Annotated in this window: 46 protein-coding genes; 18 read left to right on the plus strand and 28 right to left on the minus strand. The window is 68.7% G+C overall.

The window, feature by feature from the left end:
• The first annotated feature begins 213 nt into the window (after nt 1-213).
• Nucleotides 214-651 carry a GNAT family N-acetyltransferase gene (locus B0F77_RS38410; RefSeq protein WP_245849205.1) on the plus strand — a complete coding sequence of 146 codons (438 nt, stop codon included), beginning with the start codon at nt 214-216 and terminating at the stop codon, nt 649-651.
• A 27-nt stretch (nt 652-678) separates the two neighbouring features.
• Here the strand turns inward: B0F77_RS38410 and B0F77_RS38415 are convergent, their stop codons facing one another.
• From B0F77_RS38415 to B0F77_RS38445, 7 genes are all read right to left on the minus strand, one after another.
• Nucleotides 679-1254: a dihydrofolate reductase family protein gene (locus tag B0F77_RS38415; protein WP_086667976.1), complete on the minus strand. Its 576-nt coding sequence runs from the start codon at nt 1252-1254 to the stop codon at nt 679-681.
• Nucleotides 1255-1273: 19 nt separating this feature from the next.
• Nucleotides 1274-1999, minus strand: a complete 726-nt coding sequence (locus B0F77_RS38420; RefSeq protein ID WP_211294247.1) for a DinB family protein — start codon at nt 1997-1999, stop codon at nt 1274-1276.
• 57 nt (nt 2000-2056) lie between these two features.
• Nucleotides 2057-2413 (minus strand): MerR family transcriptional regulator, encoded by a 357-nt coding sequence (locus B0F77_RS38425; RefSeq protein ID WP_086667978.1) that lies wholly within the window; start codon nt 2411-2413, stop codon nt 2057-2059.
• Between the two features lie 468 nt (nt 2414-2881).
• Nucleotides 2882-4027: a low temperature requirement protein A gene (locus B0F77_RS38430; RefSeq protein WP_086667979.1), complete on the minus strand. Its 1146-nt coding sequence runs from the start codon at nt 4025-4027 to the stop codon at nt 2882-2884.
• Nucleotides 4028-4111: 84 nt separating this feature from the next.
• A complete protein-coding gene (locus tag B0F77_RS38435) occupies nt 4112-4963 on the minus strand; it encodes an alpha/beta fold hydrolase (protein ID WP_086668017.1) in 852 nt (283 codons plus the stop codon).
• A gap of 57 nt (nt 4964-5020) precedes the next feature.
• Complete coding sequence (locus tag B0F77_RS38440; protein WP_086667980.1) at nt 5021-5854, minus strand: enoyl-CoA hydratase/isomerase family protein; 834 nt, start codon at nt 5852-5854, stop codon at nt 5021-5023.
• Nucleotides 5855-5928: 74 nt separating this feature from the next.
• Nucleotides 5929-6744, minus strand: a complete 816-nt coding sequence (locus tag B0F77_RS38445) for an oxidoreductase (protein WP_086667981.1) — start codon at nt 6742-6744, stop codon at nt 5929-5931.
• 206 nt (nt 6745-6950) lie between these two features.
• On the opposite strand from B0F77_RS38445, the gene B0F77_RS38450 reads away from it, so the two are divergent.
• Nucleotides 6951-7514, plus strand: coding sequence for a TetR/AcrR family transcriptional regulator (locus B0F77_RS38450; protein ID WP_086667982.1), 564 nt, complete (start codon nt 6951-6953; stop codon nt 7512-7514).
• A 25-nt stretch (nt 7515-7539) separates the two neighbouring features.
• Here the strand turns inward: B0F77_RS38450 and B0F77_RS38455 are convergent, their stop codons facing one another.
• From B0F77_RS38455 to B0F77_RS38470, 4 genes are all read right to left on the minus strand, one after another.
• Nucleotides 7540-8991, minus strand: a complete 1452-nt coding sequence (locus tag B0F77_RS38455) for an amidase (protein WP_086667983.1) — start codon at nt 8989-8991, stop codon at nt 7540-7542.
• Between the two features lie 80 nt (nt 8992-9071).
• Nucleotides 9072-10733 carry an ABC transporter ATP-binding protein gene (locus B0F77_RS38460; RefSeq protein WP_086667984.1) on the minus strand — a complete coding sequence of 554 codons (1662 nt, stop codon included), beginning with the start codon at nt 10731-10733 and terminating at the stop codon, nt 9072-9074.
• Nucleotides 10734-11034: 301 nt separating this feature from the next.
• Complete coding sequence (locus B0F77_RS38465; protein ID WP_086667985.1) at nt 11035-11997, minus strand: hypothetical protein; 963 nt, start codon at nt 11995-11997, stop codon at nt 11035-11037.
• A 99-nt stretch (nt 11998-12096) separates the two neighbouring features.
• Nucleotides 12097-13701: an elongation factor G gene (locus tag B0F77_RS38470; RefSeq protein ID WP_086667986.1), complete on the minus strand. Its 1605-nt coding sequence runs from the start codon at nt 13699-13701 to the stop codon at nt 12097-12099.
• 192 nt (nt 13702-13893) lie between these two features.
• Here B0F77_RS38470 and B0F77_RS38475 point away from each other — a divergent pair, with 192 nt between their 5' ends.
• Entirely contained in the window at nt 13894-14715 is an 822-nt protein-coding gene (locus B0F77_RS38475; RefSeq protein WP_086667987.1) for a PIG-L family deacetylase, read from the plus strand.
• Entirely contained in the window at nt 14712-15248 is a 537-nt protein-coding gene (locus B0F77_RS38480) for a GNAT family N-acetyltransferase (RefSeq protein ID WP_086667988.1), read from the plus strand. Before B0F77_RS38475 ends, B0F77_RS38480 begins: the two co-directional genes overlap by 4 nt.
• Nucleotides 15249-15436: 188 nt before the next feature.
• Here the strand turns inward: B0F77_RS38480 and B0F77_RS38485 are convergent, their stop codons facing one another.
• The 4 genes from B0F77_RS38485 to B0F77_RS38500 form a co-directional block, all read right to left on the minus strand.
• Entirely contained in the window at nt 15437-15757 is a 321-nt protein-coding gene (locus tag B0F77_RS38485) for a VOC family protein (protein ID WP_425435781.1), read from the minus strand.
• Nucleotides 15758-16014: 257 nt separating this feature from the next.
• Nucleotides 16015-16437, minus strand: coding sequence for a hypothetical protein (locus B0F77_RS38490; protein ID WP_143467138.1), 423 nt, complete (start codon nt 16435-16437; stop codon nt 16015-16017).
• A 2-nt stretch (nt 16438-16439) separates the two neighbouring features.
• Nucleotides 16440-16871 (minus strand): hypothetical protein, encoded by a 432-nt coding sequence (locus B0F77_RS38495; protein ID WP_086667991.1) that lies wholly within the window; start codon nt 16869-16871, stop codon nt 16440-16442.
• Between the two features lie 42 nt (nt 16872-16913).
• Nucleotides 16914-19469 carry an ATP-binding protein gene (locus B0F77_RS38500; RefSeq protein WP_086667992.1) on the minus strand — a complete coding sequence of 852 codons (2556 nt, stop codon included), beginning with the start codon at nt 19467-19469 and terminating at the stop codon, nt 16914-16916.
• Between the two features lie 132 nt (nt 19470-19601).
• Here B0F77_RS38500 and B0F77_RS38505 point away from each other — a divergent pair, with 132 nt between their 5' ends.
• Nucleotides 19602-20006: a hypothetical protein gene (locus B0F77_RS38505; protein WP_086667993.1), complete on the plus strand. Its 405-nt coding sequence runs from the start codon at nt 19602-19604 to the stop codon at nt 20004-20006.
• A gap of 3 nt (nt 20007-20009) precedes the next feature.
• On the opposite strand, the gene B0F77_RS38510 is transcribed toward B0F77_RS38505, so the two are convergent.
• Complete coding sequence (locus tag B0F77_RS38510; RefSeq protein WP_086667994.1) at nt 20010-21176, minus strand: PP2C family protein-serine/threonine phosphatase; 1167 nt, start codon at nt 21174-21176, stop codon at nt 20010-20012.
• Nucleotides 21177-21228: 52 nt separating this feature from the next.
• The gene (locus B0F77_RS38515; protein ID WP_086667995.1) at nt 21229-21603 is read right to left on the minus strand and encodes an STAS domain-containing protein; all 375 of its coding nucleotides are present in this window, start codon (nt 21601-21603) and stop codon (nt 21229-21231) included.
• Nucleotides 21604-21859: 256 nt separating this feature from the next.
• On the opposite strand from B0F77_RS38515, the gene B0F77_RS38520 reads away from it, so the two are divergent.
• On the plus strand, nt 21860-22777 hold the full coding sequence (locus B0F77_RS38520) for a sensor histidine kinase (RefSeq protein ID WP_086667996.1): 918 nt from the start codon (nt 21860-21862) through the stop codon (nt 22775-22777).
• Nucleotides 22778-22785: 8 nt separating this feature from the next.
• Here B0F77_RS38520 and B0F77_RS38525 read toward each other — a convergent pair whose 3' ends face one another.
• The 4 genes from B0F77_RS38525 to B0F77_RS38540 form a co-directional block, all read right to left on the minus strand.
• A complete protein-coding gene (locus tag B0F77_RS38525) occupies nt 22786-23250 on the minus strand; it encodes an MSMEG_6728 family protein (protein WP_086667997.1) in 465 nt (154 codons plus the stop codon).
• 4 nt (nt 23251-23254) lie between these two features.
• Nucleotides 23255-23749, minus strand: coding sequence for a YflT domain-containing protein (locus B0F77_RS38530; protein ID WP_245849206.1), 495 nt, complete (start codon nt 23747-23749; stop codon nt 23255-23257).
• 37 nt (nt 23750-23786) lie between these two features.
• On the minus strand, nt 23787-23921 hold the full coding sequence (locus B0F77_RS38535; protein WP_229693122.1) for a DUF3072 domain-containing protein: 135 nt from the start codon (nt 23919-23921) through the stop codon (nt 23787-23789).
• Nucleotides 23922-24028: 107 nt separating this feature from the next.
• Nucleotides 24029-24358, minus strand: a complete 330-nt coding sequence (locus B0F77_RS38540; protein ID WP_086667999.1) for a hypothetical protein — start codon at nt 24356-24358, stop codon at nt 24029-24031.
• Between the two features lie 113 nt (nt 24359-24471).
• Between B0F77_RS38540 and B0F77_RS38545 the strand changes: the two genes are divergently transcribed.
• On the plus strand, nt 24472-24828 hold the full coding sequence (locus tag B0F77_RS38545; protein ID WP_086668000.1) for a DUF6401 family natural product biosynthesis protein: 357 nt from the start codon (nt 24472-24474) through the stop codon (nt 24826-24828).
• 46 nt (nt 24829-24874) lie between these two features.
• Here B0F77_RS38545 and B0F77_RS38550 read toward each other — a convergent pair whose 3' ends face one another.
• The 3 genes from B0F77_RS38550 to B0F77_RS38560 all read right to left on the minus strand — a co-directional run bounded on the left by B0F77_RS38550 (nt 24875) and on the right by B0F77_RS38560 (nt 27882).
• The gene (locus B0F77_RS38550) at nt 24875-25720 is read right to left on the minus strand and encodes a mechanosensitive ion channel family protein (RefSeq protein WP_086668001.1); all 846 of its coding nucleotides are present in this window, start codon (nt 25718-25720) and stop codon (nt 24875-24877) included.
• A 78-nt stretch (nt 25721-25798) separates the two neighbouring features.
• Complete coding sequence (locus tag B0F77_RS48805; protein ID WP_166051932.1) at nt 25799-25975, minus strand: hypothetical protein; 177 nt, start codon at nt 25973-25975, stop codon at nt 25799-25801.
• Between the two features lie 128 nt (nt 25976-26103).
• On the minus strand, nt 26104-27882 hold the full coding sequence (locus tag B0F77_RS38560; protein WP_086668003.1) for a hypothetical protein: 1779 nt from the start codon (nt 27880-27882) through the stop codon (nt 26104-26106).
• Between the two features lie 135 nt (nt 27883-28017).
• Here B0F77_RS38560 and B0F77_RS38565 point away from each other — a divergent pair, with 135 nt between their 5' ends.
• The 7 genes from B0F77_RS38565 (at nt 28018) to B0F77_RS38595 (ending at nt 37130) form a co-directional block, all read left to right on the plus strand.
• A complete protein-coding gene (locus B0F77_RS38565) occupies nt 28018-29001 on the plus strand; it encodes a LacI family DNA-binding transcriptional regulator (protein ID WP_086668019.1) in 984 nt (327 codons plus the stop codon).
• A gap of 14 nt (nt 29002-29015) precedes the next feature.
• Nucleotides 29016-30611 carry an FAD-dependent oxidoreductase gene (locus B0F77_RS38570; RefSeq protein WP_086668004.1) on the plus strand — a complete coding sequence of 532 codons (1596 nt, stop codon included), beginning with the start codon at nt 29016-29018 and terminating at the stop codon, nt 30609-30611.
• Nucleotides 30612-30626: 15 nt separating this feature from the next.
• Nucleotides 30627-31829, plus strand: a complete 1203-nt coding sequence (locus B0F77_RS38575) for an ABC transporter substrate-binding protein (protein ID WP_086668005.1) — start codon at nt 30627-30629, stop codon at nt 31827-31829.
• Nucleotides 31826-32713, plus strand: a complete 888-nt coding sequence (locus B0F77_RS38580) for a carbohydrate ABC transporter permease (protein WP_245849207.1) — start codon at nt 31826-31828, stop codon at nt 32711-32713. The genes B0F77_RS38575 and B0F77_RS38580 overlap by 4 nt, the downstream gene beginning before the upstream one ends.
• A complete protein-coding gene (locus B0F77_RS38585) occupies nt 32703-33521 on the plus strand; it encodes a carbohydrate ABC transporter permease (RefSeq protein WP_086668007.1) in 819 nt (272 codons plus the stop codon). Before B0F77_RS38580 ends, B0F77_RS38585 begins: the two co-directional genes overlap by 11 nt.
• A complete protein-coding gene (locus B0F77_RS38590; RefSeq protein ID WP_086668008.1) occupies nt 33518-34405 on the plus strand; it encodes an alpha/beta hydrolase in 888 nt (295 codons plus the stop codon). Before B0F77_RS38585 ends, B0F77_RS38590 begins: the two co-directional genes overlap by 4 nt.
• A gap of 439 nt (nt 34406-34844) precedes the next feature.
• Entirely contained in the window at nt 34845-37130 is a 2286-nt protein-coding gene (locus B0F77_RS38595; protein WP_086668009.1) for an ATP-binding cassette domain-containing protein, read from the plus strand.
• A gap of 15 nt (nt 37131-37145) precedes the next feature.
• On the opposite strand, the gene B0F77_RS38600 is transcribed toward B0F77_RS38595, so the two are convergent.
• Entirely contained in the window at nt 37146-38225 is a 1080-nt protein-coding gene (locus tag B0F77_RS38600) for a family 2 encapsulin nanocompartment cargo protein terpene cyclase (RefSeq protein ID WP_086668010.1), read from the minus strand.
• Entirely contained in the window at nt 38225-39079 is an 855-nt protein-coding gene (locus tag B0F77_RS38605) for a geranyl diphosphate 2-C-methyltransferase (protein WP_086668011.1), read from the minus strand. The genes B0F77_RS38600 and B0F77_RS38605 overlap by 1 nt, the downstream gene beginning before the upstream one ends.
• Before the next feature lie 8 nt (nt 39080-39087).
• On the opposite strand from B0F77_RS38605, the gene B0F77_RS47405 reads away from it, so the two are divergent.
• Entirely contained in the window at nt 39088-39297 is a 210-nt protein-coding gene (locus B0F77_RS47405) for a hypothetical protein (protein WP_143467139.1), read from the plus strand.
• 255 nt (nt 39298-39552) lie between these two features.
• The gene (locus B0F77_RS50205; RefSeq protein WP_245849208.1) at nt 39553-42204 is read left to right on the plus strand and encodes a right-handed parallel beta-helix repeat-containing protein; all 2652 of its coding nucleotides are present in this window, start codon (nt 39553-39555) and stop codon (nt 42202-42204) included.
• Here the strand turns inward: B0F77_RS50205 and B0F77_RS38615 are convergent.
• Nucleotides 42194-43030 (minus strand): ion transporter, encoded by an 837-nt coding sequence (locus tag B0F77_RS38615; protein ID WP_086668012.1) that lies wholly within the window; start codon nt 43028-43030, stop codon nt 42194-42196. The genes B0F77_RS50205 and B0F77_RS38615 overlap by 11 nt on opposite strands.
• 61 nt (nt 43031-43091) lie before the next feature.
• Nucleotides 43092-43985 (minus strand): cell division protein ZapE, encoded by an 894-nt coding sequence (gene zapE, locus B0F77_RS38620; RefSeq protein ID WP_086668013.1) that lies wholly within the window; start codon nt 43983-43985, stop codon nt 43092-43094.
• 32 nt (nt 43986-44017) lie between these two features.
• Between zapE and B0F77_RS38625 the strand changes: the two genes are divergently transcribed.
• Both B0F77_RS38625 and B0F77_RS38630 read left to right on the plus strand, forming a co-directional pair.
• Nucleotides 44018-44959 (plus strand): pirin family protein, encoded by a 942-nt coding sequence (locus B0F77_RS38625; protein WP_086668014.1) that lies wholly within the window; start codon nt 44018-44020, stop codon nt 44957-44959.
• A gap of 99 nt (nt 44960-45058) precedes the next feature.
• A complete protein-coding gene (locus B0F77_RS38630; RefSeq protein WP_086668015.1) occupies nt 45059-45460 on the plus strand; it encodes an SsgA family sporulation/cell division regulator in 402 nt (133 codons plus the stop codon).
• Nucleotides 45461-45477: the final 17 nt, after the last annotated feature.

Here is a 45477-nt window from a genome sequence, read left to right on the forward strand (position 1 = left end):
GCAGACGTGTGTCGGTGCGCGCATGGCCACTACCAGCGCAGTTGGTGGTAGTTGAGGTGATCTGCAATCGATTACATCGGCTCGTAACTACAACCAACTTGCAGGTGCGGCATCGTGAGAGCGCGACCACCGGGGTCGCCTGTGCCCGCTGTCGCGGAAGTCCGTCCCTCCGGACCCGACAAAGCACTACCAGCAATCTGTCAGGATCTTCAGGTGGACGAAGCCGAGCTCGTGATCACACCTGAATCAGGGATGACGACCGACGAGTTGCTGGCGCTCTACGCGTCGGTCGGCTGGTCGGCTTACACCGGCGACCCCGACCTGGTGCAGGCCGGGGTGACCGGGGCGTCCTACGTGGTGACCGCGCGTAGGGGCGGGAGGCTGGTCGGCCTCGCCCGCGCGTTGTCCGACGGGGCGACCATCTGTTACCTGCAGGATGTGCTCGTGCACCCGGACGAGCAACGCCGCGGGATCGGCCGCGCTCTGGTGAAAGCGGTGCTGGACCGCTATCGCACGGTCCGGCAGAAAGTCCTGCTGACCGACGACGAACCGGGCCAACGCGCCTTCTACGAGAGCCTGGGCTACGCCGAAATCCGCGACTACGGACCCGGCTCGCTGCGCTGCTTCGTCCGTTTCGACGACGGCACCTGAGGCGGCTGGCCGGCGGTCATTGCCTTCTTATCGCTGGACTACGCGGTAACGCAGGTGCGTGACGTCGCGGCCTTCGAGCCGCCGGACGAGCTCCAGCTCGACGTGGCCGAGTCCGGTCGGCTCGAACAGCCGCCGTCCGTCACCCAGCAGCACGGGGACGAGGTGCAGTTCGAGTTCGTCGAGCTGGCCCGCTTCCAGCAGAGCCTGTGCCGCACCCGCGCCGTGCACCAGCACGGCTCGATCTCCCGCTGCTTCCCGGGCCTCGTCGGCACACGCGTTGACGTCGGTGTAGAACTTCGCGCTGCCCGGTGGCTCGTCGGCCGGGTCGATGGTGTGGGTGAGCACGTGGATCGGGACGCCGTCGTGGTGGTCGCCGTTCCACCGCCTGGCCAGCTCGAACGTGCGGCGCCCGGAGATCACGGCGCCGGTCGACGAGGCCTCGGCGTACACCTGCCCGTTGATCCCCTCGGACATCCGGTCGTCGAGCCAGTTGAACAGCCGCCCTCCGTCGCGGCCGAGCTCCTGGCCCGGCCGGTCGTCCGGCCCGGTGATGTACCCGTCGACCGACATGGACATGTAAAGCCGCAGCGGCGTCCTACCCATCCTCAGTCCCTTCCTCTGGCTAGTCGGCGGACGAGTTGCGTGCCTCGATCAGGTCGAGGTCCCGGACGCAGAAACGGTGGTGTTCGAACGTCTCGTTCAGCACCGTGCCGAGGCACTGCCGCACCGAGCGGCCTCGGGCGTACGGCGGCCAGACGTCGTCGTCGGGCACCGGCGCTCGCGCTGCCAGCTGCACAGCGGTGACCTCGTCGAGCCAGGCCTCGAGCTCGGCGGCCTGGGCGTCACGCACGCTGACGATCTCGTCGAGGGCCGGATCGAGCGAGAGGTCGAGCCCGTGCGCTTCACGGTAGGGCTCGTCGGCCGGCCCGATGCCCATGGGTGTGAACAGCTCCGTCGAGCCCAGGCAGCAGCGGCGGAACCACGAGTCGTGGACGAAGACCAAGTGGCGCATCGTCTGTACCGCCGACCACTCGTCGTTCACGCTGCGGCGCTCGATGCCGGGCGTGCGGCGGATTCGCTCGATCGTGGCGGCCCAGCCGGCATGGAGCTGACGCGCTGCCTCGCGCAGATCGGCAGGCTCCTCGGAGCGGATCAGCGTCCGCACCGGATGACGTCGGTCGAGCTCGGCCTCGACGTACTCCGTGACCTCGACACCGTTCACCACCAGGTTGCTGACGAGCCCGTCGATCACGGCGTCCTGCATGACGACGCCGATCAGGCGTGCCCCGGTCAGATCGCACTCGCGGAACTCCGCACCGTGCAGATCCTCGTCGACATACCGCGTCATGCTCCGCATCCTAGGACCGGGCACCGACAAAGCCCGGTCCACACCTCGCAGAGACGGTCAGGGTTCGTCGGGACTGTGCGGCGACGCTGCCTGGGTGTTGAGGTTTCGGGCTTCTTCGAGCTGGTCTTCCAGCGTGACGATGCGGCAGGCGGCGTCGAGGCCCATGCCCTCGTCGAGCAGCGTGCGGACGCGGGCGGCCAGGCGTAGCTGGTAGCGGGAGTAGCGGCGGTGCCCACCGGCGGAGCGCTGCGGCTGGATGAGTTTCGCCTCGTCGAGGCTGCGCAGGAAGGACGCGCTGGTGTTGAGCATCTCCGCGGCGCGGCCCATGGTGTAGGCGGGGTAGTGGTCGTCGTCGAGGTTCTCGGCCGCGGTCTGCGGCTCGGCGGTTTCCTGCCTGGGTATCTCTGGGGTCATCGCGCCTTCTCATCACGAGGGGCCCCGATGCGCAAAGCACCGGGGCCCCAAGGGTTTGTGGGTTTCACTTCCATCAACCGACCGTGAGATCGGGTTCCTGTGTCCGCGTGACCCGCCTCAAGGGCGAGAACCGCGGGGATCGTTGCTTATGCGTAACCGGAGACCACCTACCAATCTGATGGAACTGCGGTACCCGCTCGGCGACGTTCAGCCGGAGGCGGGCGATCCGATGGCGTGCAACCCTCCCTTTCTCCTCTGGTACTGACTTCTTCTGTTACTTGGCCGCTGCCGGACCTCTTACCGCTGGTCGGCTGCGGCACGTCTTGCTCACGGGTAGTTCGTCATCTCCCGTGCCGATATGACGTTCTCTTTTGCGACGTGGAACATACTAAGCTCAGCCAGAAGCGAATGTCTACCCCAGTCACCGTAGATTTACTCGATCCAGTGACGCAGGCATGCTGACCTGGTCTAGCGCGCCGCTCCGTGCGCGTTCTCGGCCGGACGGCGGCTTTCGAACGCGGTGAGCACGACGACGATCGCGGCGGCGATGATCGCCGCCAGGTAGGCCGGGGCGGCCACCGTGACGCCGCATCCGATGACCAGCGCGACCAGTGCGACCAGTCGTGACCAGTGCAGATCGGCGAACAAGGTCGCCCTGTGCCAGGTCTGTGCGCCGATGTAGAGGATCGGCCCGCCGAACAGCAGCAGGTTCGTGGTGACACCGGCGTGCTCCGTCGGGTGTGTGATCACGCGTTCGTCGCCTGCGGCGGCGGCGATCATCCCGGCGACGGACATCATGAGGCTGTGGACGCCGGTGAGACCGGCCCGCATCGGGTCCTCTGTCCGCCGGTAGTGGTGCACGACCCGCTCGGAGCGACTGAAGAACAGCCAGAACAACGAGACCGTGCCGACGAGCGCCACGGTGCCGGTCAGCAGTGTCATCGGCCGGTACGGCGCTGTGGTCAGTGCGGCGCCGGTGGTCAGCACCGCCTCTCCGAAAGCGATGATCATGAAGAGCCGGCCCCGCTCCAGCAGATGCCCACCGGCGAAGGAGACCTGCCGGGAATCCAGTCTGCGGCCGGGGAACGGATGAGCCGTCAGGGTGCCCACGAGTTCGACCACGATTGCCCCGGCCCACCACGCCAGCCGCGCGTTGCCGTCGGCCGACGCGCCGATCAACCACAGTGGTGAGGCCACGGCGAACCAGACGAGGACACGACGGAAATGCTCCTGGTTGACCGGATCGAGGCCGACCGTGAGCAACCACACCGTCGGGCCGAGGTGAATCAACAGGTAGGTGGCGACGAAGATCCACCCGGCGTCGTCGAACGCTCGCGGGATCGCGGCGTTCATGAACAGCCCGGCGAGCATGACCGCCAGCAACATCCGCCGGGTTCGCGGGTTCTCGGCCGGGACGAGGGTGACGGCCCAGGTGGTGTACGCCCACGCCGCGAAGACCGCGAGGTAGAGCACGAGGGTCTGGGCCGCGCCGGTCCAGGTCGGGTGTGCCAGGAGCTGATGCGACAACTGGCCGATCGCGAAGACGTAGACCAGGTCGAAGAACAACTCCAGCGGTGTGACCTCTCGGCGCCTCGCATCGCCGGTCGATTTCACGATTGATCTCCTCGGTGTCACAGCGACGACGGGCCGGCAGAACCGCTCGTGGACGTCGACTGGCTCTTGTCGTGTCGCTGATCGTCAGTCGGCGAGGAAGTTGGTCACCTGGACGGCGAACTCGCGGGGGTGCTGGAAGGGGAAGGCGTGCCCGGCATCGCCGTAGGCGACGAGAGTGGCGTTGGCGAAATGCTGGACGGCTGTCCAGGAGGCCAGGGCAGGGATCATGACGTCCCGGACGCCGGCGGCGCAGAGAACGGGGTGGGTGATGGTTTCCAGGTCGGCCCACACCCGGTCCAGGGGGACGGAGGCGTTCTTGTCGATCGCGACGAGCTGGCCCTTCACAGCGGCCTCGGAAACTACGGGGCCGCCGGCGGCCAGCCGTGCGGACACCCTGGCGAGGTAAGCGTGTCCGGCGGCGCGGCCGGTGTCGGTCTCGGGGAAGAACAGGTACACCAGATCGTCCGCGGTGGGCTCGGGTTTGGCCATGACGGCCCGCACCTTGCCGTCGGCGGCGGGGGCGCCGGGCACCTGGCCGCCCGGGTTGGCCGCCCCCACGACGAGCTTGCGGACGAGGCCGGGCCGCCGCAGCGCCACCTGCAGGGCGACGGTGCCGCCCAGTGTCCAGCCGAGGAGGTCGACCTGCGGCAGACCGACGGCCTCGATGAACTCGATGGTGCCGTCGGCGAATCCTTCGACGGAGTCACGCGGTTCGCCGGTGGTGTAGCCGGTGCCGACGTTGTCGAACACGATCACGTCGTGGCCGGCGGCCAGGTGGTCCAGGAACTCCGGGTCCCACCAGTCGATCGTCGCGCGGACCCGGTTCAGCAGGACCAGGGGGATGCCGCCCCGCGGGCCGAGTCGCCGGTAGGTGAAGGTCGCGGAAGGACCTTCCACGGTGAGGTCCTCGGCCATGTCTGACAGATAGGTGCTCATGAACAGCATCGCCTTTCGGTTTCGTGCCGGGGAAGAGCTGGGGCTCTTCGGCGGTGGCTACGCCTGCTGGTTGGCGAGGCCGAGGTAACGGCCGAGGTTTTCCTCGACCTCGGCCACACCGATCTCGGCGAGGAGGGTGACCAGCTGCGGGATGCGCTGCTGGAATCCCGGCCGCGGAACCGATCCGGCGAATTCCGCCCAGGACGCGCGCAGGTCGGCCTCCGGCGGCAGCGTGGCTCGGTTGATCTGTGCTTTGGCGCCCGCGACGGCGGCCTTGTCGAAGGAGGCGATGCGGGTGGCGATGTCGTTGACGAAGTCGTCGAGTTCGGCGTCGGGCAGGGTTCGGGTGACCCAGCCGTAGTGTTCGGCGCGGTCGGCGTCGTAGTCCTGGCCGGTGAGGATCGCTTCGAGCGCGCGATCACGCCCGAGCTGCCGGGCGAGGCGTTCGCTGCCGCCACCGCCGGGGACCAGGCCGGTCCCCACCTCGGGCTGGCTGAAGATCGCGTGCTCGCGGCTGGCGTAGCGCAGGTCGAAAGCCAGGGTGATCTCGTCACCGCCGCCCCTGGTACGGCCGCGGATGGAGGCGATGCTGATGAACGGGGCGCCGGTCAGGCGGGTCACGAGGTCGACCCACGTCGGGGTCGAGTCGGCACCGGTCATGGCCAGGAGTTCGGCCACCTGCCCGAGATCGGCGTGGTTGAAGAAGTATCCGGGGATGCCGCTGTCGAAGATGACGACCTGGACCTGCTCGTCCGCGCTCAGCTCGTCGACGAGTCCGAGCAGCTGGGTGACGGTGTCCGGGCCGACGAGGTTGACGGGCGGGTTCGAGTAGGTGACCTTGCGGATCTTGGGTGCCACGGTCTCGATGGCGAACAGGCTGTGCCGGGTCATGGGGCGCTCCAGAAGAGGCGGATCCGGTCGAGGATTCTCAGCCGGTTGGAAAATGGGGTCACGCACGGCCTGTGTCAGGCGGGGAGCTGGTTGAGCTTCCGGATCTGCTGGTCGAACATCCGCGACGGCACGAGCCTGCGCATGGCGTGGACGCGTCCGGTCTGCGCACCCGCGGGGTAGCGCAGCTTCGGCTTGGCGTCGGTGGCGGCCGCGACGATGGCCTTGGCGACGACGGCCGGGTCGTCGCCGGCCTTGACCGCTGCCGCCATCCGCTGGTCGAACGCGCGCCGGTGCTCGGCGTAGACCTCCAGCGGCTGGTCGGGCTGGGTGGCGTTCGCCTCGAACGAGGTGTTGGTCCACGAGGGCTCGACCAGCAGGACGCGGACGCCGTACTCGCGGACCTCGTGGTCCAGGGACTCGGAGTAGCCCTCGACGGCGTGCTTGGACGCGGCGTAGACGGCCATGTAGGGCACGGGGATGAACCCGACGATGGACGAGATGTTGACGATGCGCCCGCTGCGCTGGGCACGCATGTGCGGCAGGACGGCCTTGGTCATGCGGATGACGCCGAAGACGTTGATGTCGAAGACGCGCTGGTCCTGGGCCATGGAGCTTTCCTCCGCGGCGCCGCCCGCGCCGAACCCGGCGTTGTTGACCAGGACGTCGATCCGGCCGAACCGGTCGATCACCTGTCCGACCGCGGCGGTGACCGAGTCGTCGTCGGCCACGTCGAGGTCGAGGAACGTCACACCGCGCAGCGGCGCGGCCTTCGACGCGTCCCGGCTGGTGCCGACGACGTCATATCCGGTCTCCACCAGCGCAAGGGCCGCGGCCTTCCCGATGCCGGAGGACGCTCCGGTCACGAGGGCCACTGGCTTGTTCGTCGTCATCTCGGACTCCTGACTCAGGTGATTTACGTGGTCTTGCCGTGGGCGAGCGACGGGCTTGTCCACCGACGCCCCACAACCCGATCCGTTTCACCACCGTATCAGTTAGTGGTTAGAGCGGCAACATCGAAGTATCAGTTAAGCGCCTACTAGTAGCGTTCCCGTATCCTCTACAAGGGGGCAGTAGCGGACGAGGTGGGGAGACAGACATGGGCCGACCACTGCGGGCAGACGCCGAGCGCAGTGTGCGCGCGATTCTCGAGGCGGCGGAGCGAGTGCTCGCCGAGGACGCGAGTGCCTCCATGGAGCAGATCGCCGAGGCGGCGGGACTGACCAGGATCACGGTGCACCGCCGGTTCGCCAACCGGCAGGCACTGCTGGACGCACTCGCCGTCTCCGCGAAGCAGCAGCTCATCGACGCGATCGAGGAAGCCCGGCCAGACTCCGCTCCCGCACTCGTGGCGCTCTACCGAGTGACCGCGAACGTCATGCGGGTCAAGAGCACCTGGCGCTTCACCCTCAGCCACGCCACCGCGCACACTCCCGCCGCGGCGGCGCTCTGGGAGGAGATCGACGGCCACACGGTGAACCTCCTCGACCGCGCACAGCAGGAGGGACTCCTCGCCCCCGACGCGAACATGGACTGGACGCGCCAGGTGTATTACGCGCTGCTCAGCGAAGCCGTGAACAAGCCCGGCGGCGACCAGGACCCGGACACACTGGCCACACTCGTCATCGACACACTGCTGCACGGCGCAGGGCCACGCGGCTGAGGCAGTTCGCGCTGTACCGCGCGCCTCACTGAGGCGGCTGGAAACCGCCGATCTTCTGCTCGAGCAGTTCGGCCAGCCGCAGCGGGGTGCGGTCCTCGAACATCGGGCCGATCAGCTGCACTCCGACCGGCAGGCCTTCTGGCGACCGGCCCGCGGGGACGGCGGTGGCGGGCAGGCCGGGCATGGTGGCCAGGCCGGCCCAGACGAGCTGGTCGAAGTAGGGGTGCTCGACGCCGTCGATCTCGACGTGCCGTTCCATCGGGTTGGGGGTGTGGTCGTGCGGGAACGCGGGCGTCGGCGTGATCGGGCACAGCACGACGTCGAACTCGGCGAACAGCTGCCGCCAGCCGTGGCGGTGGAGTTCGCGGCGGTTGTTCGCCTCCATCCAGTCGCTGTGGCTGAACGTGATGGCGCGCAACCGCACGACGTCAAGACTCTGGTCGTCCGCGCTCAGTCCGGCGATGTGGGCTCGCAGCTGCTCGATCGATCCGATGGGGAAACGCGCGACGGTGCTCGAAATCAGCAACTGCAGGTAGAGCGTCGCGGCCTCGGTCAGGTCGGGTAGCAGCGGGCTGTGCCGTTCGACGCGCGCGCCGCCGTCGACGAGCGCGGCGGCCACCCGGTTCACGCCCGCCCGCACGGCGGACCCGGTCGGGATGAGCGGATGCTCGTCGAGCACCAGGACGCGGAAGTCGCTGAGCCGCTCGTGGCGGGCGGGCGGCAGCGCCAAGCGGTGTGCCACGCCGTGCGTCAGCGGGTCCGGTCCGGCCATGACGTCGAGCAGGAGCGTGAGGTCGCGGGCGGTGCGTGCCATCGGACCGACGACGGCGAGGTCGAGGTCGACCGGCAACGCCGGCTCGGTCGGCGCGACCATGCCGCGGTTGGCCGCCAGTCCGAGCGTCGGCTTGTGCGCGTAGACGCCGCAGAAATGCGCGGGCGTGCGCAGCGAGCCGGCGATGTCGGAGCCGATGGACAGCGCGCCGAACCCGGCCGCCAGGGCCGCCGCCGACCCGCCGGAGGATCCGCCCGGCGTGCGACCGTGGTCCCACGGGTTGTTGGTGGTGCCGTAGATCTCGTTGAAGCTCTGAATGTCTTGCAGCCCCAACGGCACATTGGTCTTGCCGAGCACCACGGCGCCCGCGTCCTTGAGTCGCGACACCTGCACCGCGTCCTCGGCCGGCAGGTAGTTCCGGTGCGGCGGCATGCCCCAGGTCGTCGGCAGCCCGGCGATGTTGTACGACTCCTTGACCGTCACCGGAACGCCGAGCAGCGGCCGGTCCTCACCACGTGCGCGGGCCTGGTCCGCACGGTGTGCGGCGGCCCGCGCACGGTCGAAGTCCGGCACGCAGATCGCGTTGATCGCCTTGTCGTCGCGCTCGATGCGGGCGATCGCTTCGTCGGTCAGCTCCACCGATGTCACCGTGCCGGCGCGCAATGCGGCAAGTTGCTCTTCGGCCGGCTGAAAGCTCCATTCCATGAATTCGAGGCTATTGGATGGTCGACGAAGCCACGAAATTCCTTTTGGCGCAACGGGAACCGGCCAACAGGACCGATTTGTCAGTTCTCCTCTCTGGTGAGCAGCTGGGTGGCGGCGAACTCGGCGTACAACGGATCACTCAGAACGAGCTCGTCATGGGTGCCGGTGGCGCGCACGATCCCGTTGTCCAGCACCACGATCCGGTCCGCCTGCGTCACCGTCGACAGCCGATGCGCCACCACGAGCACCGTCATCGTCTTCGCCGCCGTGGTGACCACGTCGCGGATCGCCATCTCGTTCGCGGCGTCCAGCTGCGAGGTGATCTCGTCCAGCAACAGCAACCGCGGACGACTGAGCAGCGCACGGCCAAGCGCGACCCGTTGCCGCTCACCACCGGACAGGAACGTGCCGCGATGCCCGACCGCGGTGTCCAGCCCGTCGGGTAGCCGCTCGACGAGCGCGTCCAGCCGGGTCTGCGCCACCACGTCGCGAATCTCCTGCTCCGTCGCCTCCGGGCGGCCGTAGACGAGGTTCTCGCGCAACGACCCGGACAGCAGCGGCGCGTCCTGTTCGACGTAACCGATACCCGCCCGCAGGCTCGCCAGATCGCACTCCGCCAGATCGCGGCCGTCCAGCCGGATCTCGCCGGAGTCCGGCTCGTGGAACCTCTCGATCAACGCGAACAGCGTGGACTTCCCCGCACCGGAAGGACCGACGAAGGCGGTCATGCCCACCGCGGGGACGTCGACGCTCACACCTCGCAGCACCTCCGGCAGGTCCGGGCCGTACCGGAACCGGACGTCGGAGAAGGTCAAGTGAACTCCGCCCGCTCCTGCCGCCTCGGTGCCACCGACGCTGACCGGCTCGGCGGGCAACTGGTCGACCTCGCCCAGCCTGCGCACTGCGGCGAGACCGATCTGCAGCCTGCTGCCGGCGTGCAGCAACTGCCCGATCGGCTCGTGCAGGTAGAAGAGGAACAACAGGAAAGCCACCAAAGTGGACAGTGGGATCGCTCCGGTCGCGACCCGTGCGCCGCCGATGCCGAGCACGGCGAGGAACGACGCCTGGACCGCGAGGCTGTTGGAGCCGTGCACCAGCGATTCCCACCGCGCCGAACGGACACCGGCCCGCCACGCGTTCTCGGCACCCCGTTCGATCGCGGCGATCTCCCGCGCTTCGGCACCGGCCGCCTTCACGGTGCGGAAGGCGCCGAGCACGCGCTCCAGCCGCGCCCCCGTCTCGCCGACAGCGCTCTGAGCGGCGTGCGACGCCTTCTCGATCATCGGCATCCCGGCCAGCGCGAGCAGCCCGACCACCGCGAGCACGGCCAGGGTGATGCCCAGCAGGACGAGGTCCATCACGCCCATCATCACGACCATCACCACGGTCGTCACCGAGCCGGTGACCAGTGCGACGAGCGCGTGCGTGCACACCTCGCGCAGCAACGTCGTGTCGCTGGTGAACCGGGACAGCAGATCTCCTGGTTCGGTGCGTTGCACCGCGGGCACGCGCAACGAGAGCAGTCGCCGGGCCAGCCGTTTCCTGGCGACCAGCACGACCGACTCGGCGGCACGTTCGAGCAGGTAGTCACCGACCATCGCGATCGCGGCACCGGCCAGCGCCAGGCCGACCAGCAACGCCAGCAGACCGGTGATCCCCTCACCTGAACCCAGCCGGTCCACCAGTGCCTTGGCCGCCAGCGGCTGGGCGGCGGCGGCAAGACCGCTCAGCAGGACGAGCATCCCTCCAAAGAGGATGGTGCGTCGCTGTGGCCTGGCATACCCCAGCAACGTTCGCCAGGTCGCGCGGTCGGTCGGGGTGCGCACGGGGAAACAACTCCGTCTTCTCTGATCGTGGCTGAGGATCCCGATCCGGGCGGGCGAGGACGCCGCCGCAGACCGGTACCACGATCTTCTGCCGCGCGACCTGCCTCACGGCACCGGTGAACCGGCTGGACCGTCCAGCCGGGTGACCGGTCAAGACCCGTCACCTGGCGGGACGACGGAACGCCCACGCGAACGGGAACCGCCATGTCGGCGTTGTTCAGGCGGGGTCGAGGGGGATGCGCACTCGCACGTCGTGGAGTCCGGCGAGAGGCCAGGCCACTATCAGGTCGAGCAGGTCGTCCTGCGGACGGTTGAGCGTGAACTCACGGCTGCAGTAGAACGACTGGTCACCTCCGGAGGAGGAGCTGTCACTCGGCCAGATCCAGAAGGCCTCGTGCCCCTGGACGACTGCCACCGAGGCACCAGGGCCCCTTGCCCGCAGCTGCGCCGGATCGTCCAACGCGCCAAGGGGTCGACGCCGCGGCGAGAAGACCTGAGCGGTGATCGCGTCCGCGGAATCGCCCTTGGCAAGGCTGAGCAGCTCCATGGACAGCATCGAGTTCGTGGCGGTCAGCCGGGTGAGCACGACGGCCGCGCGGTGATCACGGCGATGCAGTACCCGGGGTGGCGCGACGGTCGTGCCTTCTTCGATGGCCAGTGAGTCGTGGCCGTGGTCGACGTGGTGGGTGAACCCTTCCGGCACGGGACGAACGTCCAGTGGTACGTGCCAGATCGAGGCTGCCGCGCGCTCGACGGTGGTCCGGCCGGGCAGTGGCATGGTGATGACCGTTTCCGGGAACCCGATCTCCGGCCACGCGAGCACGAGCGACATCTGGTCGAACGTCGGCGGAAACTGGTACGCAGCCCGGAGGGTGGGACCGAAGGTGCCGAGGGCGTGGTCGCCGCTGCTCGACGAGGAGGACGTGGCGTACTCCCAGTGCGCGCGGCCTGCGTGATCGAGCCGGCCGACGCGCAGGTCGATGCCCTCGTCGTAGGCAGGCAGCAACCGACGCGGCGCGACCGACGGCCGGCTCGCGAGCCCCTCGCGGATGTCCTGCTGCCGTTCGGTCGCACCACGAGGAGCCGGCGGACGGCGGGCCAGCAGTTCGATCTCCAGACCCGAAAGCCAGGACATCGCACGCACGACACCCACGGTCAGTTCCGGTCGACGCACCAGCATGCCGCCTGGATGTGCCACAGCCCCAAGGGTTTCAGTCGTGTCCACCACCTCACCATCCCACGTCCCAGGCCGTTCGACAGGTGGCGAACGGCCGCGACATCACCCTCTGGACCAGGTCCTGACCGGGGCGAAATGATCGAACTCGCTTTCCAGCACGCCTTCCCCGCGGGTCAGCGAGGGCAGTCGTCGTTGCAGCTCGTGCACCCGCGGCACCGGAATGTGCCCTTCCAGCACGGTCGCGGTCGTCGTCAGCGGAACGCCGCCGGCCTTGCCCAGCGCGGTCAGCACCGCGGCGAGCGCGTCCGCCGGAATCTCCAGCCGGAAGCGGTGCATCGGTTCGCACGTCACGGTTCCCGCGCGGCGCAACGCTTCCCGCAGCACGATCGGTGCGAGGCCGCGGAAGTCGCCGGCCACACTCACCGGTGAGCAGTAGCCGGAGTGCGTCATCGTCACCGTGCAGCCGTGAATCCGGTCGGCGCGCAACGTGTCGCGCGCGGCGTCCTCGGTGGCCCTGAAGAAGGCGAGCGGCAACGAGCCCAGCTCGACCTCCAGCCGGAACTCCTCCGGCCCCGGTTCCACCCGGAACCCGATGGTGGCCGCGTGCGGACTCTCGCCGAGGAACCGCACCGCCTCGCCCACGCCCCGGGGTCGTTCCACGCGGACCGTTCGCGTTTCGCGGAACGTGACGGCGATGCCGTACTCCAGAGCGAGCGTCGCCTCGATGACCTCCTTCTGCACCTCGCCGTACAGCGAGACCACGATGTCGTCCCCGTCGAGCCGCAGGTTGATCAACGGATCCTGCTCGGCGAGTTGCTGCAGCGCGGCGTGCAGAGCCACCCGATCGTCGGATTCCACCACGGTTTCCAGCGTCGGTGGCGCGAAGTGGTGGACGCGGTCGTGACGAGCGACGCCGATCGTGTCGCCGATGCGGACGTCGAGGCCCCAGAGCTTCGCGATCTGCCCTGCCCTGGCGGTGGTGCGCCGCGGCGCCGTGCCGCCCTCGAACACCGCGATCGAGGTGACTTTTCCTTCGCCGTCCCCGATTTTCACGCGATCACGCACTCGCACGGTCCCGGAGAACAGCCGCACGAACGCGACCTTCTCCCCCGCCCTCCCCCGTTCGACCTTGAACACCGTGCCGGACAGCTGACCGTCGACCATGTCGGTCACCGGCAACACCGACGTGACACCGGCGATGAGCTCGTCCAGTCCGGCACCGGTGATCGCGGACCCGAAGTAGATCGGCGCCTCGGTCTCCAGCTTCTCGACCACGTCACGCGCCACGCGCTCCCCGTCAGCGCCGCGGCGGTCCATCTTGTTCACGAACACGACGGTCGGGATCTCCAGGCGCCGCAACGTGCGCATGAGCACGCGGGTCTGCGCCTGCACGCCCTCCACCGCGGACACCACCAGCACGGCGCCGTCCAGCACGTCGAGCACCCGCTCCACCTCGGCGATGAAGTCCGGGTGGCCCGGTGTGTCGATCAGGTTGACCACGACGTCGCCGACGACGAACGACGCGACGGCGGACTTGATCGTGATGCCGCGCTGCCGTTCGAGCGCGAGCGAGTCGGTCTGCGTGTTCCCCGCGTCCACACTGCCGAGCGTGTCGATGACACCGGCGGTGTGCAGCAACCGCTCGGTGAGGCTGGTCTTACCAGCGTCGACGTGAGCCAGAATTCCCAAGTTCAAGGTGCGCGACAAGCGTCATGTCCTCTAGATAGGCAACGAATACCTTCTGGGTGAACACGAACGCCCCGCGCATGTGCCTCTCCTTGCCCGGCCGACTGGTCATGCGCAGTTGAGCAGACCTCTGTTCCACAGCGCAACCGAGATTTTGAGGTCACCACGCCGCCACCGTGCGACCGGCTTCCCCCATCGCCTGTACTGGACACCATGACCCGAACACTGCTCGCGGTGCACGCCCATCCCGACGACGAGTCGACGTCCACCGGTGGCGTCCTGGCCCACTACGCCTCGCTCGGCACCCGAATCGTGCTCGTGACCTGCACGAACGGCGAGCTCGGCGACGCACCGGACGGCGCCAGGCCGTTCACGCCCACCCATGACCCCGCACGGGTCGCATCGCACCGGCTCGGCGAACTGCAGGCAGCGTGCCGCGTCCTCGGCGTGACCGATGTCGAGCTGCTCAGGTACCACGACTCGGGCATCGCGGCGTGGGAGAAGCCCCGGGGCGCCTTCGTGGACGTGCCGGTGTCCGAGGCCGCCGACCAGGTGGCGAGGCTGATCGAGCACTACGAGCCGCAGGTCGTGGTGACCTACGACGCCGAGAACACGGCGCAGCACCGGGACCACCTGCACGCCGCACGGGTCGCCACGGCGGCGTTCGACCTGTCCGGAGTGGCCGCCAAGCTGTACTTCAAGGCACACGGCCGGGCGTACTGGGAACGCCTGGTCCGGGTGGCCGCCTCGGTCGGCATCCATCGGGACCTGCCGGCCGGACTCGATGACGTCGACCGGCGCATCACCACGACCATCGACACCCGCGCGGTCGTCGATCGCAAGCGCGCCGCGCTGCACTGCCACGCCTCCCAGCTCGACTCGTCGATCGCGGGCAGGCTGCCGGCCGCCGGGTTCGCTGAGGCGTTCGGCGTCGAGGACTTCGTCCGGGCACGGGACACCACGGGCTCACCTGTCCCGGAAACCGACCTCTTCGCCGGGCTCGGAGCCGGCACACCCCAGAATGCGCGACCATGACGATCACGCTGTCCGTGCCGCAGACCGAGTCGGCGGCCGCCCTGCGGCTGCGCCCGTGGCGGCCGGACGACCTGCCGGCGCTGCTCGCGGCGCATCGTGACCCGGAGCTGCGCCGCTGGCTGGCCACGTCGCTGGCCGACGAGACCGATGCCCGGCAGTGGCTGCACGCACAGGACGCCGGTTGGGCCTCCACTACGCGGTTCAGTTTCGCCGTGGTCGCCGAGGAGGACGACACATCGCCCATCGGGCACGTGGTGGTGAAGCCTGGGACAGCCGGCGTGGCCGAGGTCGGCTACTGGACCGCGGCGGCGGTCCGGGGTCAGGGCATCGCCGCCCGTGCCCTGGACACCGTGTCGCGATGGGCACTGGGCGAGCAGGACCTGGTCCGGCTGACGCGCCTGGACTTGTTGCACGCGAAGGACAACCGAGCCTCCTGCCGGGTGGCGGAGAAGTGCGGCTTCCCCCTGCACGACCTGCTGCCGGCCGCGCCCCCTGCCTTCCCAAACAGCGGACATCGGCACGTGCGCACATAGTGCCGTAACCGGCAGCCTTTGCCCGTATTTCGGTGTCCAGACGGGTGGATCGCGGTGCCGGCCCCGCGTCCTCATCCTGGTTGGCTGCGGGTGCGGGGCCGGTGCCGCGAGGCGCCCTGCTGGGCGCCGGAAGACGCGGCGAAGGTTGCCGGTTACGGCACTAGGTTCCCCAGCAGGGTGTCTGACCGTCACGGCAGCGCGGCCAGCGCCAGGCTGTTGCCGTCCGGATCGAGCACCTCGACGTGCCGGACGCCGTTGGAGTAGGTCTCGACGGGTTCGTGGGTGATGCCGTGCCGGGCGAGCCGGGCAAGGGCCGCGTCGAAGTCGCCGCCGGCCACCCCGAACGTGATCATCGAGCCGCCCACGCGCGACGACCGCACCTCGCGGGCGTCGAGCACGAGGTAGGCGTTCTCGCCGACCTGCCAGAGGCGTTCCTCGCCGATGATCTCGTCGGCGTCACGGCCGAAGAAGACCTCGTACCACTCCAGCGCCCTGGCCAGGTCCCTCACACACATCACGCTGTGCATGTCCACGTGATCCACCCTCTCGGTTGTGGTCGAGAGGGTGGACCGGGCGCGCGGCCGAAACTCATCGGCCTAACTGCTGCGCGGCAGGTTCACGATGGACAGGACGGCGGCGCTGCCGGTCCGGACCCCCAGGCCGGGCCGGCAGCGCGTGAACAGTTCCAGCATGTGTCCGAGCGTGTCTTCCGGCCCCCTGACCAGGAAAGACGTTCGGACGACCCCGGACACATCCGGTCAGCCGGTCAGCGCCTCCACGGCGAGCAGTTCACCGTGCCCGCTCCCACGCACACCCTCGCGTAGATCACGTCGCCCTCGCCCAGCAAGGCCTGGGCGTTCACCGTCGCGCCGAGCCCGGAAGCCACGGCGATCTGCCGGTCGTACTCCTGCCCGCGCGAGTCGATGCGCACCCACAGGTACGCGTCCTGGCCGTCGTCGGCGGTGTCCTTGAGGTACGACGGCTCGCGCACCATCGGCGCCCGGCCGTAGAACCTGCCGTACACGGTCGCTTCGGCACCGGGCATGGACGCGGGAATCGTGAAGTGGCACTGGTCGTTGGAGCCCGGGTCGTAGACGGGATCGCCGCCGCACTTGACCGTGGCGTTCGCGGGCGCGACACACAGCCCGAGAACCAGTGCGAGAGAGACAGAGACAGAAAGCTTCTTCACGCTCAGCCCACCCACCGGGAGCAGGTGACCTCGCCGGGACCGAGGCACACCCGTATCTGGAATTGAGTCACGGACACGCCGGGCGGCGAGACCCACTCGACGTCGGTCTGCGCGCCGGGTCCGGAGGCGACCGCGATCGGCTCCTTGTGCTTCGTACCGTTCCACGGGCCGTAGAGCACCCACAGGTACGCGTCCAGGCCGTCGTCGGCGGTGTCCTTGACGAACGTCGGCTTGCGCAGCACCACCGAGAGTTCCGTGGCGAACTGGCCCTCCGCGTACGCCTCGCTGCCGACCGGCGTGTCCGGCCGCAGCACGAACTTGCCCGGACAAGCCGATCCCGGGTCGTAAACAGGATCACAGGTGGCGTGCGCGGCCGGCGCCACGAGCGTTCCCAGAGCCAGCGCAGCCGCCATCGACACAGTCAGTTTCTTCATGAGCCCCCCTTTGCTCACGGATCTATCAAGTGCGACAGCGGCTCACAAGCTGTTCGGACGATCCCGGACACCCCGATAGCCCGCGGCCGCCAGCACCTCGCTTGCCCGCCGGTGGGTGTCCGCGGCCGCCGCGGCGTCGCCATGAGCCTCATGTGCGCTGGTCAACGCCACAAGTGCGAGGCCGGCCAGGATGTTCTGACCGGTCTCCGCCGCCCGCTCGGACGCCGCGGAGGCGTCCGTCAACGCCGCGGCGACGTCACCGGCCGCGAGGTCCAGCCAGGCGAGCTCGACCAGCGCGTCCGCCACGCCGTGGCCGTAACCGATCTCCACGGCCGTGCGCCACGCACGACGCAGGTCGTCCCGGCGTCCGCGCACGGCCGAGACGGTGATGAGCGCGTCGATCTCCACCCGGCCGGAGCCCTTCGCGAGCGACAACGCCTGTTCCGCGCACCGCAGTGCCTCGTCCGGACGGCCGGCGTCGCGGTGCACGCGGGCCAGGTCGTCCAGCGCGGCGGCCTCGCTGATCCGGTCCTCGTGGTCGTGGTTGAGCTGGCGGGCGCGTGTCAGGAAGTGCGCGGCCCGGTCGAGGTCGCCGAGGTAACGGTGCACGACGCCGAGCGCGCCCAGCGTGTTGGCCGCCGACCGCGTCTCGCCGATCTCCTCCCGCAGTTCCACGGCGGCCTGCAGGTCGGCGGCGGCCTCGACCAGCCGGCCGAGGCGCATCTCGGTCTGGCCGAGGTTTCCGAGCGAACGCGCGCGCCTGGCCGTGTCTCCAATTTCGGCGTAGTAGGCGAGCTCCTCGCGGAAACACCGGACCGCTTCCTCCAGCGAACCCAGCTCCGCGTAGACGCCGCCCAGGTTGCCGAGCGTGCTGAACTCGCGGAACCGGTCCCCCGCCGCCCGGCTGAACTCGACGGCGTGCTCGAAGTGCTCGGCCGCCGCCCGGTAGTCGCCCGTGCCCCAGTGCGCGGTGCCCAGCGACAGGTGCATCGCCGCCGAGGCACCGGCATCACCGTGTTTCGCGGCGGCGGCCAGACCCACCCGTGCCACGGCCAGCCACTCGGCGGTGTGGCGGCGCAACCAGTAGCAGCCGCGCAGCGCGTCGGTCAGCAGCCACGCCATCGGCGCACCCGCCTGTTCGATCATGGTCACCAACGTCGGGCGCTCGGTGTCGAACCACTGCAACGCCTCGGTGGCACCGGCGAACACGTGCCGTGGAGTGACGGAAGCGAGCACCGAGAAGTCCGGACGCACGGCGCGTGCCGCCGCCACCGCCATGTCCAGGTACTGCGCGTAGAGCCGGTCGAGCGGCTCAGAGCCGCTTTCCTCTGCCGCACAACGCTCGCGCGCGTACAACCGCAACAGGTCGTGCAGCCCGTACCGACCGGCGGCCCGGACCTCGACCAGGTGCGCGGAGATCAGGGTGCGCAACGCGGTCTCAGCGCTGGGCAGGTCGAGCAACGCGGCCGCGGCGCGCGCCGGCAGCTCCGGCCCAGGTGCGACTCCCATGCGCCGGAACAACTTCTGCGCCAACGGATCGAGCGCCGCGTAGGAGTGGTCGAACGTCGTGCGCACCGCGGCGTCCTCGTCGCCCTCCACCTCCAGCGCGGTGAGCCGATCACCGGCGGTCAGCTCGTCCATCAGCTCCGCGATCGTCTGATGTGGACGGTCAGCGAGGTTCGCGGCGATGATTCGCAGGGCCAGCGGGAGGTAACCGCACAACCGCACGAGCTCCTCGACGGCGTCCTCCTCGCGCAGCACCCGTTCCGCGCCCAGCACGCTGATCACCACGGCCGGGCCTTCCTCGGGGGTGAGCACGCCGAGCTCCAGCCGGTACGCGCCGTCGCGGGCGACCAGCCCCGCCAGGCGGTCGCGGCTCGTCACGACCGTCATGCAGCCCGGACCACCGGGCACGAGCGGGCGGACATGTGCGGCACTCGGCGCGTTGTCCACCATGACCAGCACACGCTTGTCGGACGTGATCGACCGGTACATGCCGACCATCGCGTCCTGCTGCAACGGGATGTCCTCGCCGGGCACGCCGAACGCGCGGATCGCCAGCGCGAGCGCCTGGTCCGGGGTGACCGGCGGGCCCGACGAGTACCCGCGCAGGTCCAGGTACACCTGACCGTCCGGGAACCGGTTCGCCACCTGGTGGGCCCACTGCACGGCCAGCGCCGTCTTGCCGACACCGGGAATCCCGCACACCACCGCGAGCCTGCTGCCGCCCTCCAGCAGCGCGGTCAGCTCCTTGAACGCCTTGGCGCGGCCGCTGAAACCCGGCACGACCGCCGGCAGCTGCCGGGGCACGGAGGCGCTCGGAGCAGCACGGGCCGGTTCGGCCTGCACCCGGCGCCACGCGGCGAGCCACGGCTCCACATCGGTCGTGTCGAACGCCTTCAGCAGCCCCTGGAACACCTCCAGCGCCGGCGCGGTCCTGCGCCGCGGGCTGAGCGCGTCGGCCAGCGTGCTGCGGGCCAGTCCGGACAGCTTCTCCATCTGCCGCAACGACGGATTGCCCGCCCACACCTTCAGCGCGCGCAACGCCGCGATGAGCTCATCGAGCGTCTGCGCGTCATCGGGTCTCGGGCGGGACATGGTGAAAGCCTAATGATCGCGATCACCGCGCACCTCCGTCCCGTGCTCGACGACGTGATCCGGGACTGATCTCTGGGTACCCCACCTCCAGAAGATCCTCCAGAAGACTCTCCAGGAGACGAGGAGGCCGACATGCAGCCAGTCCCGTTCGTGCCGTGGGTGTGGCGTGATCCGTCCTGGGCGGACCAGCCCGAACACGACGAGCAAGAGCTCGCCCAGCGTCCGGACACCGGCCTGATCGGTTACGAAGTCGAGGCGACCGACGGAGGCATCGGCAAGATCGACGAGCACAACGCCGAGGTGCCCCACGACTGCCTGATGGTGGACACCGGGCCGTGGATCTTCGGGCGCAAGGTCGTGCTGCCGGTGGGCACCGTGCAGCGCGTGGACCACCAGGAGCGCAAGGTCTACGTCGACCGCACCAAGGAGCAGATCAAGAACGCGCCCGAGTACGACCCGGACAACCACGACGACTACCGCAAGCGCACCGACGACTACTACAACGAGAGCTACCGGTTGATGCCGCCGATGCTCTAGGCACTAGCGGATCAGCAGTGACTTCTCGCGGTTGTGGTTCCACTCGACGAGAAGCGCGGTCGCGTCGTCCTGCAGCCGTCCGCCCTGGTGCTCGAGCACGGTGCGCATCAGGCGGCGCAACGTCTCGGGTGCCGAGCAGCCGTCGGCCTCGCGGCGGATCACGAAGTCCGCGAACCGCCGCAGGCCGAACTGGCGGCCGTGGGCGTCCCGCGACTCGACGATGCCGTCGGTGTAGAACAGCAGCCGGTCGCCGGGTTCGAGTTGTTCCTGGCACAGCGTCGGCGTCGTGGGCAGCCGGAACCCCATCGGCGGCGCCGGCCGGCAGCGCACCTGACGCACCCAGCGGCCCTGGCGGATCAGCAACGGGTGCGGGTGGCCGCGGTTGACCCACTGGAACCGGCCGGTGCGGAAGTCGAGTTCGGCCAGCACGCCGGTGGCGAACCGCCTCCCACCGAACTGCTGGCCGATCACCTCGTCCACGGCGACGCTGGTGTCGACCAGGTTCGCGCCGCGGCGCCGGTGGCTGCGGCACGTCCCGGTGGCCAGCGCCACGGTCAGGCCGGCGGACTGGTCGTGGCCCATCGCGTCGAAGATCGACAGGTGCACGACGTGGCCGTCGACCGCGTAGTCGATCGCGTCGCCGCCGATGTCGTAGGCGGGTTCCAGCACGGCGGTGAGCACGAGGTTGTCCGTGGCGAAGGTGAGCGGCGGCATCAACGGCCACACGACCTCCGCGGCCACGGCCATCGGCCTCGCGCGCACGAGCCGGTGGTAGGTGTCGCTGTGCGACCGTTTGCTCACCAGCATCAGGGCGACCAGCGAGGCCAGCGCCCGGACCTTGTCTAATGTGGAGGGTTCGCGGTCCGGTGCGGAGACACCGAGCACGCCGAGGCGTTCCGTGCCGTCGAGCAGGGGAATCCAGAAGTGGTGGCCGTCGTCGCGCGCGGTCGCGATCAGCGTGACGTCCCGGAACGCCCTGCCCGCGAGGCTCGCGTCCACCGGGAACGAGCGCGTCTCGCCGGAGTGCAGCGCCACCAGCGACTCCTCGCGCAGATCCGCGAGCATGATCAGGATCTCCGACAGCCCCGCGTCGGCCGCGCGCTTCTCGACCAGCTCCGGCAACCGCTCCAGCGTGGCGAGATGGTTGTCCTCGAGCAGGCTCGCGAGCATGGCGAACGACGCGTCTTCCGTGGCGTTCCTCCTCGGTTCCTCTGTGGAACGGTCACGCCAGACCGGACACCCCCGGCATGAACTCGGGAACGCCGGACCGCACGCCGAGCACGTCCGTCAGCTCCAGCACCTGCAGCGGTCGCAGTACCGCGGCGGTGTTCGCGACAACGACCAGCTCGCTGCCCCGCCGCAGGCACTCGTCCTGGTGTTCGAGCAGCAGTCCGATGCCCTGGGCGCCCAGGAAAGCCACGTCGGTCAGGTCCACCACGACGGGCGCGGGCGGATCGACCGCGAGCACGGCGCCGTCCAGCAGCAGAGACAGTTCTTCGGCCGTCGAACAGTCCAGCTCACCGGCAACGCGCACGACAACGGCGGCGCCCACGCTCTCACTCGTGGTGCGGAAGGGGATCTGGTCGTCGGTGTGCATGCGGCAACCTCTCGCTGGGACAGCACGACCGCCACGGGCTGTCTGCTCAACCCGAGACGACCGTAGCGCAGTACCCGGGTGATCGCGGTACCGCGAGCCGTGCGACGCCCATCGGGTCTCAGGTTCCCTCGGATGGCCCACCGAAAACGAGCGTAGGATCGGGCGTCATGCGCACGTCCGCTGTGACCGACGTGGTCGTCGGTCTGCACCCGGACGACCACCTCTGCCTCTCGCCGCAAGGTGTGGAGTGCGTTCGATGACCGGTTTCTTCCACGAGACGGCGTTCTGCGGGTCCGACGACGAGTTCCTGACGATCGCCGTGCCGTTCGTCGAGGGCGGGCTGCGTGCGGGCCAGCCGACGCTGATCGGGTGCGCGGAGAAGAACACCACCCTGCTGCGCGGCGCGCTGGGCGACGACGGCGCCGTCACCTACCTGCCGGGCGCCGACCAGTACGCGCGGCCGGCCGACGCGATCGCGAGTTACCGCGACATCTTCGGCGGGCTCGCCAAGGCCGGCGCGACCCAGATCCGCACGATCGGCGACGTGCCGCACCCCGGCTTCGGCGTGCCGTGGGACTGGTGGGGCCGCTACGAGAACGCCGTCAACCAGGCGTTCGCCGAGTTCCCGCTGTGGGGGCTGTGCCCGTACGACACCAGGATCACCCCGCCCGAGGTGCTGGCCGACGTCGCGCGCACCCACGAGTACGTCGCCACCACGGCGGGTGAGCACCTGCCGAACCCGGACTTCGGCAACGGCCGGCCGCTCGGCAGGCCCGTCCCGGACGCGCTGGAACAGGCGACCCCGCGGGTGTCGCTGGTCGACCCGTCGCCCGCGGCCGTGCGGGAGGCGGTCAACGCGGCGATCGCGGGCGTCCGGCTCACCGAGGACAACACGCACGACGTCGTGTACGCGGCGAGCGAGATCGTCACGAACGGCCTGAGCCACGGCGTCGCACCGGTGCGGTTCCGGCTGTGGGCGGACGAATCACGGGTCGTCGTGACGGTGACCGACCAGGGGTTCGGGCCGACGGACCCGCTCGCCGGGCTGATGCCGACCTCCGAGACCCGGTCGGCCGGTCTGGGGTTGTGGATCCTGCACCGCACCTGCGACTACGTGTCGATGGGACACGACGAGGACGGGTTCACCGTCCGGGTGAGCGTCGGCGGGGTCTGATCACCGGTTCACGCGACGGCGGAGGCGGGCCACACGTACGGCAGGTCGTCCGGCACGTCGGGGAAGAACCGCCGGTAGTGCTCAGGATCCTTGCGCACCAACGCGGACTGGTGGCTGCGATGCACCGCGTCGTCCCCCAGCCAGCCGGGCAGCTGCCCCGCCGAGGCCAGCTCCTCCTGCGTCCGGACCACCGTGATGCCCTTGGCCCGCGCCAGATCCGACCGCATGGTCGCCTCGCAGGTGTCGAGGAATCCCTGGGCCCGCCACGCCGCGCAGACCTCCAGGCCGTACCGCACGAGCGCTTCCTCGTAGCCGGACCACATCCGCACCGCCGGGTGGTGACGCCAGCCGTGCCCCGGCACGACCAGCGCCCGCTGCACCTGCAACGTCTCCACCCGCTGCTTGCCGAGTCTGCGTCTGTCCAGCGCGGCAGCGGTCGCGGCGAAGTCCGGGTACGGCAGGAACGTCTGCATGGCATCAGAGGACGTAGCGCGCCGCCTGAGCAGCACGCTCTTTGTCGACGTGGACCTCGTACCGCCGCGCCTGCAGCGTCATGACGCTGGAGAAGTCCCGCCGCCCGCGCGTGCTCCAGTGCGCCACGAACCCGAAGACCGCGCCCCAGAACGCACCGATGAGCAGACTGATCAGCAGCAGCCAGATCCACGCGGCACCCCCGGTGAACAGGCCGAACAGCAGTCCGATCAGCACACCGAACCACGCTCCGCTCACCGCGCCGGCGAGTGCGGCCCGGCCGCGGGTCATCCGCCCGGTGACCTGTTCGACGGTCCGGACGCCCTCGCCGACGATCCGCACGCTCTCGACCGGGAAACCGTCGTCCGACATCCGGTCGACGAGCCGCTGGGCGTCTTCGTAGTTCGGGAAACTCGCCAGCACGCTCGACTCGGGCACGGTCCCCCTGGCGACGTTCTGCTCGGGCACATTTCCGCTGACAACGTTCGGTTCGATGTCCACACCGAACGATTACCCGCGAACAGGCCTCCTGACACGATCAGCCGCCCCGGCCGGTCTTCTCCTGCAGACGGTCGATCAGCTGCGAGGCCTCGACCTTGGTGAGCTCGGCCGGCACCTCCTCGCCCGCTTCCTGGGCGAGTGTGTGCAGGTAGGACTCCTGCGGACCGGTCATCGGCTCGTCACCGGTCGTCCAGTCCTCCGGGTCCTTCTCCGGTGTGCGGTTCACTGTCGTCCCCTTTCACTCGAACGCCCGTTCGAGGTACCCGGGACGGCGGTGGATCAACCACGCAACGCGACGTCCCCCGGCAGGGCGGGGCTCGGGACGACCACCGGCCGCCGCAGCCGGATCAGCATGCGGTGGGCGACGGTCAGCAACGTCCGCGCTTCCATCCGCTCGCGGTAGCCGAGGTGTTCGTCGGCGGCTTCCACGCACGCCAGGATCTGGTGCGGTACCGCGGCGTCGACGGCGGCGCAGTCGGCCAGAGCCTCGTGCAGCCCCTTGCGGGCCTGGTCGGGTTCGATGTCGGCCAGCGCCGTGCAGACGGCGTTGTCCAGCTTCTCCAACGCGGTCACGCGCACCTGTTGCAACGACATGTCGTCAAGGGTCATCACTCGCCTCCACAGCCGAAACTCCGCGCCGACTGCTTGACGCATCGCGTGCGACATACCCGGTTCCAGAACCCTCAAACCAGGACTTCACCGGGCGCGGCTACCGTGTCGGGATGCGTGTCACCTGGCGGGAGAAGAACGCTCGGCAATGGATCTCCGAGCTGTCCGACCGGATCGGTGCGGCGGGATGGGCGGCGCTCGCCGTCACGCCCGCGCTCGCGGCCGAGGTCGACCAGCACGGCGCCGCGGTGCGCGACATCCTGCTGCTCGGCGTCGAGGGCGTCGGCGCGGTGGGCGCGGTCGTGCTGCTCGCCGCGTACGGGCGGGGGCTGCTGGAGGACGTGGCCGACTCCGAGTGGTCACCGGCGTCGTGGCTCGGCGTCCGGCTGATGGCGGTCTGTCAGCTGGCCCAGGCGCACGACGTGAAGCCGCTGACCGACGACGTGTACGCGCTGCCCGAGCTCACGTGAGAACGAGGCGCACCCGTCGCGGATGCGCCTCGTCGTAGAACATCGATCAGCGGTCGTCCTGCCTCCGGGAACCGAGCACCGGGTCCTGTGCCGGCACGGATCGCTCGGACACGGGAACCGGCTCCGCCGATTCGACGGGCTCGGCGGGCGCGACCGGCTCGACCGGCGTGGTCTCGGTGCGCGCGCGAACGGCGTCCTCACGACCGCGCTGGTAGGCCTCCGCCTGAGCCTGCGCCTGCGGCAGTTCCTGCTCCGCGCGTCCCAACCAGCCTTCCCACCGCTGCTGCATCGGCCGCACCAGACCACCGCCCACGCCGACGACCAGGATGCCGCCGACCGTCGCGAGCACCGCGATGAGCACCGGCGTGGTCACCGTGGTGGCGACCCCGATCTGGTTCAGCGCCGCGATGATGCCGAGCGCCCAGATGAAGATCGACGCGATGTTGGCCAGCACCCGGCCGTAGGACAGTCCGCCGAGCGCGCCGGTGATGAAGTCCTTGACACCACTGGCGATCGCGGCGGCCACCACGACGATGATGATCGCGACCGCGGCCTTCGGCAGCCACGACACGATGCCGGTCAGCAGCTCCGAGACGGGGTTCGGTCCCCACACGCCGAACGCGATCTGCAGGGTGATCAGCAGCAGCGCGTAGTAGACCAGCTTCGCCAGCAGGTCAGAGGCGTCGTATTTGGTGTTCGCGAGCATCCGGTGGATGCCGCCGCGCTCCACGAGCCGGTCGAACCTGACCCGTTCGAGCACCTTGTCGACGAGCTTCGCCACCGCCTTGGCGACGAACCAGCCGACCAGCAGGATGAGCAGGAAGGCCGCCAGCTTGGGGACGAATGTCGCCACCGCCCGCCAGGCGTCGGTGAGCCCTTGGCCGAAGTCCATGTCGAACTCCCTTCACGCGGGCGCCCGACCGGGCGTCCCGCACCAGGCAGTACCCGGTGCGGGAGCGCTTCACACGGATCAGGACACCTGCCTGAGCTCGCGGTCGCTCGCCACGAGGTGTTCCCAGGTCCGGCCGCGCTGACTCGGTGGCGCGGACCCGTCCGCCGTGCACACCGGGTACACCAGGCCGAAAGGAACCGGCTGATCGAACTCGTCACCGGTGCGAACATCGACAAGACGACGCAGGTGTGCCATCACAACCACTCCCTCACGGGTGCAGCCGGCCGGGCCAGCGGGGTTTGGGATCACCGAATACCCCGTGATCAGCGCGAACATGCCTTCGGCCGTTGCGACATAAGGGTGAACCAACTGTCTACAGTGGACTAACGCACCGAGATCGTCAGGGTGAACGTGCCGTTGTGCGGCACGGTGAGGATGAACATGCGCCGGCCCGGATAGCTGATCGTCGACGCCGGACGCAGCGCGGGATCGAGTGACTGGGCCCAGTCGAACCGGATCACCACCCGCCCTCGGGTCAGCGTGAGCCCACGCGAGTCGAGCGCCGTGGTGTCGGAATCCCTTACCACCAACGGAATCTGCTCGGTCGCGGCCGAACCTGCGCGCACCGACCGGGTGATCCGGTCCCCCACCGTCACCTCGGTCACGACCGAACCCGACGGCGTCCGGTAGCGGAACCGGTAGGGCTCGCCGCCGAGGAACTCCGCCTGCTGCGCCCCGTCCGAGTCCGGCACCTGGCCGAGGAACACGGTGGCCCAGCACGCGTGGTCGTTGTTGTTGATGGACTGCACGAGTGTGCCCGCCACCGGATGCCACAGGAACGTCAGGCCGGTGCGCGCCAGCGAGGTCGCCCGCCGGGCCCCGAAGTAGCCACCGAGATAGAACCGAGGCCGCCGCACGAACAGGAAGTCCTGCCCCTGATCGCTGCGCCGCTCGACAAAACTCGCCCGTTGGTAGGGCAGGCGCGCGATCGCCGCCGTGCGTTCGGCACGGCTCGGGTACCGCTCGCCGTAGATCGCGTGCGACAGGATGCGCGGCGAGGTGTCCGGCTTGACCAACGCCGGCACCGGCGCCGGGTCGGCCGCCCACGCGGCCCGCGCAGCGGCCAGGTCCTCCCGGCTGGACACGAACGCCGCCAGATCGGGCACCACCGGCACGAACTGGTTGTTCAGCGCGGTCCGTTCGGGATCGGGCCGCACGTCGGCGTAGAACCTGGACGACGTGCGTGAGTTCGGGGCGACGTTGGTGAACCAGCCGGACCCGTCCGGTTCGCGCAGCAGGTTGTAGCCGAGCCAGTCGGTGCACTTCCGGGTCATGACAACGAGGTTCGGGTCGTCGGACTGACGCCACGCGTCCGCGAGTTCAGGCAGCATGACCTCGAAGTTGTAGTTGGTGTCCGCACCGGACTCCTCGTAGAAGAAGCCCGCCGGACTCTGCCCGGACGCGGCCAGCCGCGCGAACGCCTCGGTCAGCCGCTGCCGCAGCACCGGGTCCGGGTCCTGCTTCAACGCGAGCGCGGACCCGGCGAGACCCGCGGTGGTCTGGTTGGCCCAGGTGAGCGGCTTCTGCCAGACGACACCGTTCGACCCGTTCAGGAACCACGTCATCGCGCGGTGCAGCGACGCCGTGATCTGGGCCTGGCGCTGCGGCAGCACGTTCGATCGACGCAACAGCGCGTTGGTCTTGCTCAGGTACCCCATGGCGAACCCGGTCGCCGCCAGCGAGTGTTGATCTCTGGAGTACTCGGGCCACGACCCGTCGGCGTGCTGAAGCCCGAGGTAGTGGCCGAGCCCGGCGTCCAGCGCGACGAGCACCTGCGCGTTGCCGCGATAGGGGTTCCACGAGCGGGACTGCGTGGCGAACCACGCCAGCGTGTAGACGTGTTCCTGGACGCGCGCGTTGTACGAGGCGTTGGGGCTGCGCCACCAGCCACCGCCGAAGAAGCCGCTCGAGTTCATGTCGGCGACCATCGGCGAGACCAGCATCAGGTACTGCGCGAACCGCTGTTCGTCGGGTGCGAACGAACGCCGGTCCGGGGTGACGGGCGGGGGCGCGGGCAATGCTTGTGCCGACGCCGGCAGGGTGGCGAGCAGTCCGATCGCGGTGGCACCGGTGATCAGGCTGCGACGGCTGAATGCGTTCACGGGCCTACCTCCTTGGCGAAGCACCCTCGCCCGCCCAAGCTGCGCCCGTCAAGATGCTAATTCGAATTATTACAGGCTTGACGGGTCGGACCGCGATGTCGCAGACTCCGTGCCAATTCGAATTGGCAGGTGCTCATGGCCAAGAGGCTCACCCAGCAGGACATCGCCAGGATGGCGGGCGTCAGCCAGGCCACGGTGTCGCTGGTGCTCAACAACCGGCAGGACGCCGGTGTCCGCATCGCGCCGGAGACGCGGGCGCGGGTGCTGGAGGTGATCCGCCGGACCGGGTACGTCGCGAACCCGATCGCGCGCCGGCTGCACGACCACCGCAACCGCATCCTCGGCGTGTTCACCTACGAGGCGGTGTTCCCGAGCACCCGCGCGGACTTCTACCAGCCGTTCCTGGAGGGCATCGAGGAACAGGCCGAGGAGATCGGCTGCGACCTGCTGCTGTTCACCAGCGCCAAGGCGGCGGGCGGCCGGCGGCGGATCTTCAGCGACGACAGCAGGATCCGGCTGGCCGACGGGTGCGTGCTGCTCGGTCGTTCCCTCGACCGCGACGACCTCGCGCAACTGCTGACCGAGGGCATCCCGTTCGTCTCGATCGGACGGCGGGACGACGCGGGCGGTCCCGTGCCGCACGTCGGCGCCGACTACCGCGCCGCGGTCCGGGACCTGGTGGACCGCGCGGTTGCGTTGGGACACCGCAAGTTCGCCTATGTCGGCGCCGGCAAGGGCGCGGAGTCGTCGGCCGATCGGCTGCGCGGGTTCCGCGAAGCTGTTGCCGCACACGGGGTCGAGGGCACGCACGTGCCGTTCGCCAGCCTTGATCAGCTGACGGGTTTCACCGCCGTGCTGGCCGAGGAGGTGTCCGACGGTGCCGCACTCGTCCTCGCCGCGCGCGAACGGGGGCTGTCGGTCCCCGGAGATCTGTCAGTGCTGACGCTGGGAGCGGCGACTCGGCCGGCTCCCGAGGAGATCGGGCTGACCGGGTTCACCATCCCGCGGCGCGAGATGGGCCGCCGGGCGGTGCAGGCGCTGACCGAGGTGCTGGAACACACCACGACCCCACGAGAACTGCTGCCCTGCGAGTTCGTCGCGGGCTCGACGCTGGGTTGATCAGGAGGAATGCTTTGCTGGACAACGCAGACGCCGTGGTCGTGGGCGGCGGCCTTGGTGGCGTGGCCGCCGCGCTCGCACTGCTGCGCGCCGGTCGCCGGGTCGTGCTGACCGAGGAGTTCGAGTGGCTCGGCGGTCAGCTGACCAGCCAGGCCGTGCCGCCCGACGAGCACAGCTGGGTCGAACGCTTCGGCGTCACGGCGAGCTACCGGGCGTTGCGCGACGGGATCCGCGACTACTACCGCCGGCACTACCCACTGACTCCACAGGCACGAAACTGGCGGGAGCTGAACCCCGGCGCGGGCAACGTGAGCAGGCTCTGCCACGAGCCGCGCGTGGCCGTGGCGGTGATCGACGAGATGCTGGCGCCGTACCGGGGCAGCGGCAGGCTCACGATCCTCCAGCCCGCCCGGCCGATCTCCGCGCGCACCGACGGCGACCGGATCGCCTCGGTCACCGTGGCACACCACGGCACCGAGATCGAGCTGTCCGCGCCGTACGTCCTCGACGCGACCGAGACCGGCGAGCTGCTCCCGTTGTCCGGCACCGAGTACGTGACCGGCTTCGAGTCCACTCTGGAAACCGGTGAGCCGAGCGCGCCGGAAACCGCGCAACCGGCCAACATGCAGGCGATGTCGGTGTGCTTCGCGATCGACCACGTCGACGGCGACCACACCATCGACAAGCCCGCGCGCTACGGCTTCTGGCGCGACTACCAGCCGGAGTACTGGGGCGACCGGATGCTGTCGTTCCGCTCTCCCGACCCGCGTACGCTGAACACCGCCGAACGCACCTTCACCCCGAACCCGGACGACGACCCGCTGTCCGTCCTGTCCGACCAGCGGCTCAGCGCGGGCGACAGCAACCTGTGGACGTTCCGGCGGATCGCCGCGCGACGCAACTTCGTCGACGGCGCCTACGCCAGCGACATCTGCCTGGTGAACTGGCCGATGATCGACTACTTCGAGTCGCCGGTGATCGACGTCCCGGACGCGGACGCGCACATCGCCGCGGCACGGGAGCTCTCCCGGTCGGTGCTGTACTGGCTGCAGACCGAGGCACCACGGGCGGACGGCGGCACCGGCTTCCCCGGTCTGCGCCTGCGCGGTGACGTTACGGGCTCGAAGAACGGCCTGGCCCAGGCGCCGTACATCCGCGAGTCGCGGCGGATCAGGGCCGAGTACACGATCGTCGAGCAGGACCTCTCGCTGGCCGTGCGCGGCGACAAGGGCGCCGTGCAGCACGCCGACGCCGTGGGTGTCGGCATGTACCGCATCGACCTGCACCCCTCGACCGGCGGCGACAACTACCTCGACGTCGCGAGCTGCCCGTTCGAGATCCCGCTCGGCGCGCTCATCCCCCAGCGCGTCGAGAACCTCCTGCCCGCGGGCAAGAACATCGGCACCACCCACATCACCAACGGTTCCCACCGGCTGCACCCGGTCGAGTGGAACGTCGGCGAGGTCGCGGGCGCGCTCGCGGACTTCTGCCTGGCGCACCGAGTCACCCCTCGCGAGGTGCGCAACACCCCCGGCCTGCTCGCGGACTTCCAGCACCGGCTGGACCGCGACGGGGTCGAGCTCCGCTGGCCGGACGTGTCCGGTTACTAGCCCAGGGAGACAACGATGTCCCGACTTCTCGCGCTCGTCATCACCGCACTTCTCGCCCTCACCGCGTGCAGCGGCTCGGCCGCGTCCGGGCCGAAGACCCTGCGCATGACCGTGTGGACCGCGAACGAGGCACACCTCAAGCTGCTCAACGAGATCGCGGCCGAGTACAAGGCGGCGCACCCGGACGTCACCGAGATCAAGTTCGACTCGATCCCCGCCGACGGCTACACGACCACGCTCACCACGCAGATCGCCGGCGGCAACGCGCCGGACCTGGCCTGGATCCTGGAGGAGTCCGCCCCGGACTTCGTCTCCTCCGGCGCGCTCGCCCCGATCAGGGGCAAGGTCGAGAAGGCGGACGAACTGGTGCCGTCGGCCACGAAGCTGTGGGAGAAGGACGGCGAGCTCTACGCGTACCCGTTCTCCACCTCGCCGTTCGGGCTCTTCGTCAACACCAGCCTGGTCAAGGACGTTCCGGCGAAGTGGACCTGGGAGCAGGCGATGGCCGCCGCGGCCGCGTCCGGCAAGGGCCTGGTGCTGCCCGACTTCAAGTACCAGAACTGGGCGGTGCTCTCCGCGATCTGGCGTGGCTGGGACGCCAACGCGTGGAGCGAGGACGGCCGGTCGTGCGGGTTCGCGAGCCCCGAGATGAAGGACGCGATGGCGTTCATCCACAAGGCGATCTTCACCGACAAGGCGATCCCAGGCCCCGGCACGACCGTGGACTTCTTCGCGGGCAACGCCGCGATGGCCGTCAGCCAGATCTCGCGGGCGGGTGCGTTGAAGGACGCCAAGTTCACCTGGACGCTCGTGCCGCTGCCGTCCGGTCCCAAGGGTGACTACGCGGTGATCGGGCAGGCCGGGGTCGGCGTCATGAAGCGGTCCAAGAACGCCGAGGCCGCCGCCGACTTCCTCGGGTTCTTCACCAACGAGGCCAACTCCGCCAAGCTCGCGCAGTTCTTCCCGTCCGTGCGGTCGTCGCTGCTCAACGCCCAGACGCTGGCCAAGAGCAACCCGCTGATCAGGCCGGAGCAGCTGCAGTCGGTCGTGGTCGAGGGCATCGGCAAGGGCGTGGTGAAGCCGAGCCACCAGGGCCAGGAGGAGCTCAACCAGACCATCCGCGCGGCGCTGGACCCGTTGTGGAAGCCGGACGCGAACGTGAACGCCGTGCTCGACGACGTGTGCGCGAAGATCAAGCCGTTGCTGGAGCGCAAGTGACGTTCTGGACGTATCGCAGGCGCGACAACCTGGTCGGGTACCTGTTCGTCGCGCCTGCCCTGCTCGGCAGCCTCGCGTTCGTGCTCATCCCGCTGGCCCTGGTCGGCTGGTACAGCCTGAACGAGTGGAACGTGCTCGGCGGCACGTTCGAGTTCATCGGCGCCGAGAACTACCAGCAGCTCCTGAACGACGAGAAGCTGCGTTCGGCGTTGGTCGCCACCGCCTGGTTCGCCGTCGGCCTGGTGGTGCTGAACCTGTCGCTGGCCCTGCTGCTCGCGGTGCTGCTCAACCAGAAACTGCGCGGCACCACGCTGTTCCGCACGTTGTTCTTCTCCCCCGTGCTGGTGTCGCTGGTGGCGTGGACGCTGGTGTGGCAGCTCATGCTGCAGCCAGAGGGCAGCGTGAACGGCCTGCTCGGGTTCTTCGGCGCCGACGGGCCGAACTGGCTGCGCGGCGAGTCCACCGCGATGATCTCCGTGATCGTCGTGCAGGTGATCAAGAACGTCGGCCTGAACATGGTGCTGTTCCTCGCGGCGCTGCAAGGGGTTCCGGCGCCCCTGTACGAGGCCGCGAAGATCGACGGCGCGGGTGCCTGGACGCGGTTCCGCCGCATCACGATCCCGTTGATCAGCCCGACGATCCTGCTCACGTCGATCATCACGATCGTCGGCTCGCTGCAGGTGTTCGCGCAGATCGCCGTGCTCACCCAGGGCGGTCCTGGCACGTCGACCACCGTGTTGATCTACTACCTGTACCAGCAGGCGTTCCAGTTCCACCACTTCGGCTACGGCGCGACGATCTCGGTGCTGCTGTTCGTCATCGTCGCCGCGTTGACCCTCCTGCAGTGGCGGATGCGCCGGAAGTGGGTGCTGCATGAATCGTAAGATCGCGCTCTACGGCTTGCTTTGCCTGCTGTGCGTGCCGTTCGTGTTCCCGACGTGGTGGATGGTCACCTCGTCGATGAAGCCGATCAGCGAGATCTTCTCCGAGTCGCTGCTGCCGTCGGAGTGGACGTTCTCCACGTACGAGCAGGTGTTCCGGATGCAGCCGTTCGGGCAGCAGTACTGGAACAGCCTGTACATCGCGGTGATCGTCACGGCCGGCACGATGGCGGTCGCGGCGCTCGCGGGGTACGCGTTCGCGCGCATCAGGTTCCCCGGCCAGAACGTGCTGTTCGTCGTGGTGCTGACCGGCCTGCTCATCCCGAGTGAAGTGACGATCGTGCCGTTGTTCCAGCTCTTCCAGTCTCTCGGGCTCACGAACACGCACTGGCCGCTGATCATCGTGCCGATCTTCGGGGCGCCCTGCGTGCTGGCGATCTTCATCATGCGCCAGTTCTTCATCGCCCTGCCCGCCGAGCTGGAAGAGGCCGCGCGGATGGACGGCCTCGGCCGGGCGGGGATCTTCTACCGGATCGCGCTGCCGTTGTCCCGCCCGGCGCTGGGCGCGGTCGCGATCTTCACGTTCCTGCACTCGTGGAACCTCTACCTGGAACCGATCGTGTACCTGTCCACACCGGACATGTTCACGCTGCCGCAGGCGCTCACCCAGTTCGTCGACATCTACGGCGGTCCTATGTGGAACGTGCAGCTGGCCGCGGCGACGATGACCGCGGTGCCCATCCTGGTGGTGTTCGTGCTGGCCCAACGACAGTTCATCGAGGGCCTCGCACACACGGGCGTGAAGGGATGATCGACCAGGAGATCGCCGCGCTGGTCGACCTCTCCCGGCCACCGCTGACTCCCGCCGGGATCGCGGAGCGGCGGGCTACCGGACGGGTCGTCACCGACGCCGAACTGACGCGGGGCGGCGCGGTCACGTTCGAGGAAGCCGACGCGGACGGCGTGCCCGTGCTCGTCCTGCGTCCGGCCGGAACCGACGGCCCTCCGGTGCTGCACCTGCACGGCGGCGGGATGGTCGCCGGCACCCGGCGGTCCGACCTGCACGTCCTGGCCGAGTGGGTCGAGAAGCTCGGCGTGGCGCTGCTCTCGCCGGAGTACCGCCTGGCGCCCGAGCACCCGCATCCCGCACCGGTGCAGGACTGCTACCGCACGCTGACGTGGATGGAACGCAACGGTTTCACCGCTCCTGTCGTCGCCGGCACGTCGGCGGGCGGCGGGCTGGCGGCGGCCGTGACGCTGATGGCCCACGACTACGGCGGACCGGCCATCCGCGGCCAGCTGCTGATGTGCCCGATGCTCGACGACAGGTGCGAAACCCCGTCCAGCCACCAGTTCCTGGACGGCACCACCTGGGTGCGCGGGTCAAACCTGACCGGTTGGACGGCCTTGCTCGGCGACGCTCGGGGCGGTCCAACCGTGTCCCCGTTCGCCGCACCCGCGCGGGCGACCGACCTGTCCGGACTGCCACCGACCTACGTGGACGTCGGCTCGGTCGACGTGTTCCGCGACGAGGCCGTCGACTACGCCGCCCGGATCTGGCGGGCCGGCGGCGACGCCGAGCTGCACGTGTGGCCCGGCGGCTGCCACGGGTTCGACCAGCTCGCACCGGACGCGGTGCTGTCCCGCCGGGCCCGTGCGGCGCGGATCGAGTGGCTGCGCCGAGTGCTCTTCTAAGCAGGCTGCCAGAAGTTGTGTCCGTAACCCGATCGAGCACACCCCCGCCTTGCGTTGATGGCGTCTGCAAGTACCACCAACTCAACATCAACAGGCACTTACCTACTACCAACAGGGCAATCACGCCAGGCACGCCGGTCCGGCGCACGGCGACCAGGTTGAGCGTCGTATCGCGGTCATGGTCGACTCGGCGGCAAGCAGATGTGCATCTTCATGTGGCGCGGGCGGGGATCGGACATACCGGGCGGTGCCCATCTGTCGGACATGCTGGACAATCCCGGCTCCAGCTCCGGGTCGAGCGCGATCAGCCAACAGAGTCCCCGCAGGGCTCATGGCACCAACGGAGGCCACGCGGTTTCGGACAGGACTTCTGGCCAGTTGCTCAGCCGCCCCATCGCGGCTCAAGCGTTGTTCGACCGGCTCGCGGGACCGTCGTGCGATGGGCCGTGATCGCAAACCACAGGACAAGTCCGCCGCCGACAGCCACGACGTGATCGAGGTGCGCGGGGCGCGGGAGAACAACCTGCGAAACGTCTCGCTGGACATCCCGAAGCGCCGCCTCACCGTGTTCACCGGTGTGTCCGGCTCCGGGAAGTCGTCACTCGTGTTCGGCACCATCGCCGCCGAGTCGCAGCGGCTCATCAACGAGACCTACACCGCGTTCCTGCAGGCCATGATGCCGAACCTGGGCCGGCCGGACGTCGACGAGCTGCGCAACCTCAGCGCAGCCATCATCGTCGACCAGGAACGGATGGGCGCGAACTCGCGGTCCACCGTCGGCACCGCGACCGACGCGCACACCATGCTGCGCATCGTGTTCAGCCGCCTCGGCAAGCCGCACATCGGCACGTCCGTCGCGTTCAGCTTCAACTCCACCGAGGGCATGTGCCCGGAGTGCGAGGGCATCGGCAGCGCCCGCGGCCTGGACATGAACGAGATGTACGACGTGGAGAAGTCGCTCAACGAGGGCGCCATCACGATCCCGAACTTCCACCCGCGCTCGCAGTACTGGCAGACCTACAACATGTCCGAGTTCTTCGACATGGACAAGAAGCTCAAGAACTTCACCAAGAAGGAGTGGGAGCTCTTCCTGCACGCCCCGGCGGAGATGCTCAAGCGGGACAAGTTCAACTTCAAGTACGAGGGCCTGCTGGTCAAGTTCAACCGGATCTACGCGGGCAAGGAACGCGACACCGTGCAACCGCACGTGCGGGCGTGGATGGACCGCGCGATGACGTTCACGACGTGCAACTCCTGCAACGGCACCAGGCTCAACCAGGCCGCGCTCGGCTGCAAGATCAAGGGCAAGAACATCGCCGAGTTGTCCGCGATGCAGATCAGCGACCTGGCCGAGTTCCTGCGCAAGGTGACCAACGCCGAGGTCGCGCCGCTGCTGTCGAACCTGCTGGGCACGCTCGACTCGCTCGTCGAGATCGGCCTGGGCTACCTCAGCCTGGACCGCGAGTCCGGCACGCTGTCGGGCGGTGAGGCGCAGCGGGTGAAGATGGTGCGACACCTGGGTTCCGCGCTCTCCGACGTCACCTACGTGTTCGACGAGCCGACCACCGGGTTGCACCCGCACGACATCGAGCGGATGAACAACCTGCTGCTCATGTTGCGGGACAAGGGCAACACCGTGCTCGTCGTCGAGCACAAGCCGGAGGCCATCGCGATCGCCGACCACGTCGTCGACCTCGGCCCCGGCGCCGGTGTCAACGGCGGCGAGCTCTGCTACACCGGTGACCTCGCCGGGCTGCGCAAGTCCGGCACGCTCACCGGCGACCACCTCGACCACAAGGTCGGCCTGCGCGACCAGGTGCGCACGCCCAAGGGCAAGATCAGCGTCAAGGGCGCCAAGCTGCACAACCTCAAGAACGTCAGCGTGGACGTGCCGCTCGGTGTGCTGACCGTGGTCACCGGCGTCGCGGGATCCGGCAAGTCGTCGCTGATCCACGGCTCACTCGGGTCACGCACCGACGTCGTGAAGGTCGACCAGTCCCCCATCCGCGGGTCCAAGCGCTCGAACCCCGCCACCTACACCGGGATGCTCGACTCGATCCGCAAGGCGTTCGCCAAGGCCAACAACGTCAAGGACTCGCTGTTCAGCGCGAACTCCGACGGCGCCTGCCCGAACTGCAAGGGCATCGGCCTGATCTACACCGACCTCGCCATGATGGCGGGCGTCGCGACGGTCTGCGAGGAATGCGACGGCAAGCGCTACACGCCGAAGGTGCTGGGGTACAAGCTGCAGGGCAAGAACATCGCCGAGGTGCTGGCCATGCCGATCGCCGAGGCCGCCGAGTTCTTCAAGGACGGCCCTACCAAGGCGATCCTGGCCAGGCTCGTCGATGTCGGCCTCGGCTATCTCGGGCTCGGGCAGCCGCTCAACACGTTGTCCGGCGGTGAGCGGCAGCGGCTCAAGCTCGCGATCAACATGACCGACAAGGGCTCGGTCTACGTGCTCGACGAACCGACCACGGGCCTGCACCTCGCGGACGTCGACCAGTTGCTCGGGCTGCTGGACCGCCTGGTGGACAACGGGAACACCGTCGTCGTCATCGAGCACCACCAGGCCGTGATGGCGCACGCGGACTGGATCATCGACATGGGTCCGGGTGCCGGGCACGACGGCGGCAAGGTGGTGTTCACCGGCACGCCGCACGACCTGATCGCGTCGGGCGACACGCTGACGGCCCAGCACCTGCGGACCTACGTCAAGGATTGATCTCTCCGGGACTGATCACTTGTATCGCGGGTGGGTGGTGTGCCATTCGAAGCCACCACCCATCCAGGCTTTCGTTCCCTTCAGGAACCGGTGCAGCTCCACCGAGGGCACGGCCAGCAACGCCTTGTGTCCCGCCTCGAAGTCGCGCACCAGCTGGTTGTGCAGCTCGACGGTCCGCGCGGTCGCCTCGGCGATCGAGCACCCGCGGTCCGCCGCGATCTGCAGCACCATGTTGCACACCGGGCTCTCGTCGGCGGCGTCCTTCTCCACCGACACCAGGTCGTTCACCATCACCGACGCCGTGCCCGCAGCGGTCAACAGCTGCCGCACGCGCGGGTCGTAGTACAACGGCGCCGGCAACTCGTACCCGCCAACAGCGTCGATGAGCGTCATCGACGTGTAGAAGGTGTCGTGCTGCCGTGTCGCGAGGTACTGCCACGCGGGCGGGTAGTTGCCCGTGTGCCGCCAGGCCGCATACGCGCTCCACGACACGAACATGGCGAACGTCGAGTAGCAGACCCGTTGCACCACAGTCGCCGTGCTGCGGGACGACAGGTGCGCGATGCCCGACCGCAGACCCACGAGCACCGGATCGGCGGCGAGCGTTTCCTCCAGTTCCTCGGTGAACTCGGCGGCGGGTGCGACCGGGTCCATCGCGGCCATCGCCAGCGCCAGTCGCGGCGGCAGCTCGGCCGGCACGGCGCCCATCTCGGTGCTGTCGGCGTACAGGTCGTCGGCCGCCCACCACGCCGCGTTCAGCTTCGCCGCGATCAGCAGCTGCTCGACGTCGTCGGTGTCGACGTGGGTCAGCACCGCGAGGCGGCCGAACATACCGCCCAGGAACCGTTCCGGCTCCTCGAAGCCGCAGTCCCCCGCCCAGGCGATCAGGCGCTCGTCGACGGCGGCGGCCAGCAGGGCGTCCTCGCGTTCGACCACGGGCACGTACAGCGGTGGCGCCGTGCCGTCACCCCAGGGCCGCTCCGCGTAGCCCGGTTCCGGTGGCATCTCAACGGCCTCGGGCCGCCCGAGCCGGGCAGCGGAGGTGCCCAGCCCGGACGGCCCGGTGAGACCAGGTTTGGTGAACACAGACCTCATCAGATGCGATCCGCGACGATCAGCAGGTAGTGGAAGCTGCCCTCCTTGTAGGCGGTGAGGAACGGGTCCTCGACACCGGTCGCGACCGACGACCTGGCGCGCAGCTCCCAGTACGGGATGGTCTCCGGCGTCAGGTCGACGACGCTGATCGGCACGAACCCGTTGTCCGCCAACGCCTTGAAGTACTCGCTGCGCGGGTGGATGTTGCAGATGTAGTGCTGGTCGATCTGGCTGACCGCGCGCGACCGGCCGCCCGTCAGGTCGTTGTAGCAACCGGTGATGCAGACGTACCGGCCGCCGGGTGCGATGAGCCGCGCGAACTCGCCGTAGAGCTGCTGGAGGTCCACGTACATCGTGGTCTCGTTGGTCCAGATGCCGTTGAACGAGCCCGTCTCGAAGCCGGTGTCGAGCATGTTCTTGAAGTGGAACCGGACCTGGTCGGCGACATCGCGTTCGACGGCCTGGTTGTTGGCGAACGCGACCTGCTGCTCGGAGATGCTGACACCGTCGATCCGGGCGCCGAAGCGGGCGTTGGCCATGAAGCTCGTGCCGCCGCGACCGGAGCCGCCGTCCATCAGGTGGGCGCCGCGGGGAAGGTCGCCGAACGCGTCGAGCAGCACCTCGGCCTGCGCGGTCTCGAGCCGGTGCATCTCGGCGATGATCGCCTCGTCGCGGATCTCGGCGGGAGCCTCCAGCACGGCCGGGTCGTACGCGCCGAGCCCGTAGTGGTGGTGGTAGAGGCCGTCGACCTCGCCGAGCTTGATGTTGACCGGGTCCTTCTCCTTGTTCCAGTAGTCAGCCACGGAACGCTGGTAGTCGGTGCGCAGGACCGGCTTCACAGTGGGGCTCGCCATGACCAGTGGTGCTCCTGTTCGTTGGAACGCTCGCTGCCGAACAGCAATCGACCTTTGCAGCCTTCGGCCCACGCGGCGATCCGCCGTTCAGGGTTGGTTCGGCCACGAATGGGTGGGTGGGCTCTCTCCTCACAGTGGTCATTCCAGCCCATCCGGAATGGACCACCGTCATTGAAAAGCATTTCAGTATTACCTATTTCAGGAATGTGAATGTTTGACACATTCGCAACTGTCGACTACAAAGAAATGGCCCCGCCCTGCCGAAGAGGGTTTTACTGATGCGAACCTCCATACCCTTGTTATCTCTGCTCCTGGTCGGCTCTCTCGCGGTTCCTGTGTCCACCGCGACGGCCGCACCAGCCCTGACGGGCCTGGATGTCTCGTCAGGCAACCGGCGTTCCCCTGTTTCCGGCCTGTACGACTGGTCGAAAGCGGGGTATCGGGGCAATGGCGTGCTGCCCGGGAACAATGATGTGAACCCGAACGAGAGTTGTCAGATCACGGCAACGGAACTCGCCTCCCAGTTCAACGTCCGCCCGAATGACACGACCGACGACACCGCGGGGCTGCAGGCCGCCATCGACTCGATCCGGACGCAGTGTTCGCCCGGTGCGAGCTATTCGAAGCTCAGCCTCATCACCCTGCCGGCCGGTGAGCTGAAGGTGTCGAAGGAGATCCACGTCGACGCCGACTACCTGATCATCAGGGGCGCCGGCGCGACCGCCACCAAGGTCGTCTACACGCCCGACGCGAACACCCGCTACGACGCGCTCACGCCGGACGGTTCCGACTGGGACGAGGACGGCATGACCTTCGGGCAGGGCAAGGGCGGCTGGCTGTGGCCGGGCCGCGGCCTGTTCCGGGTCCAGTCGCGCGGCGTGCACACCGCCTACGCCAGTGACCACGCCTCCGCCCCGGAGAACCGCAAGGACATCTTCGAGGGCACGGTCAACGTGCACTGGAAGGCCGGCGCGAAGGTCAGCGCCGCCGCCAAGGCCGGTGACCGCACCATCAAGGTCGCGTCCGTCACGAACATCAAGGCGGGCACGTTCGTCAACGTCCGGGCCGCCAACTCGGTCAAGTTCTACGAGCAGCAGTTCGCGACGGGCACGCCGTACCCGTTGCTGAACATGCACATGCGGCAGCAGATCTTCACCGTCGCCTCGGTCTCGGGCACGACGGTGACGCTCGACAAGCCGCTGGAGTTCGACGTCCCGGTCAACTCCACCTCGGACGGTTCACCGGCGATCGACGGGGCGACCTACGACTCCAAGGTGTCGCCGCTGGTGGACCCGGTCCTCGGCGTCGGGTTCGAGGACTTCGGCTTCACGCAGGCGATGCCGAACCTCGACCCCGCCGAGGCCGTCGACAACTACGGCAACATGGCTCCCGCGGACGAGATGCACGGCATCGTCTTCAAGTGGGCGGCGAACTCGTGGGTCAGGGGCATTCGCGCGGAGATGACCGGGTCGCACCCGATCGTCACCGAGGAGGCCAAGAACCTGCAGATCGTCGACAACCACCTCGACGGTTCGTGGAACAAGGGCAAGGGCGGCAACGGTTACTTCCGCAGTTCGCGGGTGTGGGACTCGCTGTACGCCGGCAACACCTCCCGCAACCTGCGGCACTTCACCTTCCAGTGGTCCGCGTCGGGCAACGTCGTGGTGGGCAACGACTTCGATTCCGACCTGAACCTGCACGGCGGCTGGGAGCGCAACAACCTGTTCGAGCTCAACACCGTTCGAGTCTCCTACGCGCACCGTTCGGGCAACTGCCGGGCGAACTGCGGCGAGGAGGGCGGCGGCGGTCCTGACGACTCGAACTGGTTCCCGATCTGGTGGGGCGCCGGCAAGAAGGCGGTGAAGTGGTCGGGGGCTTCCGGGCCGCGCAACGTCTTCTTCAACAACGACATGACCAAGCAGCTGTCCACCGGTGGCGCCTACCAGCCGTTCTACGACGACCGGCAGCGCGTCTACCAGTTCGGCTGGAACGGCACCGCCTACCAGCACCTCGACGCCGGCGGCACCCCGATCGCGGACTGGGCGAAGAACGAGCAGCGCGACTACACCGGCGGTCACGGCGTGGACGTGTCCAAATCGGACTCGGCGAAGTCGTTGTTCCTCAAGAACGTGCCAGGCTCAGAGCCTCCGCCCGCCGATGGCACCGTGACGACCGCGGAGCAGTTGAAAACCGCGCTGGCGAACGCGAAACCCGGTGAGACCATCACCCTCGCGCCCGGCACCTACCGCGGTTCGTTCGTGACGCAGAAGGCAGGCACGGCGAGCAGCCCGATCACGCTCACCGGCCCGTCCACCGCGGTGCTGATCAACGACGGCCCGTCCGGCGACGCACCGGCCTGCCCGGTGCCGACAGCGGGCTGGGACTCGGGCTACGGCCTGTGGCTGTTCAACGCGCCGTACTGGAACCTCAAGGGTTTCAGCATCACGGAGTCCAAGAAGGGCATTGTGCTGGACAACTCCCACCACGTCACGATCGACGGCGTGAAGGTGAGCAAGACCGACGAGGAAGGCGTGCACTTCCGGCGCTCCTCGGCCGACGGCGTGCTCAAGAACTCCACGATCACGGACGCGGGCCTGGTGCAGAAGGGCTACGGCGAGGGCGTCTACCTCGGGTCGGCGAACTCGAACTGGGCCTGCCACGGCAACTCCGGTGGCGTCGACCGCTCCGACCGCGTCCAGGTGCTGGACAACAAGATCGGCCCCGGCATCGCCGCGGAACCGATCGACGTCAAGGAGGGCACGCACAACGGCGTGATCTCCGGCAACACCTTCGACGGACGCGGCATCTCCGGTGAGAACTCCGCCGACTCGTGGATCGACGTCAAGGGCATCGGCTACCGCATCGAGAACAACACCGGCACCTTCGCCACGCCGGGCACGTTCCTGAACGGCTACGAGACGCACAACCCGAGCACCACGCCGTCGTTCCTCAACGGCTGCGGCAACGTGTGGCGGGGCAACAAGTCCGATCTCGGCGGCGTCGGCGAGTACGCCATCAAGATCACGTCGACCTCGAAGTGCTCAGCCAACCCGAACGTCGTGCACTCCTCCAACACGGTCACCCGTGCCACGAAGGGCCTCACGAACGTCCCGGTCACCCCGTGACAACGGGGGTTGCAGGGTCCCGATCGGTGTACGGCGGCGTCGCCGATCGGGATCCTGGCCGCAGTGCCCGCACCTCGTCCCGCAGCGCGCGAACCTCCTGCAGCAGCAGGTCGTCGTGCGTCGCGGCCCGGGGTGCGGGCACGTGCTGCACGTCCGACTCCATCGCGCTGCACACGACGGCGATGAACAGGTTGAGCATCGTGAACGTGCCGACCATCAGGTAGCAGAGGAAGAAGATCCAGGCGAGCGGCTGGTGCACCATCAGGTCGCGCATGACGTCCGACCAGCCGTCGCCGGTGGTGATCTGGAACAGGGTCAGCAACGTCGAGCCGAGGTCGCCGAACCGCGGGTCGCCGGAGTCGCCGAACAGGTTGCTCGCGATCACGCCGCCGACGTAGAGCAGCAGCATCAGCAGGCCGGTCAGCGAGATCAGGCCGGGGACCGACTTCACCAGCGCGGTCACCACCCGGCGCATGCTCGGCACCATCGCCACGAGCCGCAGCGCCCGCAGGATCCGCATCGACCTCAGCACCGACAGCGGGCCGGCGGCGGGCAACAGTGCCACCGCGACGATCACGAAGTCGAAGACGTTCCACGGGTCGCGGAAGAACCGCCAGCCGAACGCGTACAGCCGCGCGGCGAGCTCACCGACGAAGACGGCGAGCGCCAGGTGGTCGATCGCGCCGAGCAGGTCGCCGTGCTTCGCGACGAGGGACGGTGAGGTCTCGGCTCCCAGCGTGATCGCGTTGACGACGATCACGCAGATGATCATCCACTGGAACCGCGTGCTCTCGACGACCTCACCGATACGGGCGCGCAACGTCATGCCTACTACTCCTTGCCGGGGGGAGACAAGGGCTCTATCGGCCGACCGGACCCCGAGCTGATCACCCGGTCGTGTTGATCAGCTCCAGGCGGCTGGCGGTGCGGGCGAGGTCGAGCGCGCTGCCACCGACGATCTCCTTCAACGGGTGATCACTCACCAGCGTCAGCCGGACGTCCTTGTCCACCAGCACGTCGACGACGTTCGCGAACCGTTGCTGTGCCTCGCGATCGCACGTCTCCAGTCGCGGTACGGCCGTGATCACCCAGTCGTCGTAGGTCTCGGCGAGCAGCAGGTAGTCCTGGGTCGAGGTCGGCTTCTCGCACAGGTCGCCGAAGTCGAACCAGACCTGTCTGCCCGTGGTGTCCGGAAGCGGGGCCTCGGTGCGGAGCTCGCCGGTCTCGAAGCGCGACCTCGGCAGGCCGTGCAGGTACCGGTAGTCGGTGCCGCCCTTGAGCTCCACGACGTCCATGAGCTCCTTCACCAGCGCGATGCCCGGCAGGAAGTGGTCGTGGTACAGCGGGTTCGGCAGCAAGCCGTCCGGCGGGTAGTTGGACGTCGCGATGACCATCACCTTCTGCTGCACGAGCGCTTCCAGCAGCCTGGTCATCAGCATCGCGTCGCCGATGTCGTGCAGGTGGAACTCGTCGAACGCGAGCACCTGGGCCCGGCCGATCAGCTCGTCGACGGCCTTCGTGACCGCGCCGCGTTCGTGCAGGCGCTCGGAGATCCTGGCGTGCAGTTCCTGGAAGAAGGAGTGGAAGTGCACGCGCCGTTTGCGCTTCACAGGCAACGCGTCGAAGAACGCGTCGGCGAGGAAGCTCTTGCCGCGCCCCACCGGCCCGTGCAGGTAGACACCCCGGCGCCGCTCCCCCAGTTCCTCCAGCCGTGCGATGGCTTGCAGCTGTGCGTCATCGAGCTCGTAACCGCTGCTCGACACCTGTGCGCGAAGATCCACTGTTACCCCCGTGCCAGCTTACGATCGACCCCGTGAGCAATGTCGAGGCCGAGCCCGCAGAAGTGACGTGCACCTCCACCCCCGGCGGCGTCGAGGTCCTGGAACCGCGCGAGGTGCCGCTGGGCGGTCCGCGCGCCATGTCGGTGCGGCGCACGTTGCCCCAGAAGCAACGCTCACTGATCGGCGCGTGGTGCTTCTGCGACCACTACGGCCCCGACGACGTCAGCATGGACGTCGCCCCGCACCCGCACACCGGCCTGCAGACCGTCAGCTGGCTCTTCACCGGCGAGATCGAGCACCGCGACAGCCACGGTGTGCACGCGTTCGTCCGCCCCGGCGAGCTCAACCTGATGACCGGCGGCCGCGGCATCTGCCACTCCGAGGTGTCCACCACGACGTCCTCGGTGCTCCACGGCGTGCAGCTCTGGCTCGCCCTGCCCGACGCCCACCGAGACGCCCCGCGCGACTTCCAGCACTACGCCCCGCCGGCCGTCGTGGTCGACGGCTCGTCGGTCCGCGTCTTCCTCGGTTCCCTGGCCGGTTCGACGTCTCCTGTGACCACGTTCACACCGCTGCTCGGCGCCGAGATCGTGTTGCCCCCAGGGGCGATGTTGACGTTGGACGTGCTGCCTGCCTTCGAACACGGCGTCCTCCTCGACACCGGTGACGTGACCATCGGCGAGACCGCTCTGGCCCCCGGCGCGCTCGGCTACGCCGGCACCGGCCGCACCACGCTGACGCTCTCAACCCGTGACGGCGCACGGGTTGTGCTGCTCGGCGGCGAGCCGTTCGGCGAGGAGATCGTCATGTGGTGGAACTTCGTCGGACGCACCCACGACGAGATCACCGCCTATCGAGACGAGTGGCAGGCAGAGACCGACAGGTTCGGCCGGGTCGAGGGGTACGCCGGCTCGCGCCTGCCCGCGCCACCGCTGCCCGGTGGCCGTCTGCGTCCGCGCGGCAACCCCGCGTGACAGTTGTCAAATCTCATACTTCAGGCCCATTGAAAATCACGTTCTGATCGCTTTTCCTGAGCGAGGCATCCACGGAGGTTGCCACGCGTCTAAGGGGGCATGAAGAACGTGACACGAGTGGGCGCCGAGTCCGTCTTTGCCTTCATCGCCCCGTCCGGGCGCCCCATGCCCGTCGAGGTCGAGCTCGGCTACCGCGCAGACGACCCGCACGCCGTGACCATGACGTTCCGGATGGGACGCCAGGAGACGGTGTGGCTGGTCAGCCGCGACCTGCTCGCCGACGGTCTCCTCACCACCAGCGGCGCCGGCGACGTGCGCCTGCGTCCCCACAACTCCACGACGGCGGTGCTGGAGCTGCAGTCCGACATCTCGCGCGCGGTGTTCCACGTGCGTTCGTCGGAGCTGCAGGAGTTCCTGAACTCCACCTACGACGTAGTCGCCCCCGGTGCCGAGAACGACTACGTCGACTTCGATGCCGAACTGCGCAAGCTGCTCGGCTGATATGTAGTGGTCTCTTG

The organism is Lentzea kentuckyensis (assembly GCF_002150765.1).
Taxonomy (GTDB): Bacteria; Actinomycetota; Actinomycetes; order Mycobacteriales; family Pseudonocardiaceae; genus Lentzea; species Lentzea kentuckyensis.

Bases quoted from the DNA above. Each gene is read 5' to 3' on its own strand.
- B0F77_RS38415 (WP_086667976.1), bottom strand. From the start codon at position 1,254: ATGGGTAGGACGCCGCTGCGGCTTTACATGTCCATGTCGGTCGACGGG.
- B0F77_RS38420 (WP_211294247.1), bottom strand. From the start codon at position 1,999: ATGACGCGGTATGTCGACGAGGATCTGCACGGTGCGGAGTTCCGCGAG.
- B0F77_RS38425 (WP_086667978.1), bottom strand. From the start codon at position 2,413: ATGACCCCAGAGATACCCAGGCAGGAAACCGCCGAGCCGCAGACCGCG.
- B0F77_RS38435 (WP_086668017.1), bottom strand. From the start codon at position 4,963: ATGAGCACCTATCTGTCAGACATGGCCGAGGACCTCACCGTGGAAGGT.
- B0F77_RS38440 (WP_086667980.1), bottom strand. From the start codon at position 5,854: ATGACCCGGCACAGCCTGTTCGCCATCGAGACCGTGGCACCCAAGATC.
- B0F77_RS38445 (WP_086667981.1), bottom strand. From the start codon at position 6,744: ATGACGACGAACAAGCCAGTGGCCCTCGTGACCGGAGCGTCCTCCGGC.
- B0F77_RS38450 (WP_086667982.1), top strand. From the start codon at position 6,951: ATGGGCCGACCACTGCGGGCAGACGCCGAGCGCAGTGTGCGCGCGATT.
- B0F77_RS38455 (WP_086667983.1), bottom strand. From the start codon at position 8,991: ATGGAATGGAGCTTTCAGCCGGCCGAAGAGCAACTTGCCGCATTGCGC.
- B0F77_RS38460 (WP_086667984.1), bottom strand. From the start codon at position 10,733: ATGCTCGTCCTGCTGAGCGGTCTTGCCGCCGCCGCCCAGCCGCTGGCG.
- B0F77_RS38465 (WP_086667985.1), bottom strand. From the start codon at position 11,997: ATGCTGGTGCGTCGACCGGAACTGACCGTGGGTGTCGTGCGTGCGATG.
- B0F77_RS38475 (WP_086667987.1), top strand. From the start codon at position 13,894: ATGACCCGAACACTGCTCGCGGTGCACGCCCATCCCGACGACGAGTCG.
- B0F77_RS38480 (WP_086667988.1), top strand. From the start codon at position 14,712: ATGACGATCACGCTGTCCGTGCCGCAGACCGAGTCGGCGGCCGCCCTG.
- B0F77_RS38495 (WP_086667991.1), bottom strand. From the start codon at position 16,871: ATGAAGAAACTGACTGTGTCGATGGCGGCTGCGCTGGCTCTGGGAACG.
- B0F77_RS38500 (WP_086667992.1), bottom strand. From the start codon at position 19,469: ATGTCCCGCCCGAGACCCGATGACGCGCAGACGCTCGATGAGCTCATC.
- B0F77_RS38505 (WP_086667993.1), top strand. From the start codon at position 19,602: ATGCAGCCAGTCCCGTTCGTGCCGTGGGTGTGGCGTGATCCGTCCTGG.
- B0F77_RS38510 (WP_086667994.1), bottom strand. From the start codon at position 21,176: ATGCTCGCGAGCCTGCTCGAGGACAACCATCTCGCCACGCTGGAGCGG.
- B0F77_RS38515 (WP_086667995.1), bottom strand. From the start codon at position 21,603: ATGCACACCGACGACCAGATCCCCTTCCGCACCACGAGTGAGAGCGTG.
- B0F77_RS38520 (WP_086667996.1), top strand. From the start codon at position 21,860: ATGACCGGTTTCTTCCACGAGACGGCGTTCTGCGGGTCCGACGACGAG.
- B0F77_RS38525 (WP_086667997.1), bottom strand. From the start codon at position 23,250: ATGCAGACGTTCCTGCCGTACCCGGACTTCGCCGCGACCGCTGCCGCG.
- B0F77_RS38535 (WP_229693122.1), bottom strand. From the start codon at position 23,921: ATGACCGGTCCGCAGGAGTCCTACCTGCACACACTCGCCCAGGAAGCG.
- B0F77_RS38540 (WP_086667999.1), bottom strand. From the start codon at position 24,358: ATGACCCTTGACGACATGTCGTTGCAACAGGTGCGCGTGACCGCGTTG.
- B0F77_RS38545 (WP_086668000.1), top strand. From the start codon at position 24,472: ATGCGTGTCACCTGGCGGGAGAAGAACGCTCGGCAATGGATCTCCGAG.
- B0F77_RS38550 (WP_086668001.1), bottom strand. From the start codon at position 25,720: ATGGACTTCGGCCAAGGGCTCACCGACGCCTGGCGGGCGGTGGCGACA.
- B0F77_RS48805 (WP_166051932.1), bottom strand. From the start codon at position 25,975: ATGGCACACCTGCGTCGTCTTGTCGATGTTCGCACCGGTGACGAGTTC.
- B0F77_RS38565 (WP_086668019.1), top strand. From the start codon at position 28,018: ATGGCCAAGAGGCTCACCCAGCAGGACATCGCCAGGATGGCGGGCGTC.
- B0F77_RS38575 (WP_086668005.1), top strand. From the start codon at position 30,627: ATGTCCCGACTTCTCGCGCTCGTCATCACCGCACTTCTCGCCCTCACC.
- B0F77_RS38585 (WP_086668007.1), top strand. From the start codon at position 32,703: ATGAATCGTAAGATCGCGCTCTACGGCTTGCTTTGCCTGCTGTGCGTG.
- B0F77_RS38590 (WP_086668008.1), top strand. From the start codon at position 33,518: ATGATCGACCAGGAGATCGCCGCGCTGGTCGACCTCTCCCGGCCACCG.
- B0F77_RS38595 (WP_086668009.1), top strand. From the start codon at position 34,845: ATGGGCCGTGATCGCAAACCACAGGACAAGTCCGCCGCCGACAGCCAC.
- B0F77_RS38600 (WP_086668010.1), bottom strand. From the start codon at position 38,225: ATGAGGTCTGTGTTCACCAAACCTGGTCTCACCGGGCCGTCCGGGCTG.
- B0F77_RS38605 (WP_086668011.1), bottom strand. From the start codon at position 39,079: ATGGCGAGCCCCACTGTGAAGCCGGTCCTGCGCACCGACTACCAGCGT.
- B0F77_RS38615 (WP_086668012.1), bottom strand. From the start codon at position 43,030: ATGACGTTGCGCGCCCGTATCGGTGAGGTCGTCGAGAGCACGCGGTTC.
- B0F77_RS38630 (WP_086668015.1), top strand. From the start codon at position 45,059: ATGAAGAACGTGACACGAGTGGGCGCCGAGTCCGTCTTTGCCTTCATC.